At 72.2% G+C, this 48005-nt stretch carries 24 protein-coding genes and 2 pseudogenes; 14 read left to right on the forward strand and 12 right to left on the reverse strand.

The annotated features are described in order from the left end of the window. The 7 genes and pseudogenes from AQJ64_RS43380 to ccrA (AQJ64_RS43410) form a co-directional block, all read left to right on the forward strand. Positions 1-1811, forward strand: a 1811-nt coding sequence (locus tag AQJ64_RS43380; RefSeq protein ID WP_159060350.1) for a type I polyketide synthase, incomplete at its 5' end; no start/stop codon positions are given. 65 nt (positions 1812-1876) lie between these two features. Beyond that, complete coding sequence (locus tag AQJ64_RS43385) at positions 1877-11260, forward strand: type I polyketide synthase (protein WP_167738978.1); 9384 nt, start codon at positions 1877-1879, stop codon at positions 11258-11260. 14 nt (positions 11261-11274) lie between these two features. Then, positions 11275-15201, forward strand: a pseudogene (locus AQJ64_RS43390) (type I polyketide synthase); the annotation flags it as partial. Beyond that, positions 15198-15959 (forward strand): thioesterase II family protein, encoded by a 762-nt coding sequence (locus AQJ64_RS43395; protein ID WP_055633870.1) that lies wholly within the window; start codon positions 15198-15200, stop codon positions 15957-15959. The pseudogene AQJ64_RS43390 and the gene AQJ64_RS43395, both read left to right, overlap by 4 nt. A gap of 63 nt (positions 15960-16022) precedes the next feature. Next, entirely contained in the window at positions 16023-17453 is a 1431-nt protein-coding gene (locus tag AQJ64_RS43400) for an MFS transporter (protein WP_059203527.1), read from the forward strand. Positions 17454-17480: 27 nt separating this feature from the next. Then, positions 17481-18674, forward strand: a complete 1194-nt coding sequence (locus tag AQJ64_RS43405) for a cytochrome P450 family protein (RefSeq protein WP_079062307.1) — start codon at positions 17481-17483, stop codon at positions 18672-18674. An 86-nt stretch (positions 18675-18760) separates the two neighbouring features. After that, positions 18761-20101 (forward strand): crotonyl-CoA carboxylase/reductase, encoded by a 1341-nt coding sequence (ccrA, locus tag AQJ64_RS43410; RefSeq protein ID WP_397808047.1) that lies wholly within the window; start codon positions 18761-18763, stop codon positions 20099-20101. A gap of 139 nt (positions 20102-20240) precedes the next feature. Here ccrA (AQJ64_RS43410) and AQJ64_RS43415 read toward each other — a convergent pair whose 3' ends face one another. From AQJ64_RS43415 to AQJ64_RS43455, 9 genes are all read right to left on the reverse strand, one after another. Next, positions 20241-21455 (reverse strand): aminotransferase-like domain-containing protein, encoded by a 1215-nt coding sequence (locus AQJ64_RS43415; RefSeq protein ID WP_240512631.1) that lies wholly within the window; start codon positions 21453-21455, stop codon positions 20241-20243. 19 nt (positions 21456-21474) lie between these two features. Then, positions 21475-22494 (reverse strand): isocitrate/isopropylmalate dehydrogenase family protein, encoded by a 1020-nt coding sequence (locus AQJ64_RS43420; RefSeq protein WP_063788732.1) that lies wholly within the window; start codon positions 22492-22494, stop codon positions 21475-21477. After that, a complete protein-coding gene (locus AQJ64_RS43425) occupies positions 22491-24494 on the reverse strand; it encodes an aconitase family protein (RefSeq protein WP_055634254.1) in 2004 nt (667 codons plus the stop codon). The genes AQJ64_RS43420 and AQJ64_RS43425 overlap by 4 nt, the downstream gene beginning before the upstream one ends. Then, positions 24478-25752: a LeuA family protein gene (locus AQJ64_RS43430; protein ID WP_079062308.1), complete on the reverse strand. Its 1275-nt coding sequence runs from the start codon at positions 25750-25752 to the stop codon at positions 24478-24480. Before AQJ64_RS43430 ends, AQJ64_RS43425 begins: the two co-directional genes overlap by 17 nt. Positions 25753-25814: 62 nt before the next feature. Further along, the gene (gene ccrA / locus AQJ64_RS43435; RefSeq protein WP_055634256.1) at positions 25815-27149 is read right to left on the reverse strand and encodes a crotonyl-CoA carboxylase/reductase; all 1335 of its coding nucleotides are present in this window, start codon (positions 27147-27149) and stop codon (positions 25815-25817) included. 21 nt (positions 27150-27170) lie between these two features. Continuing rightward, positions 27171-28841 (reverse strand): acyl-CoA dehydrogenase family protein, encoded by a 1671-nt coding sequence (locus AQJ64_RS43440; protein ID WP_055634257.1) that lies wholly within the window; start codon positions 28839-28841, stop codon positions 27171-27173. Next, positions 28838-29563 (reverse strand): thioesterase II family protein, encoded by a 726-nt coding sequence (locus AQJ64_RS43445; protein WP_055634258.1) that lies wholly within the window; start codon positions 29561-29563, stop codon positions 28838-28840. The genes AQJ64_RS43440 and AQJ64_RS43445 overlap by 4 nt, the downstream gene beginning before the upstream one ends. Beyond that, positions 29560-36159: a hybrid non-ribosomal peptide synthetase/type I polyketide synthase gene (locus tag AQJ64_RS43450; RefSeq protein ID WP_055634259.1), complete on the reverse strand. Its 6600-nt coding sequence runs from the start codon at positions 36157-36159 to the stop codon at positions 29560-29562. The genes AQJ64_RS43445 and AQJ64_RS43450 overlap by 4 nt, the downstream gene beginning before the upstream one ends. 87 nt (positions 36160-36246) lie before the next feature. After that, positions 36247-37503 (reverse strand): MFS transporter, encoded by a 1257-nt coding sequence (locus tag AQJ64_RS43455; protein ID WP_157880945.1) that lies wholly within the window; start codon positions 37501-37503, stop codon positions 36247-36249. A gap of 688 nt (positions 37504-38191) precedes the next feature. Here AQJ64_RS43455 and AQJ64_RS43460 point away from each other — a divergent pair. After that, the gene (locus AQJ64_RS43460) at positions 38192-39427 is read left to right on the forward strand and encodes a cytochrome P450 (protein ID WP_055634261.1); all 1236 of its coding nucleotides are present in this window, start codon (positions 38192-38194) and stop codon (positions 39425-39427) included. A 77-nt stretch (positions 39428-39504) separates the two neighbouring features. Here the strand turns inward: AQJ64_RS43460 and AQJ64_RS51595 are convergent. From AQJ64_RS51595 to AQJ64_RS43470, 3 genes and pseudogenes are all read right to left on the reverse strand, one after another. Next, positions 39505-39728 (reverse strand): annotated as a pseudogene (locus tag AQJ64_RS51595) (DJ-1/PfpI family protein); the annotation flags it as partial. Positions 39729-39730: 2 nt separating this feature from the next. Beyond that, positions 39731-40315 carry an Rv1733c family protein gene (locus AQJ64_RS43465; protein ID WP_055634262.1) on the reverse strand — a complete coding sequence of 195 codons (585 nt, stop codon included), beginning with the start codon at positions 40313-40315 and terminating at the stop codon, positions 39731-39733. Positions 40316-40452: 137 nt separating this feature from the next. Further along, positions 40453-41154: a response regulator gene (locus AQJ64_RS43470; RefSeq protein WP_055634263.1), complete on the reverse strand. Its 702-nt coding sequence runs from the start codon at positions 41152-41154 to the stop codon at positions 40453-40455. Between the two features lie 355 nt (positions 41155-41509). On the opposite strand from AQJ64_RS43470, the gene AQJ64_RS43475 reads away from it, so the two are divergent. The 6 genes from AQJ64_RS43475 to AQJ64_RS43500 all read left to right on the forward strand — a co-directional run bounded on the left by AQJ64_RS43475 (position 41510) and on the right by AQJ64_RS43500 (position 47987). Beyond that, positions 41510-42919, forward strand: a complete 1410-nt coding sequence (locus AQJ64_RS43475) for an APC family permease (RefSeq protein ID WP_055634271.1) — start codon at positions 41510-41512, stop codon at positions 42917-42919. 43 nt (positions 42920-42962) lie between these two features. After that, the gene (locus AQJ64_RS43480; RefSeq protein WP_055634264.1) at positions 42963-44177 is read left to right on the forward strand and encodes an arginine deiminase; all 1215 of its coding nucleotides are present in this window, start codon (positions 42963-42965) and stop codon (positions 44175-44177) included. Between the two features lie 30 nt (positions 44178-44207). Then, positions 44208-45209: an ornithine carbamoyltransferase gene (argF, locus tag AQJ64_RS43485; protein WP_055634265.1), complete on the forward strand. Its 1002-nt coding sequence runs from the start codon at positions 44208-44210 to the stop codon at positions 45207-45209. 3 nt (positions 45210-45212) lie between these two features. Then, positions 45213-46136, forward strand: coding sequence for a carbamate kinase (locus AQJ64_RS43490; protein ID WP_055634266.1), 924 nt, complete (start codon positions 45213-45215; stop codon positions 46134-46136). A 166-nt stretch (positions 46137-46302) separates the two neighbouring features. After that, complete coding sequence (locus AQJ64_RS43495; RefSeq protein WP_055634267.1) at positions 46303-46932, forward strand: DoxX family membrane protein; 630 nt, start codon at positions 46303-46305, stop codon at positions 46930-46932. A 149-nt stretch (positions 46933-47081) separates the two neighbouring features. Next, a complete protein-coding gene (locus tag AQJ64_RS43500; protein WP_059203528.1) occupies positions 47082-47987 on the forward strand; it encodes a universal stress protein in 906 nt (301 codons plus the stop codon). Positions 47988-48005: the final 18 nt, after the last annotated feature.

Consider the following 48005-nt stretch of genomic DNA (forward strand, 5'->3'; position numbering starts at 1 on the left):
GGCCGGCGCCTACCGGACCGGTGCGGGCGGCCATCGACCGCTCCGTGATCCTGGGCACCGACGCCGACCTCACCGCCCTCGGAGAGCGCGTCCCCGACGTCGTCGTCGCCCCCTTCACGGCGGGTGACGTGGCGCCGGAGGGGCTGGCCGAGCAGGCACGTACGGCCACACGGCGCGCTCTGACGCTGGTGCGGCAGTTCCTCGCCGACGGACGTCTTGCCTCGACGCGGCTGGTGTTCCTCACCCACGGCGCGGTCGCGACACGGCCGGGCGACGACATCGCCGACCTGATCAACGCCCCCGTGTGGGGCCTGGTCCGCTCGGCACAGCGCGAACACCCCGACCGGCTGTGGCTGGTGGACGGTGCCGACGAGGCACTGGCCGCGCGCCTGGCCATGGGTGAGGAACCACAGTCGGCGGTGCGCGACGGCGCGGTCCTCGTGCCGCGGCTCGTCCGGCACGACACGCCCTCCCCCGGCACCGCCACGGGCTTCGGCAGGGCGGACGGCACGGTCCTGATCACCGGCGGCACCGGCACCGTGGGCGCCCTGATCGCCCGCCACCTGGTCACCGAACACGGCGTGCGCCATCTGCTCCTGACCAGCCGACGCGGCCGGCAGGCGCCGGCCGCGGAGGAGCTGGCCGCCGAGCTGGAAGCCAACGGGGCCCAGGTCACCCTCGCCGCCTGCGACGCGGCCGACCGCGAGGCCCTGGCCGCCCTGCTCGCCGCCGTCCCCGCGGACAGGCCGCTGACCGGCGTCATCCACGCGGCCGGCATCCTCGACGACGCCACGGTCACCGGACTGACCCCGGACCGACTCGACCGTGTCCTGCGCCCGAAGATCGACGCCGCGCTCAATCTGCACGACCTCACCCGGGACCACCCCCTCGACGCCTTCGTCCTGTTCTCCTCGGCGGCCGGCGTCCTCGGCAGCCCCGGACAGGGCAACTACGCGGCGGCCAACGTGTTCCTGGACGCCCTCGCGGCACACCGGGTCGCGGGCGGGCTGCCGGCGCAGTCGCTGCCGTGGGGGCTGTGGAGCGAGCGGAGCGAGCTGACGGCGTCGCTCCCGGACGCGGAGCGCGAGGGGACCGGACGCTCGGGTGTGCTCGGCCTGTCGTCCGGAGAGGCACTGGCCCTCTTCGACACCGCGCGGCGTTCCGGCGAGCCGGTGCTCGTGCCGATCCGTCTCGACCACGCGGCGCTGCGCGGCCAGGACGTACCGCCGGTGCTGTGGCACGAGGTGCGCCGCCCGGGGCACACCGGGCCGGGGTCCGCGCGGCCGACGGCCGCATCCGCCCGCGAGCGTCTGCTGCGGCTGCCCGAGGAGGAGCGCCGGGCGGGTCTGCTGGACCTCGTCCGCACCCATGTCGCCGCGGTGCTGGGTCACTCGGGCACCGGCTCGGTGACGGCGGAGCGTGCGTTCAAGGACCTGGGCTTCGACTCGCTCACCGCCGTACAGCTGCGCAACCAGCTGGCCGCGGCGACCGGAGTCAAGCTCCCGCCGACCGTGGTGTTCGACCACCCCACGCCGGGGGCCCTGGCCGAACACCTCGGCGGCGAACTCTTCGACGAGGGCCCGGACCCGGACGCGACCGCCGTACTGCGGGAACTCGACCGCCTGGAGTCGGCCCTGCAGTCCGCCATGTCCCGGCTCCCGGACCCGGAACACGTGTCGTCCCGGCTGCGCGCGCTCGCCGCGAAGGTGGCGGGATCCGACGGCGGCAGCCCGGACCTCGACCAGGAAATCGCCTCGGCCACAGCTGACGAGCTGCTCGGCCTCATCGACAAGGAATTCGGCTCCGTGTGACGCGGCCCCGTTCGAAGCGATGAGTGGCACTTCCTCCGTGATTGTGAAAGGCGATGGACAAGCCGATGGCAGAGCAGGCAAAACTCCTCGAATATCTGAAGCGGATGACGGCCGACCTCCGGCAGGCGAACCAGAGACTCAGCGACGTCGACGAGAAGGCGCACGAGCCGATCGCCATCGTGGGCATGGGGTGCCGGTTCCCCGGCGGGGTGGGGTCCCCGGAGGAGCTGTGGCGGTTGGTGGCCGCCGGCTCGGACGCGGTCTCGGGCTTCCCGACCGACCGCGGCTGGGACGTGGAGGATCTCTACGACGCCGATCCGGGCGTCCGCGGGAAGGTCTACACCCGCGAGGGCGGTTTCCTGCACGAGGCGGCGGAGTTCGACGCCGGCTTCTTCGGGATCTCGCCGCGTGAGGCGTTGGCGATGGACCCGCAGCAGCGGCTGCTGCTGGAGACGTCGTGGGAGGCGATGGAGCGGGCGGGCATCGACCCGGCGTCGCTGCGCGGCAGCCGCACCGGCGTCTACATGGGCCTGATGTACCACGACTACGCCGTGCACACCTCCGGCGTCCCCGAGGACCTCGAGGGCCACCTCGGCACCGGCACGGCGGGCAGCATCGCGGCCGGGCGCATCGCCTACACCTTCGGCTTCGAAGGGCCCACGCTCACGGTCGACACGGCGTGTTCGTCGTCGCTGGTGGCGCTGCACCTGGCGGTGCAGGCGCTGCGGCGCGGTGAGTGCGGGATGGCGCTCGCGGGCGGGGTGACGGTGATGTCCTCCCCGGCCGCCTTCCTGGACTTCAGCCGGCAGCGCGGGCTCTCCCCGGACGGCCGGTGCAAGGCCTTCGACGAGCGGGCGGACGGCACCGGCTTCGGTGAGGGGGCCGGTGTGCTGCTGGTGGAGCGTTTGTCGGACGCGGTGCGGCTGGGGCATCCGGTGCTGGCGGTGGTGCGGGGGAGCGCGGTCAACCAGGACGGTGCCAGCAATGGTCTGACGGCGCCGAACGGGCCGTCGCAGCAGCGGGTCATCCGGCAGGCGCTCGCCGACGCTCGGCTGAGTGCCGCCGATGTCGACGCGGTCGAGGCCCACGGGACGGGGACGCGCCTGGGTGACCCGATCGAGGCGCAGGCGCTGATCGCGACCTACGGTCAGGAGCGTTCCGGTGAACTGCCGCTGTTCCTGGGGTCGTTGAAGTCGAACATCGGGCATGCGCAGGCGGCCGCCGGTGTGGGTGGGGTCATCAAGATGGTGATGGCTCTGCGGCACGGGGTGTTGCCGAAGACCTTGCATGTGGACGCGCCGACGTCGCATGTGGACTGGTCGGCGGGTGCGGTGGAGCTGCTGACCGAGCAGCGGGCCTGGCCGGAGCTGGACCGGCCGCGCCGGGCCGCCGTCTCCTCCTTCGGGCTGAGCGGCACCAACGCCCACGTCATCCTCGAACAGGTCACCGCACCGGAACCGGAAGCCGTCTCCCGCGAGCCGCACGGACCGCTCCCCTGGGTGCTGTCGGGCAGGACGGAGACCGCCCTGCGGGCGCAGGCCGAGCGGCTGCACGCCTTCGTCACCGAGCGCCCCGACCTCGACCTGGTCGACGCGGCGTACTCCCTCCTGCGCCGCCGCACCGGGGCCGAGCACCGGGCCGTCGTCCTGGCCCAGGACCGGGCCGAACTGCTCGCCGGACTCACCGCGCTCGCGGCCGCGGAGCCCGCGGCCTCGGTCGTGCGCGGTGTGCGCGGTGACGGCGGGCTGGCCTTCCTGTTCACCTTCCAGGGCAGTCAGCGCCTGGGCATGGGACGCGAGTTGTACGACGCGTTCCCGGTCTTCGCGGCGGCCTTCGACGAGGTCTGCGCCGCGCTGGACCGGCATCTCGACCGGCCGGTCAAGGAGATCGTCTTCGCCCCCGAGGACACCCCCGAGGCCGCGTCGCTGGCCCAGGCCGCATACGGCCACCCGGCGGTGTTCGCCCTGGAGGTCGCCCTCTACCGGCTGATCGAGCACTGGGGCATCCGCCCCGACGTGGTCTTCGGCGGCTCCAACGGCGACTCCGCCGTGCTCCACGTGACCGGCATGCTCTCCCTGGCGGACGCGGCCGCCTTCGTCACCACGCGGGGCCGGCTGCTCCAGCAGACGCCGCCGGGCGGCACCATGGTCGCGATCGAGGCCTCCGAGGACGAGGTCTGCGCCAGTCTGCGGGGTCGTACCGGCACCGTCGACGTCGCCCTCGTCAACGGTCCCCGGCAGGTCGTCATCTCCGGCGACGAGGACCTCGTCGCCCAGATCGGCGACGAGTGGCAGAGCGCCGGCCGGCGGACCCACCGGATGTCCTTCGGCCGGGCGTTCCACTCCGCCCACATGGAGCCGGTCGTGGACCGGTTCGTGACGGCGGTCCGGGCGCTGGAGCTCCACCCGCCGCGCATCCCGGTCATCAACTGCCTGGACGGCCGGCACGCCGATCCCGCCGAGCTGCGCTCCCCGGAGTACTGGGGACGCCATGTCCGCGGCGCCGTACGCTTCCTGGACGGCATGCGGACCCTGGAGGCCGACGGCGTCCGCACCTACCTGGAACTCGGCCCGGTCGCCATGCAGTCCCTGATGGGACGCGAGTGCCTCGCCGAAGACAGTGACGCGGCGCTGCTCCCCACCCTGCGCGAAGGGCGCCCGGAGCCCGTCAGCCTGCTCACCGCCCTCGCCCACCTGTACGTCCGCGGCGTCGACGTCGACGCCGACGCGTTCTTCGGCCACCTCGGCCCGCGCCGCGTCGAGCTGCCGACATACGCCTTCGAGCGCGCGCACTACTGGCTCGCCGACTCCCCGGCCGCCACAGCTGCCGCCCGGCCGGCCGACCTGGGCCTCGGCGCGGCCGACCACCGGCTGCTGGGCGCGGCGGTGTCGGTGGCCGGTGCCGACGAACTGCTGCTCACCGGCCGCCTGTCGCTGCGCACCCACCCGTGGCTCGCGGACCACGCGGTCGCGGGCACGGTGCTGCTGCCCGGCACCGCCTTCATCGACCTGGCGCTGCACGCGGCCGACCTGTCCGGCTGCCGGCTGATCGAGCAGCTGACCCTTCAGTCACCGCTCGTCCTGCCCGAACAGGGCGGCATCCAGGTCCAGTTGGCGGTCGGCACCGCCGACGGGGCGGGCCGGCGCGAACTGACGGTCTTCGCCCGGCCCGACGACTTCGCCGACCGGCCGTGGACCCGGCACGCCACCGGCACCCTGGCCGCCGGCACTGCCGACCCCGGCTTCGACCTGGCCCAGTGGCCCCCGCAGGGCGCCCGCCCGGTCCCGGTGGACACGCTGTACGACACCCTCGCCACCGCCGGACTCGACTACGGCCCGGCCTTCCGGGGCGTCCGCGCGGCCTGGCGGCGCGGCACCGAGGTCTTCGCGGAGGTCGCCCTCACCGAGGAGACGCCCGACGGCTACGGCGTGCACCCCGCGCTCCTCGACAGCGCCCTGCACACCTGGAGCCTGGCCGGACCGGACGCGTCCGGCGGGCCGCAGCTCCCGTTCCACTGGTCGGGTGTGCGGCTCTTCGCGACCGGCGCGGACACCCTGCGCGTCCGACTGAGCCCGGCCGGCGCGGACGCGCTGGCGCTGGCGGTGGCCGATCCGACGGGGCGTCCGGTGGCGTCGGTGGACTCCCTGACGGTGCGGACGGTCACGGCCGACGCACTGCGCGCGTCGTCCACGGCGGACGCGCTGTACCGGCTCGACTGGATCCCGGCGGACGCGGCGGAGCCGCTGGCACCGGGCAGCTGGGCCGGCGTCGGCTCCGCCGCCGACGACCACCACCCGTCCCTGGCGGCCCTGGCGGCCGCCGTCGACGCCGGTGCGGCCGTACCGGACGTGGTGGTCGTACGCGAGCAGCCGGCGCTCGACACCCTGCACGACGCGGTCCACCGCACGCTGCGCCTGCTGCGGGCCTGGCTGGCCGACGAACGGTTCGCCGCCGCCCGGCTGGTCCTCGTCACCAGCGGTGCGACGGGTGAGCGGGTCACCAGCCCGTCCGGTGCCGCGCTGCACGGCCTGGTGCGCTCCGCGCAGACCGAGCACCCGGGGCGGTTCGTCCTGGTCGACACCGACCGGCCGCAGGAGCCGCTCACGGCCGCGGTGCTCGGCACCGAGCCGCAGTTCCTCGTCCGCGACGGCGTCTGGTCGGTGGCCCGGCTGGCCCGGGCCCGGGCGAGCGCCGACGCGTCCACGTTCCGGTCCGACGGGACCGTCCTGGTCACCGGCGGCACGGGCACCCTCGGCGCGGTCGTCGCCCGGCACCTCGTGGCGGCGCACGGCGTGCGGCACCTGGTGCTGACCAGCCGCCGGGGCCCGGCCGCCGAGGGCGCCGAGGCGCTGGCGGCCGAACTCGGCGCGCTGGGCGCCACCGTGTCGGTCGTCGCCTGCGACGCGGCCGACCGGTCGGCCCTCGCCGACGTCCTGGCCCGGATCCCGGCCGAGCACCCGCTGACCGGCGTGGTGCACGCGGCCGGGGTCCTGGCCGACCGGCTGGTGGAGTCCCTCACCCCGGAGCAGGCCGACGCGGTGCTGCGGCCCAAGGCCGACGCCGCGCTCCACCTGCACGAACTCACCCGGGAACTGGATCTGACGCACTTCGTCCTGTTCTCCTCCGCCGCCGGAGTGTTCGGCGGCGCGGGCCAGGGCGCGTACGCGGCGGCCAACGCCTTCCTGGACGGCCTGGCCGCCCACCGCCGCGCGAACGGACAGCCGGCGCTCTCGCTCGCCTGGGGCCTGTGGGCCGAACGCAGCGGCATCACCGGCCACCTGGCCGAGGCGGACCTCGCCCGCATCGAGCGGGCCGGCTTCGCCCCGATCACCGCCGAGGAGGGGCTGGCGCTCTTCGACGACTGCCTCGCCGCCGACCGGGCGGCCCTGCTCCCGATGCGCCTCGACACCGCACCCCGGCCAGGACGGGAGGTGCCGCCGCTGCTCAGTGGCCTGGTGCGCCCACCGCGCCCGGCCGCCCGTACGGCTGCCGCGCCCGCCGCGACGCTCCGCGACCGGCTGCTCGCGCTGCCCGCCGCCGAACGCGACGGGATGCTGCTCGACGTGGTCCGCTCGCACGCCGCCACCGTCCTCGGCCATGCGACGGCCGACGCCGTCGGCGCCGAGCACACCTTCCGCGACCTCGGCGTCGACTCGCTGAGCGCCGTCGAACTGCGCAACGCGCTCAGCCCCCTCACCGGCCTCACCCTGCCTCCCACCCTGGTCTTCGACTACCCCACACCGGCCGCGCTGGCGGCCCATCTGCGCCGTGAACTCCTCGCGGAGAGCACCGACACCACCGAGACCGGCCCCGCCGAGTCCGTCGCCGGAGCGGCCGACGAGCCGATCGCCATCGTGGGCATGGGCTGCCGCTTCCCCGGCGGCGTGGGTTCCCCCGAGGAGCTGTGGCGCTTGGTCTCCACCGGCTCGGACGGCATCTCCGGCTTCCCGACGGACCGCGGCTGGGATCTGGACGACCTCTACGACCCGGACCCGGGCGTCCGCGGGAAGGTCTACACCCGCGAGGGCGGTTTCCTGCACGAGGCGGCGGAGTTCGACGCCGGCTTCTTCGGGATCTCGCCGCGTGAGGCGTTGGCGATGGACCCGCAGCAGCGGTTGCTGCTGGAGACGTCGTGGGAGGCGATGGAGCGGGCGGGCATCGACCCGGCGTCGCTGCGCGGCAGCCGTACCGGCGTCTACATGGGCCTGATGAACCGCGACTACCTGACCAGGCTGCGCACCATCCCCGAGGAGCTGGAGGCGTTCCGCGGCACCGGCACGGCGGGCAGCGTGGCGGCCGGCCGGCTGTCGTACACCTACGGTCTGGAGGGCCCGGCCGTCACGGTCGACACGGCGTGCTCGTCGTCGCTGGTGACCCTGCACCTGGCGGTGCAGGCGCTGCGGCGCGGCGAGTGCGGGATGGCGCTCGCGGGCGGGGTGACGGTGATGTCCTCCCCGGCCGCCTTCCTGGACTTCAGCCGGCAGCGCGGACTCTCCCCGGACGGCCGGTGCAAGGCCTTCGCGGACGGCGCGGACGGCACCGGCTGGGCCGAAGGCGTCGGCGTCCTGGTGGTGGAGCGGCTGTCGGACGCCGTACGGCTGGGGCACCCCGTGCTGGCGGTGGTGCGGGGGAGCGCGGTCAACCAGGACGGCGCCAGCAACGGTCTGACGGCGCCCAACGGGCCGTCGCAGCAGCGGGTGATCCGGCAGGCGCTCGCCGACGCCGGACTGAGCGCCGCGGACGTCGACGCGGTCGAGGCGCACGGGACGGGGACCCGGCTCGGTGACCCGATCGAGGCGCAGGCCCTCCTCGCCACCTACGGCCAGGAGCGCACCGGCGAACAGCCGCTGTTCCTGGGGTCGTTGAAGTCGAACATCGGGCATGCGCAGGCGGCCGCCGGTGTGGGCGGGGTCATCAAGACGGTGATGGCCCTGCGCCACGGCATACTGCCGCGGACGCTGCACGTGGACGAGCCGACCTCCCATGTGGACTGGTCGGCGGGTTCGGTCGAGCTGCTGACCGAGCAGCGGGCCTGGCCGGAACTGGACCGGCCCCGCCGCGCCGCCGTCTCCTCCTTCGGACTGAGCGGCACCAACGCCCACGTCATCCTCGAACAGGCTCCCGAAGCCGAGGACGTCCCCGTCGCCGAGTCCGGTCCGATCCCCTGGGTCGTCTCGGGCAGGACCGGGACGGCGCTGCGCGCGCAGGCCGAACGGCTGCACGCCTTCGTCACCGAGCGCCCCGGCCTCGACCTGGGCGCGGCGGCGTACGCGCTGCTGACCACGCGCACCACCTTCGACCACCGGGCGGTGGTGGTGGCCGAGGACCGCGACGCACTCCTCGGCGGCCTGGCCGCCGTGGCCGCCGGCGAGCCCGCCGCCGGAGTCGCCCGGGGCCGGCAGCACTCGGGCCGGCTCGCCGTCCTGTTCACCGGGCAGGGCAGCCAGCGCCCGGGCATGGGGCGCGAGTTGTACGACGCGTTCCCGGTCTTCGCAGCCGCCTTCGACGAGGCCTGCGCCGAACTGGACCGGCATCTCGACCGGCCGCTGAAGGAGATCGTCTTCGCCCCCGAGGACAGCCCCGAGGCGGCCCTGATCCACCGGACCGGCTTCACCCAGCCCGCGGTGTTCGCTCTGGAGGTCGCCCTCTACCGGCTGATCGAACACTGGGGCATCCGCCCCGACGCCGTGGCCGGCCACTCGATCGGCGAGCTGGCGGCCGCCCACGTCATCGGCCTCTTCCCGCTGCCCGACGCGGCCGCGCTGGTCGCGGCCCGCGGGCGGCTGATGCAGGAACTGCCGGCGGGCGGGGCCATGGTCGCCGTCCAGGCCACCGAGCCGGACGTCCTCGAACTCATCGGGGACATGGCCGACCGGGTCGGTGTCGCCGCCGTCAACGGGCCCTCCGCCGTCGTCCTGTCCGGTGCCGCCGAAGCCGTGCTCGACCTCGCCGGGCAGTTGCGCGCCCTGGGCCGCAAGACCAAGCGCCTGGAAGTCAGCCACGCCTTCCACTCACCGCTGATGGAACCGATGCTGGACGGGTTCGCCGAGGTGGCACGCGGCCTTCGGTCCGCCCCGGTCACCACCGCGTTCTTCTCCACCCTGACCGGCGGCCCGGTCACGGCGGAGGACCTCGGCAACCCCGAGTACTGGGTACGGCACGTCCGGCAGGCCGTGCGGTTCCACGACGTGGTGGGTGCCCTGCGGGCCGACGGAGTGACCACGTTCCTGGAACTCGGCCCCGACGGCGTGCTGTCCGCGATGGGCCCCAACTGCCTGCCCACGGACGCGGAAGCCGCCACCTTCGTCCCCTCCCTGCGCGCCGGCACCGCCGAACCGCAGAGCCTCACCAAGGCGGTCGTCCACCTGCACGCGCACGGCGTCCCGGTGGACTGGCCGGCGTTCTGCGGCACCCCGGTGGACTGGTCGGCGGCGTTCGACGGGCCCCGCGCGCCCCGCACGGAGCTGCCGACGTACGCCTTCCAGCGGCAGCGGTACTGGCTCGACGCGCCGCCGGCGCAGCCGGAGGACCTGGGCGCCGCCGGGCTCGTCCCCGCGGACCACCCCCTCCTGGGTGCCGCGATCGAACTGCCCGACTCCGACGCCCTGTTGTTCTCCGGACGTCTCGCCGCCCACACCCAGCCGTGGCTCGCCCACCACACCCTCGCCGGGACACCGGTGCTGCCCGCCTCGGCCGTGGTCGACATGGTCCTGCGGGCCGGCGACGAGACCGGCTGCGCCCTCGTCGAGGAACTCGTCCTGGAGACGCCGCTGGTCGTGCCCGACCAGGGCGGTACGCAGCTCAGGCTGACGGTCACCCCGTCCGGCGAGGGCCGCGCCGTCCAGCTGCACTCGCGGCCGGAGGGGACGTCCGGCTCCGGCGGATGGGTCCGCCACGCCCACGGCACACTGCGCCCCGCCGGTCCGGTCCCGGACGCCGGCCTGGCCGTGTGGCCGCCGGACGGCGCCGTACCGGCCGCGGCCGAGGACCTCTACGAGCGCCTGGCGCGGGCCGGGCTCGACCACGGGCCGGCGTTCCGGGCCGTACGGGCTGTGTGGCGCCGCGACACGGAGCTGTACGCCGAACTGGCCCTCGCCCCGGCCGAGGCACAGGAGGCCGGCCGGTACGGCGTGCACCCGGTCCTGCTGGACGGCGCGCTGCACGCGCTCGGCCTGACGGACACGGCCGGCGAACTGCCCATGTCCTGGTCGGGCGTGTCCGTGCACGCCACCGGCGCCACCGCCGCCCGTGTCCACGTCGCCCCGGCCGCACCGGGCGCGGTCTCCCTCCTGCTGACCGACCCGACCGGACTGCCGGTCGCGTCGGCGGACTCGGTGGGCCTGCGACCCGCACCGGCCGGTCTGCCCCGTCCGACGGTGGAGCGCCCCGCCCCGGCCGCCCGCCCGGCCCGGCGCACGGTAGCGGCCGAACCCGTCGTGGCTCCCGGGGCCAGGGACCGCCTGCTGGCCCAGTCGCCGGACGAGCGGGCCCGTACGCTGCTCGACCTCGTCCGCCGCGGCACCGCGCTGGTCTTCGGGCACTCCGGAGCCGACGACGTGGACCCGGAGCAGTCGTTCAAGGACATCGGCATCGACTCGCTCACCGCGGTCGAACTGCGCAACCACGTGACGGCGGCCACCGGCCTTCAGGTGCCTCCGACCGTGCTGTTCGACTGCCCCACCCCGGCAGCCCTCGCCGCCCGGCTGGACGAGGAGGCGGCCGCCGAGCTGTCCGGAGTACCCGAACTCCACCGGGAACTGGACCGGTTGGAGGCCCTGCTCGCCATGCTGCCCGGCGGGGCCACGGAACACGAGGAGATCCACGCCCGGCTGCGCGCCCTCACCGGCTCCCGGGACCGGCCGGCGGACCGCACGGCGGACACCGACCTCGCATCCGCCACCGCCGAGGAGATCTTCGACCTGCTGGACGCCGAACTGGAGTCGTCGTGAGCACGCAACCCGTGACCAACGAGGCGAAGTACCTCGACTACCTCAAGCGCGCGACGGCCGACCTGCGCGAGGCCCGCCGACAGGTGCGCGAGCTGACCGACCGGCAGCACGAACCGGTGGCGATCATCGGCATGAGCTGCCGCTACCCCGGAGGTGTCGCCGACCCCGACGGCCTGTGGGAGCTGGTGTCGGAGGGACGGGACGCCATCTCCGGGTTCCCGGACAACCGCGGCTGGCCCGAGGACAAGGCGGGCCACGGCGGATTCCTGCACCACGCGGACGAGTTCGACGCCGACTTCTTCGGCATCTCGCCGCGCGAGGCCCTGGCCATGGACCCCCAGCAGCGGCTCCTGCTGGAAGCGGCCTGGGAGGCGTTCGAGGCGGCCGGCCTGGACCCGTCCGCGGCCCGCGGCGAGCAGGTGGGTGTCTTCACCGGCCTCAACCTGCACGACTACGCGACCCGGGCCGAGGCCGTCCCCGCCGAGGCCATGGGCTACCTCAGCACCGGCAACGCGGGCAGCGTCGCCTCCGGGCGGATCGCCTACTTCCTCGGTCTGGAGGGCCCGGCCGTCACGATCGACACGGCCTGCTCCTCCTCCCTGGTGGCCCTGCACCTGGCGGCACAGGCACTGCGGCGCGGGGAGTGCGGCATGGCCCTGGCCGGCGGTGCGACGATCATGAGCTCCCCGGGCGCCTTCGCGGACTTCGGTGCCCAGGGTGGTCTGGCCGCGGACGGCCGGTGCAAGTCCTTCGCCGCCTCGGCCGACGGCACGGCCTGGGGAGAGGGGGTGGGGCTGCTCCTGGTGGAGCGGCTGTCCGACGCGCGGCGACTCGGACACCCGGTGCTGGCCGTGCTGCGTGGCTCGGCCGTCAACCAGGACGGCGCCAGCAACGGCCTGACCGCGCCCAGCGGCCGCGCCCAGCGCCAGGTGATCCGGCAGGCCCTCGCGGACGCCCGGCTGAACCCGGCGGACGTCGACGTGGTCGAGGCGCACGGCACCGGTACCCGGCTCGGCGACCCCATCGAGGCCCAGGCCCTGCTCGCCACGTACGGCCAGAACCGCCCGGCGGGCAGCCCGCTCCGGCTGGGCTCCCTCAAGTCGAACATCGGGCACACCATGGCGGCGGCCGGCGTGGGCGGCGTGATCAAGATGGTGCAGGCCATGCGCCACGAAACGCTGCCGAAGACGCTGCACGTGGACGCGCCGTCACCGCAGATCGACTGGTCGGCGGGCTCCGTCGCCCTGCTGACCGAGGCACACCCCTGGCCCGCGACGGACCGTCCCCGCCGCGCGGCGGTCTCCTCCTTCGGCATGAGCGGCACCAACGCCCACGTCATCCTCGAAGAACCCGAGGAACAGCCCGAGGAACAGCCCGAGGAACAACCCGAGGAACAGCCTGGGAAACAGCCGGAGGAGCACACCGCGGAACGGACCTCCGGCCCCCTGCCCTGGATGCTCTCCGCCCGCACTCCGCGGGCACTGCGCGCCCAGGCAGCCCGGCTGCACACGCACCTGCTCGCCCACCCGCGGCAGTCCGATGCCGACGTGGCCTGGTCCCTGGCCACCGGCCGTGCCGCACTGGACTACCGCGCGGTCGTGGTCGCCGACGGCCGCGATGACCTGCTGGACCGGCTCGGAGCCCTGGCGGACGGCCGGGACGCCCCGCACACGGTCCGTGGCACGGCCGCCGCCCGGACGGCCGGCCGCACCGCCTTCGTCTTCCCCGGCCAGGGCTCCCAGTGGCGCGGCATGGCCACCGGACTGGCCGCCTCCTCCGCCGTGTTCCGGGACCGCCTCACCGCCTGTGAGGAGGCGCTCGCACCCCACGTCGACTGGTCGCTGACCCGGGTACTGCGCGGCGACCCCGACGCGCCCTCCCTCGACCGGGTGGACGTGGTCCAGCCGGCCCTGTTCGCCGTCATGGTGTCGCTCGCCGCCCTGTGGGGGTCGTACGGCATCGAGCCGGACGCCGTCGCCGGCCACTCGCAGGGGGAGATCGCGGCCGCCTGTGTGTCCGGCGCCCTCTCGCTGGAGGACGCCGCACTGGTGGTGGCCCTGCGCAGTCAGGTACTGACACGACTGGCCGGCCGCGGCGGCATGGTGTCGGTCGCCCTGCCGGCCGACCGGGTGGCGCCCCTGCTCGCTCCCTGGGCGGACCGGATCGCGGTCGCCGCGGTCAACGGACCGAACGCGACGGTGGTGGCCGGTGACGCCGATGCCCTGGACGCCTTCCTGGCCCGGAGCGAGGCCGACGGGCTGCGGGCACGCCGGGTCCCGGTGGACTACGCCTCCCACTCGCCGCACGTCGAGACCGTCCGGGAGGAGCTGCTGACGCGGCTGGCGGCCGTCACGCCGAAGCCCGCCGAGGTGCCGTTCTACTCGGCGGTCACCGGCACACCGCTCTCCGGGACGGAGCTGGACGCCGACTACTGGTACCGCAACCTGCGCCGGACGGTGCGCTTCGACGACACCGTGCGGGTGCTGATCCAGGACGGCTTCCGGTACTTCGTCGAGGCGAGCCCGCACCCCGTGCTCGTCGGCGCCGTCGAGGAGACCGCCGAGACCACCGAGGCCGCGCGCGCCGTCACGGTGACCGGCTCGCTGCTGCGCGACGAGGGCCACCCCGCCCGTTTCCTCCAGTCGGCCGGCGAACTGTACGTCCGGGGCGCCGCCGTGGACTGGACCGCCGCGCTGCCGCCCGCCCGCCGCGTCGAACTGCCGCGCTACGCCTTCCAGCGGCGTGCGTTCTGGCTGGCGTCCACGCCCGCCGCGACCCTCCCCGCGGCCGCCGGGCCCGCGCCCGCCGCCGAGGAGGACACCGGGACGCTGCGACGGACCCTGGCCGGCATCGCCGACGACGCGCAGCGGGCCGCCGCCCTCGCCGAGCATGTCCGCGCGGCCGCCGCCGCCGTCCTGGGCCACGCCGCGCCCCAGGACGTCGACCCCGACCGGTCCTTCGCCGAGCTCGGATTCGAGTCCCTGACGGCCCTGCACCTGCGCAACCGGCTGCGCGACTCCACCGGGCTGTCCCTGCCCGCGACCCTCGTCTTCGACCATCCGACGGTCACCGCGCTGACCGCACACCTGTCGGAGCGACTCGGGCAGGCGCCCGGCGATTCCCCCGGCGACCCGCTGACCGGCCTGTTCCGGCAGGCGTACCGCACCGGTCGGCTCACGGAGGGCTTCCAGCTGCTGACCGCCGCCGCGGCGCTGCGGCCGGACTTCGCCACGCGCGCCGAGGCGGACCGCCGGCCCACGCCGGTGCGCATCACCGCCGGCACCGGCGACCTCGCCGTACTGTGCTTCCCCTCGCTCAGCGCCGTCTCGGGACCGCAGGAGTATCTGCGGCTCGGTGCGGCGCTCGGCGCCGCGGGCGAGGTCTGGGCCCTGCCCCATCCCGGCTTCGCGGCCGGCGAGCCGCTGCCCCGCTCGGCCGAGGCGCTGATCGGCGCCCAGGCGGAGACCGCCGTCGAGCTCGCGGCCGGCCGCCCGATCGTGCTGCTCGGCCGTTCCTCCGGCGGCTGGATCGCCCACGCCGTGGCCGAGCACCTGGCCGCGCACGGCACCCCGGCCGCCGCCGTCGTCCTGGCCGACACCTTCTCCCGGACCGCGGACGGCTCCAGCACCCGGCTGATGGTCTCGCAGCTGCTGGAGAACGAGGAGGCCGCCGAACTCCTCGACGACCAGCGGCTGGTGGCGATGGGCGGCTACTTCCGGGTCTTCGCGGACTGGACCCCGCGGGCCCTGCGGACCCCCGTACTGCTGCTGCGCGCCACCGACGAGGTCCCCGGAGCGGCCCCCGGCGAGCGCGGGGCCGGCTGGGAGCACGCCCACCATGTGGTCGACGTACCCGGAGACCACTTCTCGATGCTCGACGCACACCATCGGACCACCGCCGACGCCGTGGCGTCCTGGCTGCGCACGGAGGTACGGGGATGACCGACACCCTGGCTGTACAAGAGCTCTGGATCCGCCGCTACCACCCGGCACCCGAGGACACCGACGTGTCGCTGGTCTGCTTCCCCCACGCGGGCGGCTCCGCCAGCTACTTCCGCCCGCTCGCGAGCGCCCTGGCCCCGGTCGCGGAGGTGCTGCCGGTGCAGTACCCGGGCCGGCAGGACCGCCGCGCCGAACCGCCGATCACCTCGATCCCCCGGCTGGCCGACGAGATCCTCGCCGTGCTGGAGTCGCTTCCACGGCGCCGGCTGGTGCTGTTCGGGCACAGCATGGGCGCCTGTCTGGCCTTCGAGGTGGCCCGCCGCATCGAACAGCGCTCCGCACTGGAGCTGCTGGGGCTGGTCGCCTCCGGACGCACCGCCCCGCCCACACTGCGCGACCGCGGGGTCCGCTCGATGGACGACGACGGCGTCATAGCCGAGATCCGCCGCCTGAACGGCACCGACGACCGGCTGCTCCTCGACGACGACGTCATCCGGATGATCATGCCGGCGATCCGCGGCGACTACGAGGCGGTGGAGTCGTACCGGTACGAGCCGGGTCCCCGGCTGCGCTGCCCCGTCAGCGTGCTGGTGGGCGACGACGATCCGCAGGTCACCCCGGCCGAGGCACAGGGGTGGCGGGACCACACCGAGGGCGGCTTCACCCTGCGCCGCTTCCCCGGCGGCCACTTCTACCTGGCGGAGCAGAACACCCAGGTGGCCCGGGCGCTCACCGAGGACCTGGCGCGCTTCCGCTGACCGATTCCCCCCGCCGACGCCACCTTCGCCGGCGATTCCCCCCTCAACACAGAAAGAACGTGTATGGCAAACGAACCGGCCACCCCGGCACGACCGTCGTTCGGACTGACCGTCCTGGCCGTGTCCCTGCCGATGTTCATGGTGGCCCTGGACAACCTGGTGGTCACCAACGCCCTGGCGTCCATCCGACGTGACCTGGGCGCCTCGGTCCAGGGCCTCCAGTGGGTCACCAACAGCTACATCCTGGGCTTCGCAAGCCTGCTGCTGGTCGCGGCCGGCCTCGGCGACCGGTACGGACGGCGCAAGGTGTTCGTCTCCGGGCTCTCGCTGTTCGTGCTGTTCTCGGTCGGCTGCGCGCTGTCCACCTCGACGGCGGCACTCATCACCCTGCGCGCCCTCCAGGGCATGAGCGCGGCCGCGGTACTGCCTCTGTCGCTGACGATGCTGACCCTGGCCGTGCCGCCGGAGAAGCGGGGCCTGGCGATCGGAGTCTGGTCCAGCATCAGCAGCCTGGCGGTCGGCGTCGCCCCGCTGATCGGCGGCGCCGTCACCACCGGCATCGGCTGGCACTGGCTGTTCTGGCTGAACGTCCCGATCGGCCTCATCGCCGTGCCGCTCGTGCTGCGCGTCCACACCGAAAGCCGCGGCGAAGCGGCCCGACTCGACCTTCTCGGGCTGCTGCTCGGCGCCGCCGGGGTGCTCGCCCTCGTCTGGGCGATCGTGGACAGCAGCGAGTACGGCTGGACCTCCGCCCGCGTGCTCGGGATGTACATCTCGGCAGCCGTACTGCTGGTGGGCTTCGTCCTGTGGGAGCGCCGGGCCGCCCAGCCGCTGCTGCCGCTGCGCATCTACCGCAGTCGTGGCTTCACCCTGGCCAACCTCTCTTCCCTGGCCGTGTTCTTCGGCCTGTTCGGCTCGATCTTCTTCCTTGCCCAGTACCTCCAGGTGGCCCGGCACCACTCGCCGTTCGTGGCCGGTCTGTGGACCCTGCCGTGGGCCGTCATGCCGACGATCTGCGCACCGTACGCGGGCAAGCTCATCCCCAGGGTCGGCCCCGGCAGGCTGATCGCCGCCGGGCTGGGACTCGCCGCCCTGGGGCTGGCCTGGTGCGCGCTGATCTCCGACCCGGGCACCGCCGACTGGCAGATGGTGGCGCCGTACATGCTGTGCGGCATCGGCACCGGTCTGATCTTCGCGCCGAGCGCCGTGGTGGTGGTGAGCTCGGTCCAGCCGCAGGACATCGGCAAGGCGTCCGGCACCAACGCGACCGTCCGCGAGATCGGCAGTGCCCTGGGCATCGCCGTCCTCACCACCGTCTTCACCGGCCGGGGCGGAACCTACCTCTCGCCGGCGGCCTTCACCGACGCGATGATCCCCGGTCTGTGGATCTGCGTCGCGGTCCTGCTGGCCGGCGCCGCGGTGGCCCTCGGCATCCCCGCGCTCGCACCGCCCGCCCCCGCCCCCGCCGCCGCCAGGCAGCCGGCTCTCGACTGACACCCCTTCCACAAGGAGCGCACACACATGGTCACCTTCACCGACCTCTACGCCCAGTACGGTGTGAAGTCCCCGCACGAGCTGTTCGAGCAGCTGCGTGAGGAACGCCCCCTGTTCCAGGTCGAGTTGCCCAACGGGGTGCCGCTGTGGCTGGTCACCCGGTACGCCGACTGCCGGGCCGGCCTCGGCGACGCGCGGCTGTCCAACCGGATCGGCACCCGGATCGTCGCCAAGGACGTCCTGCCCGCCGAGATCCGGGCCAGCATGGGCACCCACATGCTGCGGGTCGACGGCACCGACCACACCCGGCTGCGGCGGCTGGTCTCCTCCGTGTTCACGGCCAAGCGCATCGAACGGCTCCGGCCGATGATCGAGCAGATGACCAGCGACCTGCTCGACAAGATGGCCGTCCAGGAGCACCCGGACGCCATCCGCGACCTGGCCTACCCGCTGCCGATGCAGGTGATCTGCGAACTGCTCGGCGTGCCCGTCACCGACCACGAGCGGTTCCGCACCTGGTCGAACGCGTATCTCGCCGGAGTGGGCACCCAGAACTTCCCCGTCGACGTGGTCACCGAGTTCGTCCACTACGTCCGCGACCTCGTCGAGCAGAAGCGGGCCGAGCCCGACGACAAGCTGCTGTCCGCGATGATCTCCGCCCGGGACGACGAGGACCGACTCGCCGAGAACGAGCTGACCTCGATGTGCTTCCTGCTCATCATCGCCGGCTACGAGACCACCGTGAACCTGCTCGGCAACGGCACGGCCCTGCTGCTCGCCGATCCCGCACTCGCCGAGGGCCTGCGGGCCGACCACGAGGCGATACCGGGGGCCGTCGAGGAGTTCCTGCGCTTCGAGAGCCCGGTGCCCGGCGCGAGCTTCCGGGTCGCCACCGAGCGCCTGGAACTCGGCGGCCAGGTCATCGAGGAGGGTGAACTCGTCCTGATCTCACTGCTGTCGGCCAACCGCGACGAGCGGGTCTTCACGGACTCGATGACCTTCGACGCCGAGCGCAGCCCGAACCAGCACATGGCCTTCGGCTACGGCATGCACTACTGCCTGGGCGCCCCGCTGGCCCGGCTGGAGGCCCACATCGCCTTCCGCCAACTGCTGGAGCGCTTCCCCAAGATGGAGCGCCTGGACCCGTCGGCCGACCTCAAGTGGCGGCCCGGGCTGGTCATGCGCGGCCTGACCGAACTCCCGGTGAAGCTGAACCAGTAGACACGACCGCGGTGGTGGCCGGGACCGCCCCGGCCACCACCCGCGGACCCCGAGCCCCTCCCCGACGAAACCGACAGGAGTCTGTGGTGATAGCCGACCTGGTCGCCGCGATCGAGTCGCCGGACGCGAGGTCACGCGACTTCGCGTCCTTGCCGGTACCGGAGTCCTATCGAGCCGCCGTGCTCTTCAAGGACGAACAGCACATGTTCGACGGACTGCCGGTCACCGACCGGCAGCCCGCGAAGGCCCTGCACATCAGCGACGTCCCGACCCCCGAGCCCGGCCCCGGCGAGGCCCTGATCGCCGTCATGGCGAGCTCCGTCAACTACAACACGGTGTGGAGCGCGCTGTTCTCGCCCGTGCCGACCTTCGCCTTCCTCGAACGCTACGCGCGCACCGGAGGCCCGGCCGCGCGGCACGACCAGCCCTACCACGTCATCGGCTCCGACCTGTCCGGGGTGGTGCTGCGCACCGGCCCCGGCGTACGCCGCTGGCAGCCCGGTGACCGGGTCGTGGCGCACTGCCTGTCCGTCGAGCTCGAGGACGCGGCGGGCCACGACGACACGATGCTGGACCCCGAGCAGCGGATCTGGGGCTTCGAGACCAACTTCGGCGGTCTGGCCCATCTGGCGCTGGTGAAGGCCAACCAGCTGATGCCGAAGGCCGCCCACCTCACCTGGGAGGAGGCGGCCGCACCCGGCCTGGTCAATTCCACGGCCTACCGCCAACTGGTCTCGCGCAACGGCGCGGGCATGAAGGTCGGCGACAACGTGCTGATCTGGGGCGCGGGCGGCGGACTCGGCTCGTACGCCACCCAGTACGCGCTGGCGGGCGGCGCGACACCGATCTGCGTGGTCTCCAGCGAACAGAAGGCGGCGATCTGCCGCGCGATGGGCGTCGAGGCGATCATCGACCGCAGCGCGGAGGACTACAGCTTCTGGAAGGACGAACACACCCAGGACCCCAGGGAGTGGAAGCGCCTCGGCAGCAGGATCCGCGAGCTGACGGGCGGCGAGGACGTCGACATCGTCTTCGAGCACCCGGGCCGGGAGACCTTCGGTGCCTCGGTCTACGTCGCCCGCAGGGGCGGGACCGTCGTCACCTGCGCGTCCACCTCCGGCTACCGGCACGAGTTCGACAACCGCTACCTCTGGATGCACCTCAAGCGGATCATCGGCTCCCACTTCGCCAACTACCGCGAGGCATGGGAGGCCAACCGCCTCGTCGCCAAGGGCCGCATCCACCCCACGCTCTCCCGCACCTACCCGCTCACCGAGGTCGGCCGGGCGGTGGCCGACGTCCACGGCAACCGCCACCACGGCAAGGTCGGCGTCCTGTGCCTGGCCCCCCGGGAGGGCCTGGGCGTCACCGACCCCGACCTGCGGTCCCGACACGAGCCGGCCATCAACCGCTTCCGGACCGGCTGATCCCGGCGACCGGCCCCCCACATCCGCGTCCCCACGGCTGCGCGGTTCGAGCGGTCCTCACCGCTCGAACCGCGCCCTCCCGGGACCGCGCTCCCGCGCGGTGCGGGCGCCGTAGGTGATCACCGGCGCCCGACTTGCCTCACGCGGGGTGGGAGTTCGAGCGGAACACCCGCGCGAGCCTCTTCACGCCCGTTTCGATCTCCTTCGGACGGTGCGTGGCGAAGGACAGGCGCAAGGTCGCGGGATCGCCCGGACCGGCGAAGAACGGAGCCCCCGGAACGTAGGCGACTCCGTGGTGGACGGCGTCGGGCAGCAGGGCTCCTGTGTCGTATCCGTCCGGCAGCCGCACCCAGACGAACATCCCGCCGTCGGGACGGCTCCATGTGCTGCCTCGGGGCAGGGCGTGCGGAAGGGACGCGAGCATCGCCTCGCAGCGCTCCCGGTATGCGGCCCTCGCGGGAACCAGGCGCGCGTCCAGATCGTGTTCCCCCAGGTACTGCGCGGCGGCGGCTTGATCGACCGTCGACGAGTGCAGATCGAGCGCCTGCTTGGCGAGTACGCACGAGCGGCAGAGTGCCGCCGGTGCACGCAGCCAGCCCAGTCGCATCCCGGGGGCGAGGACCTTCGACAGGCTTCCGAGCAGCACGGTCCGGTCCGAGGCTTCCGCGTAGGCCGCGATGCGCGGCAGTGGTTCGCCGCGGAACCGCAGTTCGCCGTAGGGATCGTCCTCGACGATCCGGAATCCGTGTTCCGCGGCGAGGCGTGCCACGGCGTGACGCCGCTCCGCCGGAAGGGAATGCCCGGTGGGGTTCTGGAAGTTGGGTACGAGGTAGAGCAGTCGAGGACGTTCCTTCGCGGCGATGTCCGCCAGGGCGTCGATCACGATTCCCCGTTCGTCCGTCGGCGCGGGGACGACGCGCGCGCCGGCGTAGCCGAAGCACTGAAGGGCCGCGAGATAGGTCGGATTCTCGACCACCACCACGTCACCGGGATCGAGCAGCGTGGTGGTCAGCAGTGCGAGAGCCTGCTGGGCCCCGGTGGTGATCACCAGGTCCTCCGGACGGCTGGGCAGGCCCTGCCGGGACAAGCGGGCCGCGATCGCTTCCCGCAGGTTCGGGTCGCCTTCGGTGGTGGAGTACTGCAGCACCCGATGCGGGGTTTCTCTCAGTACCCGGTCATAGGCCGCCCGGATCTCCTCGACGTCGAGAAATTCCGAGGCCGGGAGTCCGCCGGCGAAGGAGATGACCTCGGGCCGGGCAGTCAGCGCGAGCGCCTCACGGATGACCGATCCGTTCGCGGACGTCGCTCGGGCGGCGAGGCCGGGAGGTGGAACCCGTATGTTCGTGGATGTCACGGTGGTCCGTTCGTCGCTTCTACAGCTTCTGCTCGAGCAAGGTCATCACCTGGTCCATGAACTGCTGTGTGCCTCCCTTCCCTCCGAGGTCCGGGGTCGCCGCCTCGCCGCCGGCCGTCTCCGTCACGCAGGACCGGAGGAGGGCGGCGGCGTCGGCATGGCCGAAATGGTCGAGCAGCAACCCCAGTGACATGGCTGCGGCATACGGGTTGGCCGTCCCCTTCCCGGCGATGTCGGGGGCACTGCCGTGAACGGGTTCGAAGAGCGCGAAGTCGCTCTCGGGGCAGATGCTGGCGCTTGCCGCGAGCCCCAGGCCTCCCATCAGGGCCGCGCCGATGTCGCTGATGATGTCACCGAAGAGGTTCGACGCCAGGACGCCTTCGTACGGCGTCGGATCGCGGACCAGGTGGTAGCAGAACGAGTCCACGTACTCCTCGGAGCCGGTCAGCTCGGGGAAGGCCTCCAGTTCGCGCCGGAACACGTCCTGCCAGAGGGTTCCGGTGTTCGGCACGGCGTTGGACTTGTGCACCAGGGTCACCTTGCGGTGGCCGCGCCGGCGAAGGCGAGCGAGGCAGAAACGGACGAAGCGCTCGACGGTCTCCCGCGTGTACACGCATTCGTCGATGGCCACGGTGACCGTTCCCGAGCGGGTGATCGAACCGCCGACACCCGCGTACAGTCCCTGTGTGTTCTCGCGGTAGAGGTCGATGACACCGTGCTCCAGCACGATCGGACGGTGGTTGACGTACAGGTCCAACCCCTTGCGCAGGCCGAGCAGGATGTCGCGGCCGTGTGCCATGTCCGGGATGCGCGGGTCGCCGAGCGCTCCCAGGAAGACGGCTCCGTAGTCGCGGGCGAGACGGTCGATCGCCCCGGGCGGCAGTCCGGTGCCGGTGGCGAGCCACTGGTCGGCTCCCCAGTCGAAGACGTCGTAGTCGATGCCCAGGCCGAAGGCCTCGCTGAGCGCCGTGAGGGCCGGCAAGGTCGCCGGGATGACCTCCTGACCGATCCCGTCTCCGGGAACCACCGCGATCCTCACCGGCCCGCCTCCGTCCCCAGCATCGTTTCGACCGAGGTCAGGCGCCCCGAGATCGCCGTGGCGGCCACGACATAGGGCGAGGCCAGATACACCTGGCCGGGCCCCGAGCGTCCCGGGAAGTTGCGGTTCTGCGCGCTGACCGTGACCTCGGCCGGGCTCTCGGAGACGCCCGGGCCGGCGTTGATGCACGCCCCGCAGGACGGTGGCAGCACCTGGACACCGACGTCTTCGAACAGCGTGATGTACCCGCGCTCGACGGCGTACTTCATGACGGTCTCGCTGCCGACCTGGATATAGGCCTGTACCCCCTCGGGCACCGCCATGCCCCGTGACCGGGCCAGCTCGAAGACACTCGCGTACATGTCCATGTCGTACGCCTTGCCGCCCGTGCAGGACCCGCCGTAGACCTTGTCGACCTTGACCTCGTCGTGGACCGAGGCGAGCGGGACGGCGTTCCTGGGATCTCCGGGGAGCGCCACCATCGGTTCGACGTCGGCCAACCCGATGTCGACGACCACCCCGTACGTGGCGTCCTCGTCCGAGGCCGGCGCCACCGCGGTGGCCTCACGGGACGTCCGCGGGCGCTCCGCCAGATACGCGTGCGTCACCTCGTCCGGTTCGAACAGGGCGGTCATGCCCCCGGCCTCCACCGCCATGTTGCACAACGTGGCGCGCTCGTCCATGTTCATCGTGGCGCTGCCGGGACCGGCGAAGAGCAGGACCCTGCCCAGGGTCTGGCTCCCCTCGATCATCGGGTGTCTCAGCAGCGCCAGCATGAGGTCCTTCGCGCACACACCCTGGCGGAGCTGCCCCAGCAGGTTGATCTTGATCACCGCGGGGACCTTGACCAGGATCTCGCGGTTGTACCAGGCGTTCGCGATGTCGGTCGCGCCGACGCCGAACGCGAAGGCGCCGACGGCGCCGGCCGTGCACGTGTGGCTGTCGGTGCCGATGATGACGTCGCCGGGCCGGGCGACGTGTTCCACGATGTAGTTGTGGCAGATGGCGCGGCTGCCCCCGGTGTCGGAGGGGCCGATGAAGTGTCCTCCGCCGAGCGCGGCGAACTCCTGTTGCCGACGGCCGAGGCCGTGCACCCGTTCGATGAGTTCCGGGCCGCGTGGACGCCGGGTCAGTACCTGCTCGGCCAGCGAAAGGTGGTCCTGGAAGAAGTAGCAGGAGTCCGGATCGGCAAGCGTGGCCTCCTCGCCGAACTGCTGCGCGAACATGCCGGCCGCCATGGGCGTGACGTATTCGTGCGAGAACCTGACGTCGCTTCGGACGAAGTAGGACTCGCCGACCCGCACGCTCGCGCCGGCGGGCAGTGGATTCCGGGGCGAGAGCCGGCTGCTGATGATCTTCTCGACGATGTTGAGCGGCCGGCCCCCCGCGAACACCGACCGGATCGCGGACCGTGCTCCGCCGTCATGTCCGCGGTTGAAGCCGAACAGGCCACCGAGATCGATGATGGCTCGTTCCAGGTCGTTGGCGCTCCGTGTGAACGCCTCCAGCGGAAGTTCCTCGCCGGCCAGGAGCGCGGCGAGGACGTCGAAGTCGTCGCAGGTGACGATGCCGACGTTACGGCAGTTCTGCTGGTAGATCCGCTCGAAGGAGCGAGCGAAGACGATCTCGACCCCGGAGTACTTCTCGGCGTACACGGCATGCTCCCTGGAGGAGCCGCTGCCCTTCGTCTCACCGCTGACGATGATCTGCGGGGCGAACGCCCTCACCGCGCCTTCGCCGAACCGTCGGTCGCGCAGCCCCAGGTAGGCGTAGTCGCCCAGTTTCTCGTCGTACCAGTAGCAGCACCATCCGGGGATGATCTCGTCCGTCGAGATGCTGTTCCTGAGGGGGCGGCGCAGGAGCTGCGCCGGCGTGAGGACGCTGTCGCCCTCGAGCTGCGCGGCGACCAGTCCGGGGTCTTCGGTGAGGACGAGGACGTTACCGCGGAGCCTGATCGTGCGGTCGGGGCCGTACCCCGCGGGCTCATCCTGCCGTGGCAATGATCTGTCCTATCTCTTCGTCGCCCAGAGGCGTGCGGCTGGCCTTCGCCCGCTCCAGCACCTTCTTGATCAGGGTGGCGTCGTCCGTCGTGTGGCCATGCAGGGTCAGCCAGTACTTGACGTTGTTCGCGCCGGAGGCCGCGTCGATGAGGACCTCCTGCTCACGGCCGAGCAGCGCGGCCGGAACTCCGGCGTACACGCTGTCCTTGAGCGCCACGCTGCCCTTCTCATGGGCCTTGAGGATCGCGGAGGCGTGTACACCGGCACTGGTCTTGAAGACGTCACGCCCCATCGCGGGATAGTTCTGCGGGATGTCGACGCCGAGCACGGGCGCGGCGTACTCGCAGTACTCGCGCAGGGCTGTCAGGTCGTACGTGTGGTGGCCGTCCAGATGGCTGTTGATCATGAGCTGGTCGAGGGAGGCGTTGCCCGCCCGCTCTCCGACACCCAGGACGGTGCCGTGAACGCGCGCGCAGCCCAGGGCGAGCGCGGTGAGCGAGTTGACCAGGGCCAGACCTCGATCATTGTGCCCGTGCCACTCCAGCTCCACGGCATGACCGCGGTCGGCGAAGTACCGCCGGGTCCACCGGATCAGGGCTTCGGTCCCGGTCGGCACCGCGGCACCGACCGTGTCGCACAGGGTCAGCCGCCGGGTCCCCGTCTCCACGGCCACGTCGTAGACGCTGCCCAGCACCTGCGGAGTGCACCGGACCGCGTCCTCCAGCACGAGGACGAACTCCACGTTCTCGCGCCGGCATTCCGCCGCCGACGTGCGGATGGCGGACCTGATCAGCTCGATGTCCCAGTCCTCGACGTACTGCCGGATGGGGCTGACGCCGATGAAGACGTACGCCTCGACCGCCACCCCGGCCCGCTGTCCGACCTCGCCTATCGCGTGGATGTCCGACGGATGGGTGCGGCCCGCGAAACCGGGCGTCAGAGCCAGGCCGCCTGCGGCGATGTGCCGCGCCAACTCGGTGCACTCCTCGACGGCGGCCGCGCCCGAGCCCGGAAAGCCCAGGTCCGCGGAGCGCACTCCGGACCGGGACATGTGGTCGACGATGGCGAGCTTCTGCTCCAGAGACGGATTGTGGATGTGCGGGGCCTGGAGGCCGTCCCTCAGCGTCTCGTCGAACAGGATCCCGGAGTACGCGGACTCGGCGGGGATGTCCTGCGCTTCCTCCTCGGTCCCGACGCCGTTCCAGGTGAACCACACATCGGCCGTGGGAGTCGATTGATCGTGCTCTGTTCCGCTCATGGTGGTCTCCGAGTCGTGTCGTGGGGGCACTCACCGGTCGGTGCGGAAGCGGTTCGGGCCCATCAGCGGCCGCCCGCCGTGGAACGGAACAGGTTCAGGCGGTCGGTGCCGACCCGTTCGCGCAAGGCGGGATCGGTGACGCCGAGTCCCGGCTCCGGGGCCAGACACAGGACGCCGACCTTGCCGATGTGCCGGTTTGTCTGGACACTGCGCGCCGCCTCGCCCACCTCGTGCAGGCCGTAGACCGTGGACAGCGCCGGCACCACCCTGCCCTGGCTGATCAGCCGGTTGGTCTCCCACTGCTCGTGCAGATTGGCGCCGTGGCTGCCGACGATCCGCTTGAGGTTCATCCACAGGTAGCGGTTGTCGAACTCGTGGTGGTACCCGGTGCTGGAACCGCAGGTGACCACGGTCCCGCCGCGTCGGGCGAGGAAGACGGAGGCGGGGAAGGTGGCCCGGCCGACGTGCTCGAAGACGATGTGCGGGTCTTCGCCGACGGCCTTGCGGATCGCCTTGCCCATCCGCTTCCACCCCGCCGGCGTCCCCAGCGAGCCGGGGGACCCCTGCTCGATCTCGGTGCGGTCGATGACGACGTCGCAGCCGAGCCTGCGGACGATCTCCGCCTTCTCCGGCGAACCGACCACACCGACGGCCGTGCCACCGCCGTTGCGCACGAACTGCACGGCGTACGCCCCGAGACCGCCGCTGGCACCCCAGATCAGCACCACGTCGCCCTGCTTCATCCGGGCGCCCTTGTCGCTGACCAGCATGCGGTAGGCGGTCGCCGCGCACAGCGGGTTGGACGCCGCCTCCTCCCAGCTCAGGTGCGCGGCCTTGGGCAGCAACTGGCTGGCCCGGACCACCGAGTAGTCCGCGAGGCCGCCGAAGTTGGTCTCGAACCCCCAGGCGCGCGGATGGTCGCTGAGCATGCTGTCGGCGTGGCTGGCCGGCTCCTGGTCGTTGACGTGCCCGGTGGCGACCACCACATGGTCGCCGGGCTGCCAGCCGACGACGGCCGACCCGGCGCGCACGACGACGCCCGCGGCGTCCGACCCGAGCACGTGATAGGGCTGATCGTGCCGGGTGTGCCAGCCGCCCTTCGCGGCGAGGTGCTTGAGGAACCCGAAGGTCGGCATCGGCTCGAAGGTGGCCGACCAGACGGTGTTGTAGTTGATGGCGCTGGCCATCACGGCGATCAGCACCTCGTCCGGGGCGAGCTCCGGCATCGGGACGGCACCGACGTGCAGCGACTTGCGTACGTCCTTGTCGCGCACGTCGGCGAACATCGCGCTGTCCTCCTCCCGGATGAAGGCGGCCCGGAAGTCGTCGGGAACGGGGTGCCGCAGGAGTTCCGCGCCGTCGGCTCCGGCCAGCACGGCGTCGGTGAGGCTGGTCATACGAGTCCTCCACATGAGTCGTCAGGGAGTGAGCAGGTCGGTCGGTGCCCCGCTCATCCAGGCCCGGGACAGACGTCCGTAGGCCTCCGGCAGCTGCTGCGAGACCTGGTCCCACAGGGGCGTCAGGCGGCGGCGTGCGCCATGGCAGTGGACCGCCGCCAGATCCTGGGCCTGCGGTTCGTCGTCGCTCCACGCGGCGCGGGCCAGGACCACGGCCGTCGTGAAGAGTTCGGTGACGATGCGGTTGACGGCGATCAGCGTCTCCTGACGGGCGAGGAGCTCAGGGGCCGGCGTACTGCCGGTGAGCTCCGCGCAGACCTCGCCGAGTCGTCGTACGTCCTGGACGAGGGCGGTCAGGTGGTCACGGTTGGCTTCCGACAGCGCGCCCGTCTCGAGCGCGTCGGGCGTCGGCCGTTCGCCGCCCGGGTTCCGCTCCGGTCCACCCCGGTAGTAGGTGGCGAGCATGCGCGCGGCCAGCACGCGGTCGAGGTTGAAGTCCACGCCACCGCCGATCCGCAGCCCGCGCAGATCCCGCTGGGCCTGCTCCACGGGGTAGGCGGGGACACCCCGCGCCGCCTTGCTGCGCGCGGTCTCGAACCCCTGGGCGGCACACAGCGACACCGCGCGGTCGGCCACCCGCCACCCGGACAGCGAAGTGATGTTCTTCAGCGCGTCCCGCTCCCACTGGGACTCCGTGGCCTCGGTGCCGATGAGCGCCCGGCGCACCGCGCTGTCCATGGCATAGACGTCCGCCGCCGACGCGGCGATCATCCGCTGGACGGCCTCGTAGTCGGCCAGGGGCCTGCCGTCGACCCGGCGTCCGGCCACGAAGGACCGGGACCAGTCGAGGCACCGCCGCGCGATCGCCATGGAGGGCGCGCTGATCAGATAGATCCGCGCCACGGTGTGCAGCTCCGCGAACGGGGACGCGCTGCGCCACTCGGCGTGCGCGGACACCGTGTGCTCCACCGGGACGAACACGTCGGTCATCCGCAGATGGGCGGACGGCGCACCGCGCAGCCCCATGTACTCGTGCTCGGCGACCACCTCGAAGCCCGGCGTCGGCACCTCGACGAAGAACAGGCCGACCTGGCCGCCGCTGTCCTCGACGGTCGCGGTCACGGCGACGAGCCGCGCGCGAGAACCGTTGCTGATGAACACCTTCTCGCCGTTGAGCAGGTACCCGGTGCCGTCCTCCGTGCGGCGCGCGCCGGCGGACCGGTCGGAGTTCGCGGCGCCCTCGGGTTCCGTACTGGCGATCGCCGACAGCGACCCGGCGGCCAGGTGCTTGGCGAGGAGAGTGCGCAACGGGCCTTCGGGCAGGGCGCGCAGATAGGTGCCCGGCCCCATCGAGTTGTGCGCCGACAGCAGCATGCCGACAGCCGGCGAGCGGTGGGCGGCCGCCTCGTAGACCCGGAACGCGCTGTACTCGGACAGCCCGAGACCGCCGTCCTGCCGGGGCAGCGACATCGCCAGGAAACCCCCGTCGGTGAGCGCACGCACCAGGGCGTCGGGCATCCGTTCGTCGTGGTCGAGGGCGAGGGCGTCGAGGTGCTCGTCCAGTACCTTCTCCAGCAGGGCCACCGCCTCGTCACCGGCCAGGCGGTCCGCCGGTGACTGCCGGGGGACGCTGCGCAACTCCTCCCAGGGGAGCCGGCCATGGATCATCTCCCGCAGGATGGTCGAGGTCATACCAGCCTCCGCAGCACGTTCATGAAGTCCTCCGGCCGTTCCCGCAGATAGAAATGTCCGCCCGGCAGCAGCCGCAGGGTGCAGTCCGAGCTGGTGTGCTGACGCCACTCGGGCAGCAGCGGGGTCGTCAGGTCGCTCTCCCCGCCCAGCACGGACAGGGGGATGTCGAGGGGCGGCTGGGGCTCGTGCTTGTATGTCTCGAAGAGGGTGAAGTCGGCGCGGTAGGCCGGCACCACGAGCGGTACGAGCCCCGGATCCTGGCGCAGGGTGTCCGGCAGACCGCCATAGCGCTCGTCGATCGCGGCGAGCAGCTCGTCGTCGCCCAGGGTGTGCAACGGGCTGCGCGGATGGTTCAGATGGGGCGCCGGGTACGCGGACAGCACCAGCCGCTCGGGCAGCGGGCGGCCCGCGGCCCGCAGGGCACGGGCCGTCTCGAAGGCGGTGAGGCCACCGAGGCTGTGCCCGAAGAACACGAAGGGGGCGATGAACTCGGTGCTGTCGAGGAGCCCGTCGACGAACGCCTGGACCGAGGTGACGGGCGGCTCCGCGATCCGGGATCCGCGGCCGGGGGCCTGGATGCCCCAGACCTCCACGTCGGGCAGGTGGTCCGCCCAGCGCAGGTACTCGCCCGGTGAACCGCCGCTGTGCGGAAAGCAGTACAGGCGCAGCCGTGCCTGTGGCCGCTTGTGCCGGCACAGCAGCCAGGGTGAGCGGGTAGTCACTGTCGATCACTCTCCGCGATGCGTCGGTCCGTCAGCTCCGCCAGGGCGGTGACGGTGGGATGGGTGAAGACCTCGCGGGTCTCCAGCTGGATCCGGAAGCTGTCCCGCAGCCATGCCGCCAGCCGGGTGGCCAGCACGGAGTCGCCGCCCAGGTCGAAGAGGCTGTCGGACGGCTCCACCTCGTCGAGGCCGAGCAGTTCCCGGAAGGTCTGGGTGATACGCAGTTGGGTGGGCGTGCCCGCCGCGGCCGGGTCGTCCGGGGCACCGGCCCGGCCGGCTTCCCGGGCCCCGGCCGTGCCCCCGCTGCCGCCGGTCCGTGGCGCGCGGCCCATCCACGCGTCCGGGACGGACGGGACGACGCCGGCCGCGGCGGCTGTGGTGGCCGTGCCGTCCGGGGCGGACTCCGCAGGCTCCACCAGATAGTGCCGCCGGTACAGCGGATGTCCGGGCAGCTTGACCCGCCGCCGTGCCGACCGCCCCTCCCGTACCCGGCCCCAGTCGACGGGGGCGCCGGTCAGCCAGAGCCTGCCGAGCGCCTCCAGTGCGACGGCCAGGGAGGAGCTGGGATCGGTCGGATGCGGCTGGGACTGGATGACCAGCTGGTGCTCGGTCAGTTCGGGGTGTTGCCGGGACAGGGTGGTCAGGGTCATGCCCGGACCGACCTCGAGCAGGATGCGGTCGGGATCCTCCAGGAGGGTGGACACGGCGTCCCCGAAGCGGACCGCCCGGCGCATGTGCGCCGTCCAGTACGACGGGTCGGTCAGCTGTCCGGGCCGTACCCAGGTGCCGGTCATGTCGGACACGACGGCCACCGTCGGCTCGGCCAGCCTGATCCCGGCCACGGTCGCGTGGAACTCGTCCAGGATCGACTCCACCAGTGGTGAGTGTCCGGCGCCCGAGATGCGCAGCTTGCGGAAGTCGATCCGCCGGTCCGTCAGCGTCTTGGCGAACAGGTCGATGTCGGCTTCCCGTCCGGACACCGTCACCTGCCCGGGACCGTTCACCGCCGCCACGGTGACGGTGTCCGGCATCAGCGGCAGAACCTCCTGTTCCGGCCGCCGGACGGCGAGCATGGCACCGGGCTCCACGGTCTGCAGCAACCGCCCCCGCGTGCCGACCAGACCGACCCCGTCTTCCAGGGAGAAGACGCCGGCGGCACAGGCGGCCGCGTAGGCACCGAGGCTGTGGCCCACGAGGGCGCTGGGCCGGATGCCCCAGTGCCGCCAGAGGCGGGCCAGCGCGTACTCGATGACGAACACCGCCGGCTGCGCGACCGTGATGGAGTTGATCCGCCGCTCCGCCTCCGCCAGGGCCGCCGGGTCCTGGGGATCGGGGTGGATGAGGGTGCGCAGATCCAGGCCCAGCCGGTCGAGCGCGGCCTCGCACGCCTCGTCGAGGTGTCGGCGGAACTCGGGCTCGTGCTCGTACAGGTCGCGGGCCATGCCGATGTGCTGACCGCCCTGGCCCGGGAACATGAAAGCCACCGGGCGGTCCTTGGGCACCGCGGAAGAGGTCAGGACCCGGCGCGCGGTGCGTGCCCTGAGGGTCCGGGCGGCGTCGGCGGTGTCCTGGGCGACCACGAAACGCCGGTGCGGGTAGGTGCGGCGGCCCTGCTGGAGGGTGAAGGCCACGTCCGCCAGCGGCAGTTGCGGGTCGGCGGCCAGCCGGTCGGCGGTGGCTGCCGTCAGGTCGTCCAGGGCGGCTTCGGAGCGGGCCGACAGCGGCAGCGCCTCGGGTCCGGCCGCGGCGGGGGCGGGCCGGGGCAGGGCGGGCGGCTCGTCCACGATCACGTGGACGTTGGTACCGCCGATGCCCAGTGCGGTGACCCCGGCCCGCCGGGTACCCTCCGGTTGCTGCCACTCGCGCAGTTCCGTGTTGACCACGAAGGGGCTGTCGGCGAAGTCGATCTGTGGGTTCGGCTTCTCGAAGTTGAGGCTGGGCGGGATCTCCCCCTTCTCCACGGCAAGGACGGCCTTGATGAATCCGACGACGCCGGCGGCCGAGTCGGTGTGCCCGATGTTGGTCTTGACCGAGCCGATGTAGCAGAACCCCCGCTTGTCGGTTCCCGCCCGGAACGCCCTGGTGAGACCGGCCACCTCGATCGGGTCGCCCAGGGGTGTGCCGGTGCCGTGGGTCTCGACGTAGCCGACGGAGTCGGGTTCGATCCCGGCCGCCAGGTGCGCGGCCCGTACCACCTGGGTCTGACCCTCGATGCTCGGCGCGGTGAAGCCGATCTTCTCGCCGGCGTCGTTGTTGACGGCCGAGCCGCGGACCACGGCGTGGATGTGGTCGCCGGCGGCCACCGCGTCCGACAGCCGCTTGAGGACGACGACCGCGGCCGCGCTGCCGCCCACGATCCCCGACGCGTCGGCGTCGAACGCCCGGACATGACCCTCGACCGCGAACGGGCCGCCTTCGCTGTAGCGCACGGGGAGCAGCGGCAGCCGGATGCCCGCACCGCCGGCGACGGCCACGTCACAGTCACCGGACTTCAGGGACTGCGCGGCGAGGTGGATGGCGGTCAGCGAGGTGGAACAGGCGGTGGCCACGGTCACCGCGGGGCCGCTCAGCCCCAGCTTGTGGGCGGGGCGGGTGGTCAGATGGTCCGGTCCGGCGGCGAGCCGGAACTCCCAGTCGTCGGCGAACGGCAGCCGGGCACGCTGGGAGCGCAGGACGGAGTAGTACGTGGTCATGCTCCCGCCGGCGAAGATGCCGACGGACGGTCCGCCCGCCTGCGGGACCAGCCCGGCGTCCTCCAGCGCCGTGTGCACGACCTCCAGGAAGACCCGTTGCTGAGGATCGATCAGAAGGGCCTCGCGCGGGGAGTAGCCGAAGAACTCGGCGTCGAACTCGGCGGCGCCTTCCAGCAGCCCGAAGGCGGTGAGCCCCTCCCCGTCGGGGCCGACCGGGCCGAGCGGAGTGATGGACTCCACCCCGGCTCGCAGGTTCTCCCAGAACGCGCCGATGTCCGCGGCGCCCGGGAAGCGCCCGGCCATGCCGACGACGGCGATCGGCTCGGACGCGATCGCCCGGCCCTCCTCCCGGCCGTGGTTCCCGACACGCGGCGCCGTGGCCGGTACGCCGTTCAGGTGGGCGGCGAGCGAACCCACCGTCGGGAACTCGAAGAGGGCCATGAGCGGGACCGAGATGCCGAGCTCCGCCTCCAGGCGGTGGTGCACCTCGGCGAGCAGCAAGGAGTGCCCGCCCAGGTCGAAGAAGCTCTGGTCGATGCCGACATGGGACAGTTGCAGGACATCGCACCAGATCGCCGTGATCTCCCCGACCAGGGTGCCGGTGCGCCCCCCGGCCGCCGGAGCGGTGCGCGGTCCGCCGGGATCCGGCAGGCGGGCGACGTCGACCTTCCCGTTGAGGGTGAGCGGCAGCTCCGGCAGCGGCACGAACGAGGCGGGCACCATGTAGGCGGGCAGGCTGCGCGCGGCATGGCCACGCAACAGGTCCCGGTCGACCTCCGCCGCCGTGCTCTGCGGGACGACATAGGCGACGAGCTGGTGGTGAGCCGAGCCGGACGCGGAGTCCGGTGCCTGTGCCGGGGCGCGGACGACGACATGGGCATCGCGCACCAGGTCATGGGCGCGCAGAACGGAGGCGATCTCACCGAGTTCGATCCGGTATCCCCGTACCTTCACCTGTTCGTCGGCCCGCCCGATGAACTCGATCTCGCCGTCGTGGCGGAACCGGGCCAGGTCGCCGGTCCGGTACATGCGGGCACCGGGGACCGGGGAGAACGGGTCCGGTACGAAGTGTTCCCTGGTCAACTCGGGGTCGCCCAGGTATCCCCGGGCCACGCCGGCGCCACCGATGTGGACCTCGCCGACCACGCCGGCGGGCACCGGCCGGAGCCGCGCGTCCAGCACATAGGCGGCTGCTCCCGTGATCGGCCGGCCGATGGTCGGTTCCCCGTGCGCGGTGCCCTCGGCCGCGACCGTCCCGACCGTGGTGAGCACGGTCGTCTCGGTGGGGCCGTACACGTTGATCAGGCGGAACGGAGTTCCCGGGCGCGGACGCGCGGTCAGCCGCTCGCCGCCGGTGACCACGAGCCGCAGCGCGGTGTCGGCGTCCCAGGCCTGGCCCAGCAGGGGTGTGGCCAGGGCCACGGGCAGGGTGGTGAGCGTGATGGACCGCTCCCGCAGCCACCTCTGGTGGTCGGCCGGGACCAGCAGGACGGCCCGGTCGGGGAAGTGCAGGGTGGCGCCGACCGCCAGGGACGGCCAGATCTCCAGCTGGGTGGCGTCGAAACCCGGGGAGAAGGCGGACGTGGCGTTGTCCTCGGCGGTGAGCGCGTACTCCCGTACATACCAGGACACGAGGTTGCTCAGCCCGCGATGGGGGACTTCGACTCCCTTGGGACGTCCGGTCGAGCCGGACGTGAACATGATGTACGCGGTGTCATCGGCGGAGACCGCCGCCCCGAACGGGCCGGTGTCCGCGGGCGCCCCGTCCTCCTCGGTCGCCAGGACCCCGAGACAGGTCCTGCCCGCGAACCGCTCTCGCCCCGGGTCGTCGGTGATCACCGCAAGGACATCGGCGTCCTCGGCCATCGCCGCCACCCGGGCCTGCGGATGTCCCGGGTCGATCGGGAGGAACGCGGCTCCGGTCTTGAGCACCGCCAGTTCGGACAGCACGAGATCGGGGCCCGGAGGGAGGCAGATCGCGACCACTGTCCCGGCGCTCGCCCCCAGTGCGTGGAGCCTGCGGGCGAGCCGGTCGGCATCACGCTCCAACTCGCCGTACGTCACCGACCGTCCGGCCTGGACCAGGGCGGGCTTGCCGGGCTCCAGCCGGGCTCGCATCTCGACCCTGCGGTGAACCGGCAGGAACGGTTCCCCGGAGGCTTGCCCGGTGCTGTCGAGCGCCCCGGGGACGCTCCACTCCCGCAGGATCCGGTCCACCCGCTCGTCGTCGGCCAGCCGGAGCCCGCCCATCGGCGTGCCCGGTTCGGCCAGCGCGTGAGCCAGCAGTTGGAGGAAGGCCGCAGCCATCCCGTCGACGGTCGCCGCATCGAACAGGTCCGCGTTGTATTCCCAGATCAGCGCGATACCCTCGGTCGCGGCACCCTCCGCCGGGGCGCCCTCGTCACGGGCCCTGACGCGGGGTGCCACGATCAGGCCGAGATCGGACTTCGACGTCCCGTTGAACGGCTCGGCGATCACCGATTCGGCGCTGCCGAACCGCGGTCCCCGGCTGCTGTCGTCATGCACGGTGATCATGCTCTGGAACAGCGGTGCGTGCGAGGGCGTCCGGGGGACGCCGAGGTCGTCGATCACGACCGGCAGGGGGCAGGCCTGGTGCGCCGCGGCGTCCAGCACGATCTCCCGCGTCTGGCGCAGCAACTCCTCGAACGTCGTTTCCCCGGTGAGCCGGGTGCGCAGGGCGGCCGTGTTCATGACCAGCCCGACCAGCTCCTCCTCCTCTCGGGTCCGGCGGTTGGCGAGCGGACTGCCGACGCAGATGTCGGTGTCCCCGCTGTAGCGGTGCAGGAGCCCGACGAAGCACGCGTACAGCACCATGAAGCTGCTGACGCCCTGCTTACGGCAGACGGCGTCGAGGGCCGGCATCAGCGTGGCGGGCACCTCGCTCGCCGTTCTTCCTCCCCGGTGCGACTGCACGGGCGGCCGGGGTCTGTCCGTCGGCAGGTTGAGCAGACCGGGCAGCCCCGACAAATGGTCGCGCCAGTACGCCCGGTGCTCTCGCATGGCGGGAGACTCCAACGCCCGCCGCTGGCTTCGGGCGTACGCGCCGTACTCCGGGGCCAGGGGGCGCGGCGGGGGCTCCACACTGCTCAGGCGGGCGTTGTAGAGCTCCTCGACCTGACGCAGCAGCACGGAGAACGACCAGCTGTCGTGCACGATGTGGTGTCCGACGGCCAGCAGTTCGTGCTCCCGCGGTCCCAGCGTGAACGCCGTCCACCGTTCCAGCGGAAGCTCCGAGAGCACGAACGGCCGGGCGAGCTCCGCTGCGATCAGCCGCTGAAGTTCGCCGTCCCGGTCCGCTGCCGGAAGGCCGGAGAGATCGACCCGGGTGATCCTCACCGGGCCGGGCGGATGGAGGACCGTCGTGGGCCGGCCGTGGTCCTCGGGATAGGTGGTCCACAGGATCTCGTGCCGGGCGTGCACCTCGGTCAGCGCCTGTTCGAGCAGGTCGAGATCGAGGTCGCCGCGCACGCGGATGCTGCGGGAACTGTTGTACACGGGGTCGCGCGGGGAGAGCTTGTGCAGGAACCACATCTGTTCCTGGTTGACCGACAGGGGGTTGGCCGACGACGGCCCGATCGGCGACGGCCCGACCGGCGGGGGAGAGCCGGCCGTCGGCTTCGTCGCCGCGCTCCTGCGGACGGCTTCCGTCAGCTCGCGCAGGGTGGGGTGGACGAAGATGTCGCGCACCGGAAGGTCGACGTCCAGCCGTTCCCGGATGCGGGTGACGATCTGCGTGGCCAGCAGGGAGTCGCCTCCCAGCTCGAAGAAACCGTCGTCTGCGTCGACGAGCTCGAGGTTGAGTACCTCCCGCCAGATCTCGCTCAGTTCGTCCTCGGCGTCGATGGCGGGCTGCTGCGCTGTCTCGTCTTCGGTCGGATGCACACATATCTCCATGATCTAGGCGTTACCGCCCTGTCCAGTACGCGATGCCCGAGAGGGTGAAGGTGTGAGTCGTTGCCGGGTGGCGGATCAGTCGGCGGACGGGAGATCCGTCCGGGACGCCGGAGTGTCCTCGGCGATGACCGGAGCTCCGCTCCGGAGCAGGCGGGCGGTGGCTGCCAGGACGAGCAGTGCCAGCAGCGTGATGGCGCTTCCGGTCAGCATCAGGCCGGTCATCGATCCGTCCCGGAGTGCGAGCCCTCCGGCCGCACCGCCGACCGCCGCCCCCAGATACGAGGAAGAGCTGTTCAGGGAGAGCGCGACGGTCGGAGCCGGGCTGTCCAGGCCTGCGATGCGGTGGTTCTGGGCGGTGGGAAGCGCCCAGCAGGCGATGCTGATCACGGCGAGGGCCAGCCCGAACAGGGCGCGGTTGACGGCGGAACCGCTTGGCTCGAGCAGCGTGAGCATCGTGAGGGCGAGCAGGCCGCCGAAGAGGACCGCCGTGGCCGCGAGGTAGGCACGCTGACCGCCGAAGGCGTCGGCGGCGCGGCCCCCGACGGCGCTGCCCAGCACGGCGGCGACACCCCACACCAGCAGGTAGGCGCTCACCCCGCTGGAATCCACCTCCGTGGTCGTGGTGGTCAGGGGGGCGATGTACGTGAAGACGCTGAACACCCCCGCGCAAGCAAGGGAGTTGGACAGCAGGGCGACCAGGACACCTGGATGCGTCGCGACTCCGAGCCGTTCTCGGACGGTGACGGCCGGCGGAGTCGGCACCTGGGGCAGGGCCACGGCCAGGACGACCACCGCCAGCGCCGCCAGGGCGGCCACCAGCACCAGGGTCGTTCGCCAACTGCCCACCGTGCCGACCAGGGTGCCGATCGGCACGCCCAGGGCAGTGGCGGCAGACATGCCACCCGCCACCAGGGCGATCGCGCGGCCACGTCGTCGTTCCGGCGTGATGCCGACGGTGATGGCCATGCCGCAGGGGATGTACAGGCCGGCCCCCAGCGCTGCGACCAGCCTGGACATCATGAGGACCGCGTAGTTGGGGGCTACGGCCCCCAGCGCGTTGGCCGCCACGAACGCGACCATGGCGACCAGCAGCAACTGCTTCCGGCGCAGTGTGCCCGTGATCGCGGCAAGAACCGGCGCGCTCAACGCGTAGACGAGAGCGAAGACACTGACGAGCTGTCCGGCGCTGGACTCCGTGACATCCAGGTCCGCCGCGATACGTTCAAGAAGGCCATTGATGACGAAACTGTCGGTGCCGATACTGAATGCGCCCAGGCTGAGTGCCAGCAGGAGCGCCCGGTTCGGCATGGCGGTCGCAGCTCGTGCCGTCACCCGCCGGCTCCCCTTAAATCAGGAGCAGATAACACTGGATATCCCTCCGTGCGTCCTATGGACAAAGGTGACCGGATACCGCGCACTGTTCACATCTCCCCGTTTCAGAAGAGGAGAAAGGCGGCGCCTGTGCGGAAAGTGCCCTACAGAAGGGCGAATGTTCTCGCAGCCGGGAGCGAGAGAATGCTTCGGCCAGTCACTTGTCATCCCCGTTTCCCCGTTAAACAAGCCGGACCGAACGTAACCGAACGACTCGATGCCGTCAACACTTAAATGCCGGCTTCCGCCCCGCACGTGCCGCGCCCGTGTTCCCGGTCATGCCAAATTCATGCGTAAAGACTTGGTACAGGATATTGGAGTCGCACGTATTCGATAAAATTCAACAATCCGGACAAGTGGGGTGCGGGTGTGCAATGCACGCATTGATATCTGCCTTGACAGATCGAATGGCCACTGCCTAGCTTCTTGTGGATGGGGCGGACGGGGGTCGGCGGTGAGTCGTCAATGTGCCCCCGCTTCCCGAGACGCAGATTTCGCGGAATTTCCTGCTTGTTGCGCATGCGGCGGAATATGGATCCCCGGGCGAATGGCGGCAGGGGCCGGTGTCGGCAGCGGTCAGGGGTGCCGGTCATGGCGTTTTGTTCGGCAAGGCATTGTCAGGAAGCCCACGACTTGGAGGTAACTCCGCATGACGACGACCGACACTGCCGAGTCGACCGGCGCCGATGCCGCGCCGGCGTACCCCACCGTCCGTGCCGGGTGCCCGCTCGCTCTGCCGCCGCTGGTGGGTGAGATGCGCGAGGAACGTCCCGTCGCCAGGGTCACGCTCTGGGACGGCAGCCGCCCCTGGGTGATCACGCGGTACGCCGACGCGCGACAGGCGCTGCGCGATCCCCGGCTGAGCGCGGATCTGCACCGCCCGGGGTTTCCGTTCATCTCCCCGGTTCAGAAGCTCCAGCAGAACCAGGATCTGCCGGTCGGCTTCTTGCGCATGGATCCGCCCGAGCACAGCAGACAACGCCGCATGCTCACCCAGGAGTTCATCGTGAAGCGCATGGAACGGATGCGCTCCGAGGTGGACGCCATGGTGGACCGGCTGCTCGACGACATGATCGCCGCCGGCTCACCTGCCGACCTGGTGGGCGGTTTCGCACTGCCCCTGCCCTCGCTCGTGATCTGCAAGCTGCTCGGTGTCCCGTACCAGGACCACGAGTTCTTCCAGGAGCAGAGCCGTCTGATGCTCGACCAGACCGCCGGGCTCGAGTCGGTTCTCGCCGCCCGTGAGGAACTGCGCGGCTACTTCGACCGGCTGGCCGTCCACAAGCGGCGCCGGCCGGCCGACGACCTGCTGAGCAGGCTGGTCGCCGAACAGGAAACGCCGGGACACCTCAGCCATGACGAGGTCGTCGGCATGGCCGCCGTGCTCCTCGTCGCCGGGCACGAGACCACCGCCAACATGATCGGTATCGGTGTGCTGAACCTGTTGGAGCGCCCGGACCAGTGGGCGGCGTTGTGCGAAGATCCCGCCCTGGTCCCGGGGGCCGTGGAGGAGCTGCTGCGGTATCAGACCGTCATCCACACCGGGCTGCCGCGGGTGGCCACGGAGGACATCGAGATGGGCGGCGTCACCATCCGGGCCGGCGAAGGCATCCTGATCCAGCTGGCCGCGGCCAACCGCGACCCGCGCTTCTACGACGATCCGGACCGGCTGGATGTCAGGCGCCCGGTGCGTCAACACCTGGCCTTCGGCTTTGGCGTGCACCAGTGTCTGGGGCTTCCCCTCGCCCGGCTGGAGCTTCAGTCGGCACTCGCGGGCATCGTCCGGCGCCTTCCCCGGTTGCGGGTCACCAAGCCTCTGGAACAGCTGGACTTCCGCCACCGCATGAACGTCTACGGGGTGTTCGAGCTCCCGGTGGTGTGGTGAGGCGTCGTCCGTGTGCGGGGCGAGGACGGCACAGGCCGCCACGGCCCGGATCCGTTCTCCGACCCCCGGCGGAGTGCGGCGAGCGCCAGGCCGATGCCGCAGGTGACGCCCGCCGAGGTGCGGACGCCGCCGTCCCGGACGTGGACCGGATCACGGTCGACCCGGACGGCGGGTGGTCGCGGGCGAAGGTGTCGCGGTAGGCCCAGTGGGTCGTCACCCGGCGGCCGTCGAGCAGCCCGGCCGCGGCGAGCGGGATCGCGCCGGTGCACACGGACACCAGGCGCTCCGCGCGCGGGGCGTGGGCTACGCCTGCCGGTGCCCCTGAGGCGTGTCGAACGCCGCCCAGGCACGGTCCCACCACACACTCCGGCGGGCGTCCAGCCGCATGCGTACGACCCACCAGGCGCCCAGCACCAGCACACCGGTACCCACGCCCGAGGCCGCTCCCAGGGCGGCCCCCTGTGCCTCGGCCTGAGCCGGTGTGGGCGGCGCGGGCTGGATGCGGTCGGCGTCGTCGAGCCACACCGTGGTGTGCGACCCCGCTCGGCTGTCCGCCGCGACCGAGGCCCTGCCGGATGCGGAGGAGCCGTCGGACGTGGTCCAGCGCACGGTCGCCCGGGCCCCTTCGCCGCCCGCCGTCCCGGAGAACCGGGACGGGATCGCGGTGGCGTCCTCGAGGAGCCGCGCGCTGACGTGGTGCAGGCCCCGGCCCTGGTCGAGCGCGGATCGCTCGGCCGCGCCCGCTGCCGTCACACCCACCACGGGAGCCGTGAGCAGCACCACCATCACGGCCACCACGCCGGCCCATGCTTCGAACACATCGGAGCGGCGCCTGAGGGGATTGCGCCGCCAGCGCCACCACCACATCCTGCTCTTCCGCTTCGGCATGGGTCCGCTCCTTCGGGCGCCTCTGTCTCGGTCCACGTGGGTACGGTGCCCGATCGGCGCACGCCGGAGGCAGAGGCCAACGGGCCGGCACGGTGGGGCCGTTGGGCCCCCGCGGCGACGGCCGAGGGGCCCGTTCCTCACCTGCCGCGGGACTGGCCGGTGTCCGGCTGCTCCAGGTGGGAGGCGAGGACCGCCGCCTGGACGCGGCGCTGCACACCCAGCTTGGCCAGGAGGCGGGAGATGTGGTTCTTGACGGTCTTCTCCGACAGGTAGAGCTTCCCGCCGATCTCGCGGTTGGTGAGGCCCTCGCCGATCAGGGCCAGGATGTCCTTCTCCCGTGGCGAGAGACCCGAGAGTTCGGCAGGAACGGACGGTGTGTCCGCGGGTTCCGTGCGCAGCGAGCGCATCAGACGGGCCGTGGTCGCGGGGTCCAGCATCGACTGGCCCGAGGCCACCGTGCGGACGGCCGAGACGAGGTCGGCCCCCTTGATCTGCTTGAGGACGTACCCGGAGGCCCCGGCCATGATCGCGTCGAGGAGGGCCTCCTCGTCGTCGAAGGAGGTCAGCATCAGACAGGCCAGCTCCGGCATCCGGCTGCGCAGTTCACGGCAGACGGAGATGCCGTTGCCGTCCGGCAGCCGCACGTCGAGGACGGCGACGTCGGGGCGCAGCGCGGGGCCCCGGGCCAGCGCGTGGTCGACGGTGCCGGCATCGCCGATCACCGTGATGTCGGGCTCGGCGTCGAGCAGGTCGGCCAGGCCACGACGGACGACCTCGTGGTCGTCCAGCAGGAACACCCGGATCGGGTTCTGCTCGGTGAAGGTACGTGGCTCTGGCATGGCGACCCCTCGTTGCCCGGCGGCGGACAGACCGTCAACTGCCCATGCCGCCGATCATCACGTCTGGGCCGCGGAGGTACTAGGGCCGACCGGCCCCACTCACGCGCCACCGCCGCTGCCGCGCCCAGGGCGGGTCGGGGCTGCCCGGACCTGACGCACCGGGACCTTCGGTACCTGCCACGGGCCCGGGCGGCCGCTGCGCCGATCCGGCATGGCACAGAACCATCGTTCGCGGATCGACTCATCCGCAGCGACTCGCGCAAGGAGCACAGCCATGCCCAGGACCTCAGCGACCGGTGACCGGGCGGCGCCCCGGCCCGGGGCGGCACTCGGACTCCCGGCCGCGTCCGCGCTCGTGATCGGGACCATCATCGGCACCGGCATCTTCGCCCTGCCGTCCGCCCTCGCCCCGTACGGGCCCCTCTCGCTGGTCGCCTTCGTCGTGGTGACCCTGGGCGCGCTGGCGCTCGCGCTGACCTTCGGCGCGCTGTCGAAACGGGTGCCGGCGAGCGGCGGGCCGTACGTCTACGCCCGGGAGGCCTTCGGCGAGTTCGCCGGATTCCTCAACGCGTGGTCGTACTGGATCACCGCGTGGGCCGGGAACGCGGCGATCGCCGTGGCGTGGGTCGGCTACGTCGAGGTGTTCGTCAACACGGGGCACAGGACGTGGATCTCCATGAGCCTGGCTCTCGGCGGGCTCTGGGCGGCGGCCGCGATCAACCTCAGCGGCGTCCGCAACATCGGCGCGTTCCAGGTGGTCACCACCGTGCTGAAGTTCGTGCCGCTCGTCTTCATGGCGACCGTCGGACTGCTCTTCATCGACCCCGACAACTTCGGCGCCTTCAACGCCAGTGGCGGATCGGCGGTCGGCGCGATCTCCGCCGCCGCGGCCATCGCCCTGTTCAGCTACCTCGGCCTGGAGGCCGCATCGGTGGTCGCCGGCCGGGTCCGGGACCCGGAGCGCAACGTGCCGCGCGCCACCGTGTACGGCACGCTGCTGTGCGCGGTCATCTACATCCTGGGCACGCTGGCGGTCTTCGGCACCGTCTCGCACGGGGCGCTGGGCGACACCACCGCACCGTTCACCGACGCCGCGAACAACATCTTCGGCGGTACCTGGGCGGGAGACGTCGTGGCCGTCGCCGCGATCATCTCGGGCATCGGCGCCCTCAACGGCTGGACCATGCTGTGCGCCGAGATGCCGTACGCCGCCGCCCGCGACGGACTGTTCCCCGACGCCTTCGCGAGGCTGCGCGGCGAGAGCGGTGTGCCGGCCTTCGGCGTCGTCGTCTCCACCGTGCTGGCCTCGCTGATCACCGTGTTCAGCTACACCCGCTTCGAGGACGTCTTCACGAAGATCGTGCTGCTGAGCGTCCTCACCGCGGTGATCCCGTATCTGTTCTCCGCCGCCGCCCAGCTGTACTGGCTGCTGGTGCGCGGCCGGGAGAACCTGAGCCGGGGCCGCCTGGCCCGGGACGTCACCGTCGCCGCCCTGGCACTGGTCTTCTCCTACTGGTCGATCCAGGGCAGCGGCTACCAGACCGTCTACTACGGGCTGTTCGTGCTGCTGCTCGGCGTGCCGGTCTACGTGTGGCTGAAGCGGGGCCAGGGCCGCTACGGCGACGAACCCGCAGCGGCGATTCCCGTTCCGCGTGAGGAACGGGCCCCCGAGACACCGGCACCGCCGCAGCGGCTCTCGCGCGGACTCGGCACCAACCGCGTCGGCGGCCCGCGCAGGCGCAGCGCCCACCGCCACCAGGACTGACCGACGCCCCCCGCACCCGCACGACAGAGGAGGACACCACGCCATGAACACGTTCCACGTCGACTCCGAGGCCGGGCGCCTGCGCCAGGTGATCCTGCACCGCCCCGGCATCGAACTCTCCCGCCTCACCCCGCGCAACGTCGACGCGCTCCTCTTCGACGACATCCTGTGGGCCAAGCGCGCCCGCGAGGAACACGACGCCTTCGCCCAGGTGCTGCGCGACCACGGCACCCGCGTGCACTACTTCGCCGACCTGCTCGCCCAGACCCTCGACTCTCCCGAGGCCCGCGACTGGCTGCTCGACCGGGTGATCACCCCGGCCACCGTCGGACCGGCCCTGATCGACCCGGTGCGCGAACGGTGCGCCGTACTCGACGGGGAGACCCTCGCCGGGCACCTGATCGGCGGACTCCTCAAGAGCGACCTGCCCCTCGCCACCGCGCACAGCCTGGTCTGGAACGCGCTCGGCACCGACGACTTCGCCCTCGCCCCGCTGCCCAACCACCTGTTCCCGCGCGACAACTCCTGCTGGATCTACGACCGCCTGTCGGTCAACCCGATGGCCAAGCCGGCCCGGCGGCGCGAGAGTCTGCACGCCGAGGCCATCTACCGCTTCCACCCGATGTTCGCCGGCATCGCCCCGGCACCGGTCCTCGACGGATCCGTGGGCACCCTCGAAGGCGGGGACGTCCACGTCCTGGGCAACGGCGCCGTCATGGTCGGCATGGGGGAGCGCACCAGCGCCCAGGCGGTGGAGAACCTCGCGGCCCGGCTGTTCGCGGCGGGCACGGCCCGTCGGCTCATCGCCGTGCACCTGCCCGCCGCGCGCGCCTACATGCACCTCGACACCGTCCTGACCATGCTCGACCGCGACACCTTCGTCATCTACCCGGGCCTGGCCGACTCCCTGCGCTCCTGGACGCTCACCCCCAGCGGCACCCGCGAGTGCGGCTTCGACGTCGCTCCGAACTCCGACCTGGCCACCGCCCTCGCCGAGGCCCTCGACCTCGACAAGGTCCGGATGCTCTCCGCCCCGCAGGACATCCGCAACGCCGAACGCGAGCAGTGGGACGACGGCAGCAACTTCCTCGCCGTCGCCCCCGGAGTCGTCGTCGGCTACGAGCGCAACGTCACCACCAACACCTACCTGCGCAAGCAGGGCATCGAGATCGTCACCATCGCCGGCGCCGAACTCGGCCGCGGACGCGGCGGACCGCGCTGCATGAGCTGCCCCGTCGAACGCGACCCGGCCGCCTGAACCTCAGCCCGACCCCCAGGGGGAACCACCATGACCACCGACCTGCGCGGCCGCTCCTACCTGAGCGAACTCGACTTCACGGCCGCCGAGATCCACCACCTCCTCGACCTGGCCGCCACCCTCAAGGCCGCCAAGCGCGCCGGCACCGAGCAGCCCCGGCTGACCGGCCGCAACCTCGCGCTGATCTTCGAGAAGACCTCCACCCGCACCCGCTGTGCCTTCGAGGTCGCCGCCGCCGACCAGGGGGCCGCCACCACCTACCTGGGCCCCGGAGACACCCACATCGGCGCCAAGGAGTCCATCGCGGACACCGCCCGTGTGCTCGGCCGCATGTTCGACGCCATCGAGTACCGGGGCTCCGCCCAGTCGCTCGTCACCGCCCTCGCCGAACACTCCGGCGTCCCCGTCTACAACGGCCTGACCGACACCGCGCACCCCACCCAGAGCCTCTGCGACGTCCTCACCATGCACGAGCACAGCCCCAAGCCCCTGCCCGACATCGCCTACTGCTACCTCGGCGACGCCCGCAACAACATGGGCAACTCCCTGCTGTCCATGGGTGCCCTGCTCGGCATGGACGTCCGCATCGCCGCGCCCGCCGCGCTGTGGCCCGACGCCGCGCTGGTCACCCGGTGCCGGGAACGTGCCGAGATCAGCGGGGCCCGGATCACGCTCACCGAGGACGTGGAGACCGCCGTACGGGGTGCCGACTTCCTGCACACCGACGTCTGGGTCTCCATGGGCGAGCCCACCGATACCTGGCGGGAGCGGATCGAGCTGCTGCTGCCTTACCAGGTCGACGACAAGACACTGGCCGCGACCGGCAACCCGGACGTGAAGTTCATGCACTGCCTGCCGGCCCTGCACGACCGCCGCACCCGCCTCGGTCAGGACCTCTTCGACCGCTACGGCCTGGACGGACTGGAGGTCACCGACGACGTCTTCTCCTCGCCCGCGTCGATCGTCTTCGACCAGGCCGAGAACCGGCTGCACACCATCAAGGCCGTGCTCGTGGCCACTCTGGAGGACTGAGCCATGCGTATCGTCGTCGCCCTGGGCGGCAACGCCCTGCTGCACCGCGGTGAACGCCCCGACGCCGCCGTCCAGCAGGCGAACATCGACCGGGTGGCCACCGCGCTGGCCGCCCTGGCCCATGAGCACGAGATCGTCCTGACCCACGGCAACGGCCCCCAGATCGGCCTGCTCGCCATGGAGAGCGCGGCCGATCCCGCGCTCAGCGCCCCCTATCCGCTGGATCTGCTCGGCGCCCAGACCCAGGGCATGATCGGTTCCCTGCTGGCCCGCACCCTGCACGACGCCCTGCCGGGCCGTCCCATCGCCACCCTGGTCACCCACACCTTCGTACGGGCCGACGACCCGGCGTTCGCACGGCCGACGAAGTTCGTGGGCCAGGTCTACTCCCGCGACCTGGCCAAGGCGCTCGCCCGCCGGCGCGGCTGGCACATCGCCCAGGACACCACCGGCTGGCGCCGGGTCGTCCCCTCCCCGGCACCGGAACGCATCCTGGAGACCGACACCGTCCACGGACTGCTCGACAGCGGGACCCTGGTGATCTGCGCGGGCGGCGGAGGAGTCCCGGTCACCGCCGACCGTGACACCGGCGCGCTGACCGGGGTGGAGGCCGTCGTCGACAAGGACCTCACCGCCGCCCTGCTCGCCGAGGACCTGAAGGCCGACTTCCTGCTCATCCTCACCGACGTCCCCTGCGTGTACGAGGAGTACGGGACACCGGCCCAGCGGCCCGTCCTCGACGCCACCCCCGCCGAGCTGCGCCGCAAGGGCTTCCCGGAGGGCTCCATGGGGCCCAAGGCCGAGGCCGCCGCACGGTTCGTGGAGCGGACCGGTGGGCTGGCCGCCATCGGGGCCCTGGACGCGGCGTACGAGATCGTGCACGGCCGCTCGGGCACCCTGGTGCGCCCGGACCTCACGGCCGGCTGACGGGCGGAGTCGGGCGGGGGAGAGCCGCCGCGCCCAACGGCCTTCCGACGCAGGGACGTTCGGCCCCACGGTCGCAGACCTTCGGCATCCGGCGCCGACCGGCGCGCGCGGCCAGAGTGAGTGACGTCAGGCAACGCCCCGACCGTCCCCGAAGGGAACCACGACCATGGCCGTGCACGAGCACCCTCACCGGAGCTCCGGCTTCCACCTGCCGTCGCTGCGCAGGAACCGGACCGCCTCCGCATCCGAGTCGGCCGTGTCGGCGGACGCCGGCACGCACACCGCGCGGGCCTACGCCCTCGCCTCCCTGCGTCTGCTCACCGGGTTCGTCTTCCTGTGGGCCTTCCTCGACAAGACCTTCGGCTTCGGCTGGGCCACCCCGTCGGGCAAGGGCTGGATCGACGGCGGTTCACCGACGAAGGGCTTCCTCGGCTCCGTCGCGGTCGGGCCGATGGAGTCGACCTTCCACTCCTGGGCCGGCGACCCGTGGGCGGACTGGCTGTTCATGCTCGGTCTGCTCGGGATCGGGCTGGCGCTGGTCGCGGGGGTCGCGCTGCGCCTCGCCGCCGTCGCCGGCACCGCGATGATGGCGCTGATGTGGATCGCCGAGTGGCCGCCGGCCAAGCACCTCTCGGACGGCACGGCGAGCATGTCGACGAACCCGTTCGCCGACTACCACGTGATCTACGCCGTCGCCCTGATCGTCGTGGCCGCTGCCGCCGCCGGCGACACCCTGGGCGCGGGCCGGCTCTGGGCCGGGCTCCCCTTCGTCCGCGACCACAGCTGGCTGCGGTGAGCACCGCCGGTGCGGTGGCCCGCGACCTGGGCCACCGCACCGGGCCGCGCGGGGGCCGGTGAGCCCGAAGTCGGGACCAGTGGTCCCTGCCCGAGGAGCTCCCTGAAGACGACTCTGGAATCGGATCCCTCACCCAGGAGGTAGAGACCATGCTCCGCACCATCACCGTGGGAATCGACGGCTCGCCCGAGAGCCGGGCCGCCGCCGAATGGGCGGCTCGCGAAGCCCAGTTGCGCGACCTGCCGCTGAAGATCGTGCACGTCTGGCAGCCGGTGCCCGAGCCCATGGCCCAGGACCCGCTCCTGGGCGCCGAGACCCAGCAGCACTGGACCGAGCGGATCCCGCGGGAGGCCGCCGAAGGCATCGGGCGGCGCCACCGCGGAGTCGAGGTGGTCAGAGAGCAGCTCTCCGGCTACCCGGGTGACGCCCTCGCCGAGGCGGCGAAGAGCGCCGAGCTGCTCGTCCTGGGCTCCCGAGGTCTGGGCGGGCTCGGCGGGTTCCTGATCGGTTCCATCGGTCTGTCCGTCGTCGCGCACGCCGAGCGCCCCGTGGTGCTGGTGCGCGCACGGGAAACGGCCACCGACGAGCACGAGCCGGACCCGTTTGGCACCCCCTCGGCCGCGACGCCGTTCCGGCCCGTGGTCCTCGGGCTCGACGTCGAGCACCCGGACGAGACGCTCCTGGCGTTCGCCTTCGACGCCGCCGAACGGCGTGCCACGTCCCTGCGGGTCGTCCACGGCTGGAACCCGCCGCCGTACTACGCCTACGGCACCCCCGCCAACCCCGCCCTGCACGAGGCGCTGGCCCTGAGCGAGGCCGAGGCCCTGACCGGGGTGCTGCGTCCCTGGCGGAAGAAGCACCCGGACGTGGAGGTCGTCGAGGAGTCCCGCTACGGCAGCGCGGCCGTCCACGTCGTGGACGCCTCGCACGAGGCCTCCCTGGTCGTCGTCGGCCGGCGGATCCGCCGCAGCCCGTTCGGCACGCACATCGGCCATGTCACCCACGCCGTCCTGCACCACGCCACCGCCCCCGTCGCCGTCGTCCCCCACGACTGACCCACCGAGGAGAAGAGA

This window comes from Streptomyces griseoruber (assembly GCF_001514205.1).
Taxonomy (GTDB): domain Bacteria; phylum Actinomycetota; class Actinomycetes; order Streptomycetales; family Streptomycetaceae; genus Streptomyces; species Streptomyces griseoruber.

Excerpts from the sequence above, each read along its gene's own strand:
- AQJ64_RS43385 (WP_167738978.1), top strand. The coding sequence starts at position 1,877 with ATGGCAGAGCAGGCAAAACTCCTCGAATATCTGAAGCGGATGACGGCC.
- AQJ64_RS43395 (WP_055633870.1), top strand. The coding sequence starts at position 15,198 with ATGACCGACACCCTGGCTGTACAAGAGCTCTGGATCCGCCGCTACCAC.
- AQJ64_RS43400 (WP_059203527.1), top strand. The coding sequence starts at position 16,023 with ATGGCAAACGAACCGGCCACCCCGGCACGACCGTCGTTCGGACTGACC.
- AQJ64_RS43405 (WP_079062307.1), top strand. The coding sequence starts at position 17,481 with ATGGTCACCTTCACCGACCTCTACGCCCAGTACGGTGTGAAGTCCCCG.
- AQJ64_RS43430 (WP_079062308.1), bottom strand. The coding sequence starts at position 25,752 with ATGAGCGGAACAGAGCACGATCAATCGACTCCCACGGCCGATGTGTGG.
- ccrA (WP_055634256.1), bottom strand. The coding sequence starts at position 27,149 with ATGACCAGCCTCACCGACGCCGTGCTGGCCGGAGCCGACGGCGCGGAA.
- AQJ64_RS43440 (WP_055634257.1), bottom strand. The coding sequence starts at position 28,841 with ATGACCTCGACCATCCTGCGGGAGATGATCCATGGCCGGCTCCCCTGG.
- AQJ64_RS43460 (WP_055634261.1), top strand. The coding sequence starts at position 38,192 with ATGACGACGACCGACACTGCCGAGTCGACCGGCGCCGATGCCGCGCCG.
- AQJ64_RS43465 (WP_055634262.1), bottom strand. The coding sequence starts at position 40,315 with ATGCCGAAGCGGAAGAGCAGGATGTGGTGGTGGCGCTGGCGGCGCAAT.
- AQJ64_RS43470 (WP_055634263.1), bottom strand. The coding sequence starts at position 41,154 with ATGCCAGAGCCACGTACCTTCACCGAGCAGAACCCGATCCGGGTGTTC.
- AQJ64_RS43480 (WP_055634264.1), top strand. The coding sequence starts at position 42,963 with ATGAACACGTTCCACGTCGACTCCGAGGCCGGGCGCCTGCGCCAGGTG.
- argF (WP_055634265.1), top strand. The coding sequence starts at position 44,208 with ATGACCACCGACCTGCGCGGCCGCTCCTACCTGAGCGAACTCGACTTC.
- AQJ64_RS43490 (WP_055634266.1), top strand. The coding sequence starts at position 45,213 with ATGCGTATCGTCGTCGCCCTGGGCGGCAACGCCCTGCTGCACCGCGGT.
- AQJ64_RS43495 (WP_055634267.1), top strand. The coding sequence starts at position 46,303 with ATGGCCGTGCACGAGCACCCTCACCGGAGCTCCGGCTTCCACCTGCCG.
- AQJ64_RS43500 (WP_059203528.1), top strand. The coding sequence starts at position 47,082 with ATGCTCCGCACCATCACCGTGGGAATCGACGGCTCGCCCGAGAGCCGG.